The following is a 53102-nucleotide window of genomic DNA, read 5'->3' as shown; positions in this document are numbered from 1 at the left end:
TTGTCTGAGCGAAGCGAGTTCGAGCGAGACCCCGCCAAACCCGAGCACCGCAGGTTGCCCCGTAGCGAAGCGCAGGGGACGCAGACAGTGGGGTCGCCCTTTCTTTGGTTCCTTTCTTTCGGCGACGCGAAAGAAAGGGACTCGCCTGCCGGGCGACTCCCGGCTCCCGCACTCCACACGGGCATGCCATCCGCTTCCAAATAGATAGCAAATCAAGCGATAGATAACAGCGCTTCAAATCAAATAACACCCGATGGCAATCATGATGAGGCAAGCTATCTATTTTTACAAAGCACTTGCTTGCTAAAAATAAACAGTTTTGCTATCGTGCCTGCATGGATTCACCCGTGCCGCGCACCAGCGCCATCGCCCCCGCTCCCAAGAAACCGCCGGCCCGCACTGGCAGCAAGGCCGTAGCCTCCTCCGGCGCCAATGCAGCCACTGTGGAGCCAACCCCTACCCGCCGCCCCCGCGGCCGCCCCCGCAAGACCGCCGAAGAACTGGACGACGGCAACCGCCGTCGCAAGCTCATGGACGGCGCGGCCAAGCTCTTCCGCACCCAGGGCTTTGCCGCCACCAGCACGCGCGACATTGCGGCGGCGGCGGGCATGCACAGCGGCTCGCCCTTCTACCATTTCGAAAGCAAAAGCGCGCTGCTCTACGCCGTGATGAGCGAGGGCATGACCATGGCCACACAAAGCCAGCAGCAGGCGCTGGATGCACTGCCAACCCAGGCCACAGCACGCGAGCAACTGCACACCCTCATTCGCCACCATTTCGAGATCCTGCTCGGCCCGCGCAGCAGCTTCATCCCCGTGATGCTGTACGAGTGGCGCTCGCTCACGCCGGCCCAGCGCAAGGGCATTGCCCGCATCAAGGACAGCTACGAGGCCACCTGGATGCCCGTGCTTCACGCGCTGGCGCAGCAAGGCGCACTGCAGGCCGAGCCCGGTGTGGCGCGGTTGTTCATCTTTGGGGCGCTCAACTGGGCGGTGCAGTGGTTCTCGCCCAAGAAGGGCAAGTCGCTCGACGCGCTCACCGACGAGGCGCTGGCCTTGTTCATCCGTTCATAACAACTCCATCAAGGCAGACTCAACATGGCCCCCACTGCGGGCAACGCCTACCAGTCTGTGTTTGCTCCGGGCCTGTTCCAGGGCCAGGTGGTGGTGGTCACCGGCGGTGGCTCGGGCATAGGCCGGTGCACGGCGCATGAATTGGCGCACCTGGGCGCGCATGTGGTGCTGGTGGGGCGCAAGCCAGAAAAGCTGCTGGCCGTGGCCGAAGAGATCACCGCCGATGGTGGCCGTGTGTCCTGCGAGGTGTGCGACATCCGATCCGAAGAAGGCGTGGTGGCGCTGGTGCAGCAGATCCTTGCTGCGCAGGGCCACATCGATGCGCTGGTCAACAACGCGGGCGGGCAGTTCATGTCGCCGCTTGAATCCATCAGCGCCAAGGGCTGGGAGGCGGTGCTGAACACCAACCTCACCGGCGGCTTTCTGATGGCGCGCGAGTGCTACCGGCAGTGGATGGCGCAGCACGGCGGCTCCATCGTCAACATCGTGGCCGACATGTGGGGCTCCATGCCGGGCATGGGGCACAGTGGCGCTGCCCGTGCGGGCATGGTCAGCTTGACGGAAACGGCAGCGCTGGAATGGGCACACAGCGGTGTGCGCGTGAACGCCGTGGCGCCAGGTTACATCGCCTCCAGCGGCATGGACAACTACCCGCCCGAGGCGGGCGACATGCTGCGCGCCATGCCGCGCACGGTGCCGCTCGGCCGCTTTGGCAACGAGGCCGAGGTGTCGGCGGCCATCACCTTTTTGCTCAGCCCGGCAGCCAGCTTCATCAGCGGCACCACGCTGCGGGTGGACGGCGCCCGGCCCCAGGTGCGCATGGGCTGGCCGCAGCGCCCGCCTGGTGCCACCGCCGCTGCACACCCGGCCGTGCGGCCATTTGACGGCTTTCACCGCGCGCAGGTGCCGCAGGTGTTTGCACCTTCCCACACCCCCAAGACCGAGGCCGCATGACCGCCGTCTTCACCTCCCGATTCAACCCAGGCAGCGCCGAGGCCACGCAGCGCCGTACGGCGCTGCAGGCCCGCCTTCATGCTCTGCGCGCGCTGGAAGAGCGTGCCGCCGCCGCCTCGGCCCGGTCGCTGCCCCAGTTTGAAAAACGCGGTCAGCTGCTGCCGCGCCAGCGCGTGGCGCTGCTGCTGGATGCGGGTGCGCCCTGGCTGCCGCTGTGCACGTTGGCGGGCTACCTGCAGGACGTGAAAGACCCCGAGAGGTCCGTGCCCGGTGGCGGTATGGTCGCGGGCATCGGCTTTGTCAGCGGCGTGCGCTGCATGGTGGTGGCCAGCGATTCGGGCATCGAGGCCGGAGCCATCCAGCCCATGGGCCTGGAAAAGATATTGCGCGTGCAGGAGATCGCGCTGCAAAACCGCTTGCCGTTCATCCACCTGGTGGAGAGCGCGGGTGCCAACCTCATGCGCTACCGCGTCGAAGGCTTCGTGCACGGCGGCACACTGTTCCGCAACCTCGCGCGGCTGTCGGCGGCGGGCATTCCGGTGATCACTGTGCAGCACGGCTCGGGCACGGCGGGCGGCGCCTACATGCCCGGCTTGTCGGATGTGGTGATCATGGTGCAGGGCCGCTCGCGCGCCTTTCTGGCTGGGCCCCCGCTGCTCATGGCCGCGACGGGTGAGATTGCGACCGAAGAAGAACTGGGCGGTGCCGAGATGCACACCGCCGTCTCGGGCCTGGGCGAATACCTGGCGCAGGACGACCGCGAGGCCATTGGCCTGGCGCGCGATGTGGTGGCGCAGCTGGGGTGGGGCGTAGCGCCGCGACCCAGCGCACCCGGGCCCACCTTGCCCGCCGAGGACCTGCTGTCCCTGATGTCTGCCGACCTGCGCCAACCCGTGGACATGCGCGAGGTGATGGCGCGGCTGGTGGATGGCTCGGAGCTGCTCGAATTCAAGGCACGCTACGGCATGGCCACCCTGTGCGCGCAGGGCCGCATCCAGGGCCACGCGGTGGGCTTCATCAGCAACAATGGCCCCATCGACGTGGCAGGCGCGAACAAGGCCACGCACTTCATCCAGTGGATGTGCCAGCTGGGCCACCCCATCATCTACCTGCAGAACACCACGGGCTACATGGTCGGCAAGGACAGCGAGCAGGGCGGCATGATCAAGCACGGCAGCAAGATGATCCAGGCCGTGACCAACGCCACCGTGCCCCAGATCACCATCCAGTGCGGCGCCAGCTTTGGTGCGGGCAACTACGGCATGTGCGGGCGGGGCTATGCACCGCGCTTCCTGTTCAGCTGGCCCGGCGCCAAGACGGCGGTGATGGGCGGCGAGCAGGCCGCGCGCACCATGCAGATCGTGACCGAGGCGGCGCTCGCGCGCAAAGGTATCACGCCCGACCCGGTCGAATCGCAGGCCCAGTTCGACAAGATTGTCGCCATGTTCGAGGCCCAGGCCGATGCGTTCTACACCAGCGGCCTGCTGCTGGACGACGGCGTGATTGACCCGCGCGACACGCGCGCCGTGTTGGCGTTTTGCCTGGACACCTGCGCCGAGGCCCAGGCCCGCACGCTGCGGCCCCTGAGCTTTGGCGTGGCGCGGATGTAAGAGTCTCGCCAAAACACGCAATCACCACGATGGCCGAGCCTCTGAAACACCTGCTGAACGACACCGTGCCCCCGCGCATCGCGGCCATGGTGCGGCGCGCGTGGCGCAAGTTCGATACCACCGCGTTTTTGCAGCAAGTAGAGCCCGGCTACGAATCGCTGGAGCTGATGGCACGCGGCCAGCGCATTGCGCAGGCCCTGCAGGCCCACCTGCCGCAAGACGTACCGCGTGCGCTGGGTGTGCTGGTCGACTCGATGGACCCACCCATGGGTTTGGATGCAGCGGGTGAGCCCGATGCGGGTGACCGCCCTTACAGCGCCTTTTTGTACCTGCCGCACAGCATCTACATCGGCACACACGGCCTGCCGCATTTCGAGGCGGCCATGGCCGCGCAGCATGCGCTCACCCAGCGCTTTACGGCCGAGTTCTGCATACGCCCCTACCTGCTGCACCACCAGCACGCTACGCTCGCGCAGCTGCGTGACTGGGCGCAGGATGACAACGCCCATGTGCGCCGCCTGGTGAGCGAAGGCACGCGGCCCCGCCTGCCCTGGGCACCGCGTTTGCCTGCATTCCAGAACAACCCGCATCTGGCCCTGCCGTTGCTCGACGCGCTCAAGGACGACCCATCGTCTTACGTGCGTCGCTCCGTCGCCAACCACCTGGGCGACATCGCCAAGGACCACCCCGACCTGGCCGTGGGCACCGCGCGCACCTGGCTGCAGGGCGCACCCGCCCCGCGCGAGGCCTTGGTGCGCCACGGCCTGCGTTTTCTCATCAAACGCGGCGACGCTGGCGCGCTCGATGCCCTGGGCGTGGGCCATGCTGTGGCGCTGGACGTGCGGGCCGCGCGCGTGCTGCCCGCCCGCGCACGCATCGGCGACAAGGTGCGCATCGAGGCCGAGCTGCACAACCCCACACCCCAGGCCCAGCGCGTGCTGGCCGACCTCAAGGTGCACTACGTCAAGGCCCACGGTGGCGCGGCGCCCAAGGTGTTCAAGCTGCAGACGCTGGACATCGCACCCGGCGCCACCGTGGCGGTGGGCAAGACGCTGTCGCTGCAGCAGATGACCACACGCACCCACTACCCCGGCGCGCACCAGGTGGAGCTGGTGCTCAACGGGAGGCCCCAGCCGCTGGGGCAGTTTCAGCTTTCGTGATCGAGGTTTGCAGGCACACAAACGTACAAACGCAACAGCAGGAGACAAGCACCATGCAGTTCACGCACGAGCACCGCGAAATCCAGAAGACCCTCAAGCGCTTCATCGACGAGGAGATCAACCCCCATGTAGACGAGTGGGAGGCGGCCGAGATCTTCCCCGCGCACGAGGTCTTCAAGAAGATGGGCAACCTGGGCCTGCTGGGCCTGTGCAAGCCCGAGGAATACGGCGGCCAGGGGTTGGACTACTCGTACAGTCTGGCCATGGCCGAGGCGCTGGGCCACATCCACTGCGGCGGCGTGCCCATGGCCATTGGTGTGCAGACCGACATGTGCACCCCGGCGCTGGCGCGCTACGGCAGCGAAGAACTCAAGCGCCAGTTTCTGGCCCCGTCCATCGCGGGTGACATGGTGGGCTGCATCGGCGTGAGCGAGCCGGCGGCGGGCAGCGATGTGTCGGGCATCAAGAGCGTGGCCCGCAAGGATGGCGACGACTACGTGATCACCGGCCAGAAGATGTGGATCACCAACAGCCTGCAGGCCGACTGGATGTGCATGCTGGTGAACACGGGCGAAGGCCCTGTGCACAAGAACAAGAGCCTGGTGATGGTGCCCATGCGCGACGGGCCCGGCGGCAAGCTCACCAAGGGCATCGAGGTGGCGCAAAAGATCCGCAAGATCGGCATGCACAGCAGCGACACGGGCTTGATCTACTTTGACGAGGTGCGCGTGCCGCAGCGCTACCGCATCGGTGCCGAAGGGCAGGGCTTTATTTACCAGATGCAGCAGTTCCAGGAAGAGCGCCTGTGGTGCGCCGCCAGCACGCTCGAATCGCTGAACCACTGCATCCAGTGGACCATCGACTACGCGCAGGAGCGCAAGCTGTTTGGCAGCACGCTGGCCGACCAGCAGTGGGTGCAGTTCAAGCTGGCCGAACTCAAGACCGAGGTCGAGGCGCTGCGTGCACTGACCTACCGCGCCTGCGACCTGTATGTGAGCGGCCAGGACGTGCTGGAGCTGGCCAGCATGGCCAAGCTCAAGGCCGGTCGCCTGAACCGCGAGGTGCCCGACACCTGTCTGCAGTTCTGGGGCGGCATGGGCTTCACGCTGGAGAACAAGGTCTCGCGCATGTACCGCGACGGGCGGCTGGCGTCGATTGGCGGCGGGGCCGACGAAGTGATGCTGGGCATCCTCGCCAAGCTCATGGGCATCGCGAAGAGATGAACACCCCCCTGAGCGACTTCGTCGCTTCCCCCCGCTCTCGCATTGCTGCGCAATGCGGGCAGGGGGACGCAGCCCTCGCTGCGGGGCGGCCCTTGCTCGGCTGCCCTGGCACTGGGCCGCGCCAGTTTCGTATGTCGTGCGTAGCGCGCAGCACGGTGGAGACCTGACATGCCTTTACAGATAACCCGCGCGCCGCTGCCCAGCGGCAGTGTCGAAACCTGGACGCTCAACGACCCGGCCAGCCGCAATGCGCTGTCCGAGGCGATGGTTGACGGTTTGATAGCCGCGTGCGAACGGGCAGCGGCCGATCCCGACCTGCGTGGCGTGGTGCTACGAGGTGCCGGTGGGCACTTCTGTGCGGGCGGCAGCCTGGGCGGTTTTGCCAAGACCATCGGCCAGCCATTGGCTGCGGGTGATGCCGACCCGCTGGTGCCACTGAACCGCCGCTTTGGGGCGCTGCTACAGGCCCTGTGCGCGCTTCCGCAGTGGTTCATCGTGGCTGTGGAGGGCGCCGCGATGGGCGGCGGCTTCGGCCTGGTGTGCTGCGCCGACCATGTGCTGGCCCACGCCAATGCGCAATTCGCCACGCCCGAGGTCACGCTGGGCATCGTGCCCGCGCAGATCGCGCCGTTTGTGGTGCGGCGCATTGGCCAAGCGGCAGCGCGGCGGTGTTTGCTGACCGGCGAGCGCTGGGATGCCGCTACCGCCCAGCGCTTGGGTCTGGTCGATGACCTGGCGGCGGGCGACATGAATGCCGCTTTGCAGGTAGCCATTGCACGCCACGCTGCCGCAGCGCCGCAGGCCGTGGCTTCTACCAAACGTTTGTTGCTGGCCCAGCCCGAAACGCCGTTGCCCGTGCTGCTGGACGAAGCGGCCATTGCCTTTGCGCAAGCGCTGCGTGGCGCCGAGGCGCCGCAAGGGCTGGCGGCGTTTGCTGCGCGCAAGGCGCCGCCCTGGAATGTGAAGACATGAAAGCAAGCCCCATCGTGACGGAATCGCTCTCCACCTCCCTGAAGCCGTTCACGCTGAGCCTGCCGAAGCGCCGCGCCAGGCTTCGACAGGCTCAGCCCGAACGGGTATTTGAGATTCAGAGTCGCCGAATCCATCAACGGGATGGTGATGCTTGCGGGCATGCCGAAGCTGGCTCGAGGGCAGTGCTGATGAAAAAAATCCTTATGGCCAATCGCGGCGTTCATGCCGTAGGCAGGGCGAAGCAGATTGCCCGTGCACGCGCAGCGTGCAGGCGGGCGATGGAGCCGCGAGGGCTCAGCCTATGAAAAAGATCCTCATCGCCAATCGCGGCGTTCATGCCGTAGGCAGGGCGAAGCAGATTGCCCGTGCACGCGCAGCGTGCAGGCGGGCGATGGAGCCGCGAGGGCACAGTCTATGAAAAAGATCCTCATCGCCAATCGCGGCGAGATTGCCCGCCGCATCATCCACACCGCCCAGCGCATGGGCATCGAAACGGTAGCCGTCTACTCCGACCCCGATGCCAACGCCCTGCATGTGCGCGAAGCCACCCAGGCCGTGGCCTTGGGCGGTGCGGCCAGTGCCGACACTTATCTGCGCACCGACAAGCTGCTCGCCGCCGCCCGCGCCACTGGGGCCGATGCGGTGCACCCCGGCTATGGCTTCCTCAGCGAGAACGCCGACTTTGCCCAGGCCGTGGTCGATGCGGGCCTGACCTGGATCGGCCCGTCACCCGCTGCCATCCATGCACTTGGCAGCAAGGCCGGGGCCAAGGCGCTGGCCCAGGCGCATGGCGTGCCCTGCCTGCCCGGCTATGCGGGCGACGACCAGAGCGACGAACGCTTTGCCACCGAGGCTGCGCGCATCGGCACGCCCCTCCTGGTCAAGGCCGTGGCCGGTGGGGGAGGGCGCGGCATGCGCCTGGTCACCGACCTGGCGCAGTTGCCCGCCGCGCTCGCCAGCGCCCGGTCCGAAGCCCTGGCGGGTTTTGGCTGTGGCGACCTGCTCATCGAACGCGCGCTGCTGCAGCCGCGCCATGTGGAGGTGCAGATCTTTGCCGACGCTCACGGCGGATGCATTCACCTGGGCGAGCGCGATTGTTCGGTGCAGCGCCGCCACCAGAAGATCATCGAAGAGTCCCCCAGCCCCGCCGTGGACGCCGCATTGCGCGAACGCATGGGCGCCTGCGCCGTGGCGCTGGCGCAGGCAGCTGGCTACGTAGGCGCGGGCACGGTGGAGTTCTTGCTCGACGGTGAAGACTTGAGCGCCGCCGGGCCGTCCCAAGGCGCGAAGGCCCCCTCGGGGGGCAGCGAACCACGCGAAGCGGGGAGCGTGGGGGCGCAATTCTTCTTGATGGAGATGAACACCCGTCTGCAGGTGGAGCACCCGGTGACCGAAGCGCTCACCGGGCTGGACCTGGTGGAATGGCAGATCCGCGTGGCGCGGGGTGAGCCGCTGCCGCTCACGCAAGACCAGGTGCATGTGCAAGGCCACGCCATCGAAGTGCGCCTGTGTGCCGAAGACGCGCACTTTCGCCCTCACACCGGCCGTGTGGTGCAGCTCAGCGCACCACCGGCCACCGTGTTTGAACGGGCCGCGCTGGGCGCGCTGCGTTTTGATCATGCGCTGGAAGAGGGCGCCGAAGTCACCCCCCACTACGACGCCATGCTGGGCAAGCTCATCGTGCACGCGCCCACCCGGGCCGAGGCCATTGCTGCCCTGGTGCGTGCGCTGCACAGCACCCGCGTGCTGGGCCTGCCCACCAACCGCGCGTATCTGGCGGCGTGTCTGCAGCACCCCGTGTTTGCCGGTGGACAGGCGCTGGTGCCGTTCCTGGCGGAGTACGCTGCTGGTCTGCAGGAGTTGCTATTAAATGAAGAGCTATCAGCGCTTATTCCTCCTGCGCTAGAGGCCATTTTTGCTTCAAATCCAGCATCGGATCTGCCTTGTTCCATGACCCGGCCCCTGCGCCTGCGCCACCAGGGCGCGGTGCACGCCGTCGCTGTGCGCGAGCTGGGCGGTGGGCGGCTGCAGATTGAGCAGGCCGGGGCAGAACCTGTGACTTTGCAACTGCCCCAGCGTGGTGTGCATTACGTTGCGGTTGGGCCGTTGGGCTGGCACTGGCAAACCGGCAGCGTGGACGGCTGGGTGGAAGACGCCTCATGGGAGCCCGCTGCGCGCGCGGGTGCAGCGGGCGGCGCCACCGAGCTGCGCGCCCCCTTCAACGGCAAGGTGGTCGCATTGCCCGTGGCCGCAGGCCGGGCGCTGGCGGCGGGCGACACGGTGGTGGTCATCGAATCCATGAAGCTCGAACACAGCCTGGCCAGCCCCGCAGCCGCCACCGTGGCCGAGCTGCTGGTAGCGCCCGGCCAGCAGGTGTCGCCCGGCCAGGTGCTGGCCCGCTTTGCACCCGCCGCGCAAGGAGCGCCCGCATGACCGCCACATCCGACGCGACCCCTGTGAGCAACGAAGACCGTACCGCGCTCACCGACACCGTCACCCGCTTTGCCCGCACCGAGATTGCCCCGCATGTGGACGCGTGGGACGCGGCCGGTGAATTCCCCCGCAGCCTGTACCGTCGCGCGGCCGACCTTGGCCTGCTGGGCCTGGGCTACCCCGAGCAGTACGGCGGCACGCCCGCCAGCTACCAGCTGCGCCTGCCGCTGTGGCGCGCGCTCAGCCGCCACGGCGCCAGCGGTGGGGTGCTGGCCAGCCTGCTGTCGCACAACATCGGCCTGCCGCCCGTGCTGGCACATGGCAGCGACGCTGTGCGTGCCGAGGTCATCCCGCCCGTGCTGGCGGGCGAGCAGATTGCCGCGCTGGCGATTACCGAGCCCGGTGGCGGGTCCGACGTAGCCCAGCTCAAGACCACCGCGCGGCGCGAGGGCGATGACTACATCGTCAACGGCGAAAAAATGTTCATCACCTCAGGCATGCGCGCGGACTGGATCACGGTGGCCGTGCGCACCGGCGAAGCTGGCAGAGACCATGAGCCCCCACGCTCCCTTGCTTCGCATGGGTCGCTGCCCCCCGAGGGTGCGCTTGCCGCCTTGGGGCGGCCCGGCGGCGGCAAAGGCAGCGCAGGCATCTCCATGCTGCTCATCCCTGGCCACAGCCCAGGCCTGTCGCGCACGCGCCTCGACAAGATGGGCTGGCTCTGCTCCGACACCGCCCACCTGCGCTTTGACAACGTGCGCGTGCCCGCCCGCTACCTGCTGGGCGAAGAGGGCGCGGGCTATCGCATCATCATGGCCAACTTCAACGGTGAGCGCTTTGGCCTGGCCGCATCGGCCCTGGGCTTTGCCGAGGCCTGCTACGACGAAGCCCTGGCCTGGGCCCGCCAGCGCAAAACCTTTGGCGCCGCGCTGGTGGAACACCAGGTCATCCGCCACAAGCTGGTGGACATGCAGATGCACATCCAGTCCACCGCCGCGTGGTGCGAATCCGTGGCCGCACAGGCCGATTCGGGCCGCACCGGGCCCGAGTGGGTGGCGCAGGTTTGCATGTTGAAAAACCACGCCACCCAAACGATGCAGTTCTGCGCCGACCAGGCCGTGCAGACCCTGGGCGGCATGGGCTTCATGCGCGGCACCGTCAGCGAGCGCATCTACCGCGAGGTCAAGGTCATGATGATCGGCGGCGGTGCGGAAGAAATCATGAAAGACCTGGCTGCCAGGCAGCTCGATATGTGAGGTGTGCCATGGGCCAAAAACTCACCGCGACCCCATCCGTTCGGGCTGAGCCCGTCGAAGCCTGGGCGCCCCGCCTTCGACAGGCTCAGGCCGAACGGTCGGGGATTGCGAAACAAGAGCAGTAACGCCATTCGGAGACGCACCATGACCAGTCACGCCATTAGCAACAAAGCCATCATCACCTGCGCCATCACCGGCGTGCTGACCGACCCCGGCCAGCACCATGTGCCCGTCACGCCCGAGCAACTGGCAAAAGAAGCCCGCCGCGCCTACGACGCAGGCGCCGCCGTGGTCCACGTGCACTTTCGCAACCAGGAGCCCGGCAAGGGCCACCTGCCCAGCTGGGATCCGCAGGTGGCGCGCGACTGTGTGCAAGCCATGCGCGAGGCCTGCCCGGGTTTGATCATCAACCAGACCACCGGCGTGGTGGGCCCCAATTACCAGGGCCCGCTCGACTGCCTGCGCGCCACCCGCCCCGAGATGGCCGCATGCAACGCCGGCTCGCTCAATTACCTGAAGGTGCGCAGCAACGGCACCTGGGCCTGGCCGCCCATGCTGTTCGACAACCAGCCCGCCAAGGTCAAGGACTTCATCGACGTGATGCTGGAGACTGGCACGCTGCCCGAGTTTGAATGCTTTGACGTCGGCATCGTGCGCTGCGTGGAGATGTACGTGCAGACCGGCATGTACACCGAGCGCCTGCCCGAATACAACTTTGTGATGGGCGTTGAATCCGGCATGCCTGCCGACCCCGACCTGTTGCCCATCCTGCTCAAGCTCAAGATCAAAGACGCCCCCTGGCAGGCCACCGTCATCGGCCGCAGCGAGATCTGGCCCGTGCACCAGCGCGTGGCCGAGCTGGGCGGGCATTTGCGCACGGGGCTGGAGGACACGTTCTATCTGCCGGATGGGACGAAGGCGGATTCGAACGGGCCGTTGATTGAGAAGCTGGCGGAGTACGCGCGCAACGCGGGGCGGGAGGTGGCTTCGCCGCAGGAGGCGCGGGGGATGTTGGGGTTGAAGGATTCTTGAGAATTCGTTGGTGCGTGAGTCGCGCCAATAGGAGAGTCCGTCCGGCCAAAGAACCCGCACTGGGCGGGCGGATCTCATCAATGACAGTGCCTAATGCCTGTCTTGCTATCCATGTGGCAACCTTGTTTGTCAGTGCCACCTGAATGCGCATGCACTGCAACTGTGGCGCACAGAGCAAGTAGTGCAATCAGAGTTTTCATCTGCATTGCCATTACTTCTTGCTATCAACAGCTACTGCCGCGGGCTCTACAGGTGGTTGCGCTGATTCGACCTTTGCTGGAACCGGGCTTGCCTCCTTTGCCTGCTGCATCCCGCATTTCTTTTGGATAGACGCTTGTTGCAACGCATCGTGTTCGCCTTTGATACGGGCGTATTCGGCTTCTTGATTCTTGGTGCCTCCTAGTGCAAAAAGCGCTGGCCAGAAAAGTACAGCTCCCACAACGCCGATGGCCTTGTCATTAGAAGCAGCTTCATCCAGGCGTCCACCAAGTTGACTCACGCGGTTGACGAGTCGTGCATTCTCAGCTTCGATTTGCTGGCAGTCGTAGGACTGATATTGGATCGGTGAAACGTAGGTTGGCGCGATGTCTTTTGCGGCAGTCGAGCAGCCTCCAAGAATGATTGCGGTGGAGGTAAGCAAGACGGTTGTGAATTTCATGTGTCATCCAATAGTTGTGACAACATGTTACTCAAGAAGCAGTATGCGCAATAGCAAAAAATGTGCATTCACTCAGATGTACGGCAAAAAGGTTTTGTCTTGATTCTTGTCAAGCGATAGAGCCGGTAAGGTGGGGCGAATGCAAGCGCCGAGCACGCGCGTGGCCCACCTGTATCGACTATTCTGATTTGGCGCAGAAATGCGCAACTGTCATGCGCTTGAATGGTGATGCTCAAATGATTTGATCAGTACACCGGGACAGAAAGCGCAATGGCATTTCTCGTGTTGGTATCTAACGCAAACCCCGTTCCATACTTCGCCGCCAGTTCATCCGCACGCTTCAGGAACGCCTCAACACCCGTTCCATAAACGAACTGCATCGCCCCCCCCGTCCACGCCGGAAAGCCAATCCCAAAAATCGACCCAATGTTCGCGTCATGCACGCTGGTCAGCACGCCCTCGGCCAGGCAGCGCGCAGTCTCGATGGCCTGGCGGTAGAGCAGACGGTCCTGAATCTCCTGCACGCTCCACTCCACGCCGGGCTTTTCGAACAGAGGTTTCAGCTCCGGCCACAGGTGCTTCTTGGCGCCTGCGGGGTAGTCGTAAAAGCCGCCGCCACCGGCGCGACCAGGGCGTTTTAGCTCCTTGACCATGCGCTCCACCAGCAGCTCGCCGGGCGTGGCGGTGTAGGTTTTGCCTTCGGCCGCGTAGTCGGCGCGGGTCTGGTCCAGCACGTGCACGCTCAGGGTCAGCGCGGTTTCATCCAGCACGGCCAGCGGGCCTACGGGCAGGCCGGCCTGCATGGCGGCGTTTTCAATGGCGGCGGCGGGGATGCCTTCGCCCAGCATGGCGGCGCCTTCCATCACAAAGGTGCCGAAGGTGCGGCTGGTGTAGAAGCCGCGGGAGTCGTTGACCACGATGGGCACCTTGCCCAGGGCCTGCACGTAGTCGAAGGCGCGGGCCACGGTTTCGTCATCGGTCTGCTTGCCCCGGATGATCTCGACCAGCTTCATCTTGTCCACGGGGCTGAAGAAGTGGATGCCGACAAACTTCTCGGGCCGGCTGCTGGCCGTGGCCAGGCCACTGATGGGCAGGGTGGAGGTGTTGCTGGCAAAGAAGCCGCCGGGCGCCAATTGCGGCTCGGCCTCTTGCGTGACTTTGGCCTTCAGGTCGCGGCTTTCGAACACGGCTTCGATGATGAGGTCACAGCCCGCCAGGTCGGCCGCGCTGGCGGTGGGCGTGATGCGCGCCAGCAGCGCTTGCTGCGCCTCGGCCGTCATGCGGCCCTTGTCCACGCGGGCTTGCGCGAGCTTGGCGCTGTAGGTCTTGCCGGCCTCGGCTTTCTCCGCGCTCACGTCCTTGAGCACGGTGGCGATGCCCCGGCTGGCCTGGGCCCAGGCGATGCCCGCGCCCATCATGCCGGCGCCCAGGATGCCGACCTTTTGTGGCTTGTAGCGTGGGGCCACAACTCCACGTACAGCGGGGCGCGACTTGCCGCTCTTGATCGCGTTCATGTCGAAGAAGAACGTGTTGATCATGTTGCGCGCCACGGGGCCGGTCATCAGGCGGGCGAGGTAGCGGCTTTCGATGCGCAGGGCGGTGTCGTAGTCCACCATCGCGCCTTCGACCATGGCGGCGAGGGCCGCCTCGGGCGCGGGGTAGCGGCCGCGCGTGGTCTTCTTGAGCATGGCGGGCGCCACGGTGAGGGCGCCAGCGATCTTGGGGTTGGCGGGTGTGCCGCCGGGCATTTTGTAGTTCTTGTCGTCCCACGGCTGCACCGCGTGCGGGTGGGTGGCGATGTGGGCCAGGGCGGCGGGCAGCAGTTGCTCACGCGTAGCCACCAGTTCGTGCACCAGTTGCAGGTCCAGCGCTTCGGCGGGGTTGAAGAGCTTGCCTTCCAGGATGTAGGGCTGCGCGCCCATCAGGCCCAACAGGCGCGTCATCTTGGTCACGCCGGTGGCGCCCGGCATCAGGCCCAGCGTCACCTCGGGCAGGCCGAACTGGATCTTGGGGTCGGCCACAGCGATGCGGTAGTGGGCGACCAGTGCCACTTCCCAGCCACCGCCCAGCGCTGCGCCGTTGAGGCAGGCCACCACGGGGATGCCCAGTGTTTCGAGCGTGCGAAAGTGCTTCTTCATGCGCTCGATTTCGCCAAACGCGCTCGGCGCATCGGCGGGCGTGAGGCGCATGGTTGCCTTGAGGTCGGCCCCGGCAAAGAAGCTGGTCTTGGCCGATGCCAGCACGATGCCTTTGAGCGCAGTGCCCAGGCGTTCGCGGTCGCCCAGCACCTGGGCCGTGACCTCGCCCAGCTCTTGCTGCCATTGGCGGCACATGGTGTTGACGGGGGAACTGGTTTCGTCAAACGTGATGACGGCGACCTGACCTTCGGTGCTCTGGGCGGGGATGAGTTCGTAGCGGATGGTTTGCATGATGTTCTTGTCTCCTGCCCGTTCAGATACGTTCAACAATCGTTGCGATGCCCATGCCGCCGCCCACGCACAGCGTGGCCAGGCCGTAGCGCAGCTGGCGGCGGTGCAGTTCGTCAATCAGGGTGCCGAGGATCATGGCGCCCGTGGCGCCCAGCGGGTGGCCCATGGCGATGGCGCCGCCGTTCACGTTGACCTTGTCGTGCGGCACGCCCAGCTCGCGCATGAAGCGCATGGGCACGGCGGCGAAGGCCTCGTTCACTTCAAACAGGTCGATCTGGTCGATGGTCATGCCTGCACGGGCCAGCGCCTTTTTGGCGGCGGGCACGGGGCCGGTGAGCATGATGGTGGGGTCGGCCCCGCTAAGCGCCGTGGCCACGATGCGCGCACGGGGCGTAAGGCCGTGGGCCTTGGCGGCGGCCTCGTTGCCAATGAGCACCGCAGCGGCACCGTCGACGATCCCCGAGGAGTTTCCCGCGTGGTGCACGTGGTGGATGCGCTCCACCTGCGGGTAGCGCTGCAGCGCCACGGCATCAAAGCCCATGCCACCCAGTTGCTCGAACGATGCCTTGAGCGCGCCCAGGCCTTCAAGTGTCGTCTTGGGCTTGATGAACTCATCTTCGGCCAGGATGGTCTGGCCGATGAAGTCGCGCACAGGCACGACGGAGTTCTTGAAGTAGCCCGCCGCGCGTGCTGCGGTGGCGCGGCGTTGGGATTCGAGCGCGAAGGCGTCCACGTCGGCACGGGTGTAGCCATCCAGCGTGGCGATCAGGTCGGCGCCGATGCCCTGGGGCACGAACAGCGTGGCGGAGTTGGTGGCGGGGTCTTGCGCCCAGGCGCCACCGTCGGAGCCAATGGGCACGCGGCTCATGCTCTCCACGCCACCCGCTACCACCAGGTCTTCCCAGCCGCTGCGCACCTTCTGCGCGGCCATATTCACGGCTTCGAGGCCCGACGCGCAGAAGCGGTTGACCTGCACGCCCGCACAGCGAAAGTCCCACCCGGCCTTGAGCGCGGCTACCTTCGGTAACACCGAGCCCTGTTCGCCCACGGGCGAGACGATGCCCATGACCACGTCGTCCACTGCCGCCGTGTCAAAGCGGTGGCGCGCTTGCAACTCGGTCAGCAGACCCACCAGCAGGTCAATGGGCTTAACCTCGTGCAGGGTGCCGTCCTTCTTGCCCTTGTCGCGCGGGGTGCGCAGCGCATCGAATACATAGGCTTCGGTCATGAATGGTCTCCGGTGGTTTCTCTAAACTTCAAGCAGTGCGGCGATAAAGCAGCTGGGCTGGCTCACGCCACTACAAGGTGCTTTCTGACGCGGGTGCAGTGGTTTTTGCACTATCTTTCGGCGGTTGCTATCTACATTTCTGGCTATGGAACGAAATACATCCCCTGCATTGCAGCGCATCGCTCGCAGCGCCATCGAGTACGACGACACGCGCGAAGGGTTTGCTCTGGAGCACCATGTCGTGCTGGCGGCATCCAGCGCGCTGGCGGTGGCGGCCTTCATGGCGCCCAGCCGCAGCTCGGCGGCCATTCGCGGCATTGGCGCAGGCTTGCTGCTGATGCGCGCGCTGAGTGGCAGCCAGGGTGTGCGCTCCTGGCTGAATGTCACCGACCGCCGCCCCGGTGCGCCGCTCAGCCCCGAAGAAGCCCGCGCCGCCTGGTACCTGTAGCGGCATTCGGCGCCCACTTGTGCGTTGTGAAGAGCGTTGTGCAGGGCGTCGGGCACTGCGTTATTCACGGCGCGGTGCATTCCGTTATTTGCCCAGGCCCATGGCCCGCGCAATCACTTCTTTCATGATCTCGTTGGTGCCGCCATAAATGCGCTGCACGCGTGCGTCGGCATAGGCGCGGGTGATGGGGTATTCCCACATGTAGCCGTAGCCGCCAAACAGCTGTACGCATTCGTCCATCACCTTGCACTGCAGGTCGGTGGTCCAGTACTTGGCCATGCTGGCGGTCTCGGTGTCTAGCTTGTCGCGGGCGATCAGCTCGCAGCATTTGTCCACGAACACACGCGCCACCTGCACCTGCGTTTGCAGCTCGGCCAGGGTGTGGCGCGTATTCTGGAAGGCGGCCACGGGCTGGCCGAAGACCTTGCGCTGCTTGACGTAGTCCACCGTCCAGTCGATGGCTGCCTGGGCTGCGGCCACGGCGGTGATGGCGATCTGCAGGCGCTCCCAGGGCAGCTGCTCCATCAGGCAGATGAAGCCACGCCCTTCCATGGCGGGGCCGCCCAGCAAGTTGTCCACCGGCACCTGCACGTCGTTGAAGAACAGCTCAGACGTGTCCTGCGCCTTCATTCCCATCTTCTTGAGGCGCTGGCCTTTTTCAAAACCGGGCATGCCGCGCTCCACCAGCAGCAGGCTGGTGCCCTTGGCGCCCGCAGCCGGATCGGTTTTGGCGACCACGATCACCAGGTCGGCATGCCAGCCGTTGGTGATGAAGGTCTTGCTGCCGTTCAGCACATAGTGTGACCCGTCCGCACTCTTGATGGCCGTGGTCTTGATGCCTTGCAGGTCGCTGCCCGCAGCCGGCTCGCTCATGGCGATGGCACCCACCACGGCGCCGCTGGCCATCTGCGGCAGGTACTTCTGTTTCTGGGCTTCAGTGCCGTAGTGAAGGATGTACGGCGCCACGATCTCGCTGTGCAGACCAAAGCCGATACCAGTGGTGCCTGCACGCGCCAGCTCTTCCATCTGCGCCACCGAATACAGCTTGTCGGCCCCGGCGCCACCGTATTCCTCGGGCAGGCTCATGCACAGAAAGCCGTTGGCGCCCGCCTGGCTCCACACCTCGCGCGCCACATAGCCCTGGTCTTCCCAGGCGGCGTGGTGGGGCGTCACTTCCTTGTCGATGAAGCGGCGAAAGCTGTCGGCAAAGGCCTGGTGGTCGGGCTGGAAGAGGGTGCGTTCGATCATGGTGGGGCAACCAGGTTATTTATGCAAAGTTACTGCTTGGTTAAATTCTGCCACCGACTGAGCCCGGATGCACCCCCTGAAACGCAAAAGCCGCCCGAAGGCGGCTTGAAGGAGGCGGGTCAGGCGCTCATGGCTTGACGTAGTCGGAGACCACCTTCCACTTGCCATCGGTGATCTGCGATAGGCGAGAAAGATCGCTGCCCAGGCGCTTTTGTGGGCCAAAGGTGCCCTCGGCGCTGCCGAACATGTCGGGCGGAATCACCATGGTGTCCATGGCCTTGATGAAGCTGTCGGTGCTCAGGTTGGGACCTGCCTTCTGGGCCGCCTTGATGAAGGCGTCGATGGCGTTGTAGCCGTAGACCGAGAACACGGTGGGGTCTTCGTTGAACTTGGTCTTGTACTTGTTGGCCCAGAAACGGATGGGCTGGCTGGCTTCATCCAGGTAGGGGTGTTGCACCGTCATGGTGGCGTACAGCCCATCCATGGGCTTGCCGCCCAGCTTGTGGATGAGGTCGGTGTAGGCGGCGCTGGAGCCCAGGAAGGTGGGGTTGAAGCCTGTCTTGCGCGCCTCGCCGATCGTGCCGATGGTCTCGCGGATGATGGTGCCCAGGATCACGAAGTCGCATTCGGACGACTTCATCTTGGCGACCTGTGAAGAGAAGTCGGTGGCGCCGCGCTTGTACGAGGTCTTCTCGGTGAAGTCCATGCCCATGGACTTGAGTGCCGCCTCGCCCCCGCGCATCACCTCCAGGCCAAATTCATCGTCCTGGTAGATGGTGCAGATCTTCTTGGCGCCCTTTTCCTTGATGAGCTTGGGGGCGGCCAGGCGGATCTGGTCGTAGTAAGTGGCGGCAAACGAATACTTGAGCTTGTGGAAGGGCTCGTACATTTCCCGCGCGGCCGTCACCGGGAAGAAGTTGATCACGTTCTTGCTGAACTGCACCGGCATGGCGGCCAGGTTTTGCGCCGTGCCGATGTGCGCCACCATCATGAAGATCTTGTCCTGGTTCACGAGCTTTTGCGCGGCCAGCACGGCTTTCTTGGGGTCGTAGCCCGAGTCTTCCACCTTCAGGTCGAGCTTGCGGCCATTGACGCCGCCTTGCTCGTTGGCCTCGTCCACGCGCAGCATCATGCCCAGCCGCACCTGCTTGCCAAAGCCCGCCAGCGGGCCGGAAAGATCCTGGATGGAACCCAGCGTGATGGTGTCCTTGCTCACGCCCTGGCTGGGCTGCGCCTGTGCAGCACCTCCGGCCATGGCCACGATGGCCAGCGCGGCAATGTGATGAAGTTTCATGGCACGTCTCCTTTGGTTGGATCGAACTCGGTTGCTCGTTATAGAACGATGCCCGGGGTGGGGCACCAGCACTTTCCCTATCCTGACGGGCGTGGCTTGTGGTTGCGTGACGTGCGCACCTACCGGTACATCGCCTCAATCTGCGGTGCGTACTTCTGCTGCACCAGCTTGCGCTTGAGCTTCATGGTGGGTGTCAGCTCTTCATCCTCGGCCGTGAGCTGTGTGTCGAGCAGGAAGAACTTCTTGATCTGCTCCACGCGGGCGAACTTTGCATTGACACGGTCGATCTCGGCCTGGATCAGCTCCTGCACCTCGCGCGTGCGGGTCAGGCTGGCGTAGTTGGAGAACGGCACGTCGTTGTCCTGTGCGTACTTCTCCACGTTCTCCTGATCGATCATGATGATCACCGTGAGGTAGGGCAGCTTGTCGCCAATCACCACCGCATCGGTGATGTAGGGGCTGAACTTGAGTTCGTTCTCCAGCTCGCTCGGCGTGATGTTCTTGCCGCCCGCCGTGATGATGATGTCCTTCATGCGGTCGGTGATGCGCAAGTAGCCGTCGGCGTCGATGGCGCCCACATCGCCCGTGTGCAGCCAGCCTTCGGGGTCGATGGTTTCGGCCGTTTTCTCGGGCTGGTTGAGGTAGCCCTTGAACACATTGGGGCCACGCACCAGGATTTCTCCCGTGGCGGGGTCGATGCGCACCTCGTTGTAGCTGGCCGCGGGGCCGATGGAGCCGGGTTTGATGCGGCTGGCCGGCACACCGGTGGAGGCGCCGCAGGTCTCGGTCATGCCCCACACCTCCAGCATGGGCACGCCCAGCGCCAGGTACCACTTCACCAGATCGGGCGAAATGGGCGCTGCGCCTGTGACCAGAAAGCGCGCACGGTGGATGCCGATGAGCTTGCGCACATTGTTGAGCGCCAGAAAGCGCGCCAGCATGAACTGCGCCTTCAGCAAACCGCCCACCGGCTGTCCGGCCAACACCCGATCTGCGATGCGGGTGCCCACGCCAATCGACCAGGCGTAGGCCGCCTGCTGCATGCGCGTGGATTCCTTGAGCGCGATCATCACGCCCGAATAGAACTTCTCCCACACCCGGGGTACGGCGGTGAACACCGTGGGTGCGATCTCGCGCACGTTCTCGGGCACGGTGTCGGGGTTCTCGACAAAGTTCAGGCGCGCGCCGGTGTAGAGCGAGAAGTATTCGCCGCCCATGCGTTCGGCAATGTGGCACAGGGGCAGAAAACACATGGTCTCATCCGCCTCGCTGCGCGAGATCAGCGTGTTGTAGCCGCGCACGGTGTAGGTGAGCGCGGCGTGCGTGTGCATGGCGCCCTTGGGCTTGCCGGTGGTGCCCGAGGTGTAGACCAGGATGGCCAGGTCTTCGGGTCGGCAGGCCTTGACGCGCTGCATCAGTGCGTCGGAGTGTTGTGCATTCCATGCCCTGCCCAGCTCGCGCAGGCCCGCAAGGCTCAGCACATCGGGGTCGTTCAGGCTGCGCAGGCCTTCCATGTCGAACACCACCACCTTGCGCAGCAGGGGCAGGCTGCTGCGCACTTCCAGGGCCTTGTCGAGCTGTTCATCGTCTTCCACAAACAGCACGGTGGTGCGAGAGTCTTCGCTCAGGTAGTGCAGCTGCGCCGCCGCGTCAGTGGGGTAGATGCCGTTGGCCACGCCGCCGCAGCTCAGCACGGCCAGATCGGCCAGCACCCATTCGATGTTGGTGTTGGACAGGATGGATGCACATTCGCCGGGCGCAAAACCCAGCGACATCAGGCCGCCCGCAATCTCCCGCACGGCTTCGGCCGTCTGGTCCCAGGTCCAGCTCTTCCAGATGCCCAGCTCCTTCTGGCGCATCCACACGCGCGGGCCGCGCTCGGCCACGGCGTTCCAGAACATGGCGGCGATGGTGTCGCCCGCGAGCACGTCGGTGCCTGCGGGCTGGATGTGATCGAGGTCCCAGAGGTTAGACATTTGCGCTTATCTCCAGGTCTTCTTTTTCTTCCAGCGCCGCTCTCCGCGCACGCCGACATCTTTCATCCCAAGGTAGAACTCCTTGATGTCGTCCTTCTCGCGCAGGCGCTCGCAGCTGTCTTCCATCACGATGCGGCCGTTCTCCAGCACGTAGCCGTAGTCCGATGCGTTGAGCGCCATGTTGGCGTTCTGCTCCACCAGCAGGATGGTGGTGCCGCGCTCACGGTTGATGCGCACCACGATCTCGAAGATCTCCTTGGTGAGCTTGGGGGACAGGCCCAGGCTGGGCTCGTCGAGCAGGATGAGTTCTGGGTTGGCCATCAACGCACGCGAGATGGCCAGCATCTGCTGTTGCCCGCCCGAGAGCAGGCCGGCGTCCTGCGCGGCGCGCTCCTTCAGGATGGGGAAGTAGCCATACACCGTTTCGATGTCGCGGGCCACGGCGTCGGCATCGCTGCGCGTGTAGGCGCCCATGAGCAGGTTGTCGCGCACCGAGAGCAATGCAAACACCTCGCGCCCCTCGGGCACGTGCATCAGGCCCCGGCGCACGATGGCCGCCGGGTCGTTGGCGGTGATGTCGGCGCCCTGGAATTCGATGGAGCCCTTGCGCGGGTCGATGATGCCGCTGATGGTCTTGAGGATGGTGGTCTTGCCCGCGCCGTTGCTGCCCAGCACGGCGGCGATCTCGCCGCGCCGCACCTGCAGGCTCACGCCGCGGATGGCCTTGATGGGGCCGTAGGCACTCTCCACGTTCTGCAGGCGCAGCAAGGGTTGGTCAGCAGCAGCTGCTGCTGCGGATGTGTTGACGGCGGCAAGTACGGCGTTCATGCCCGAACCCCCATTTTTGAACCCGCCGGACGCCGCAGGTTGCTCACGTCGTCGATGGTGCCCAGGTACGCCTCGATCACGCCGGGGTGCGATTGCACCTCGCGCGGTGAGCCCATGGCCACCACCTCGCCCTGGTTCATGGCCAGCACGCGGTCGGACACCTTGGAGACCAGCGACATGTCGTGCTCCACCATCAGCACGGTGATGCCCAGCTCGTGCTGGATGTCCTGGATCCAGAAGGCCATGTCGTCAGTCTCCTCCACGTTCAGGCCCGACGAGGGCTCGTCGAGCAGCAGCAACTGTGGCTCGGTGCACAGCGCACGGGCCAGCTCCACCACCTTGCGCACGCCGTAGGGCAGGCCGGCGACCATGGTGTCGCGGTAGTGCTGCAGATCGAGAAAGTCGATGACCTGCTCGGCCTTCTCCCGGGCCTGAATTTCCCCTTCGCGCACCTTGCGCGTGAAGAACATCTCGGCCCACAGGCTGCTGTGCTGTCGGGTATGGCGGCCGATCAACAGGTTGTGCAGCACGCTCGCATGCTCGAAGAGTTCGATGTTCTGGAAGGTGCGTGCAATGCCCAGGCCTGCCACCTTGTGCGGAGGCTGGTCGGTCAGTGGCAGCAGGGCGCCACCCGGGCCCGCATAGGCGATGGTGCCGGTGGTGGGCGTGTAGATGCGGCTGATGAGATTGAACACCGTCGTCTTGCCCGCGCCGTTGGGGCCGATGAGGGTGAACACCTCGCCACGGCGCACGTCAAAGCTCACGTTGTTGACAGCGAGCACGCCGCCAAAGCGCACACTGAGGTTCTGGGCGCTGAGCAGGATTTCGTCAGTCATGGGTACAGCAATTTGGGTCATTTCACAGGTCCAGTGTGCTGAATGCCGTCCGCAGCCTTTGCGACTGGCGTGACCGAGGCCAGTGCCCCCGCGCAAGGGCCGCCCCGCCGCGCTGGGGGCGTTCCCCTCCCGAATCGCGCAGCGAATCGAGAGAGGGGGAAGGCGCGAAGCGACTCAGGGGGGGCTTCATTTCAAGCGATCCGATTTCTGGAACGATTTCTGCCGCTTGAACAGCCCCTTGCGGTAGAACGGGAACATCTGCAGCCAGGTGCGCACCTTGAGCCAGCGTCCATACAGGCCCATGGGTTCGAACAGCACAAAGGCGATCAGCACCGCGCCATAGACCACTGCCTGCAGGCCGGGCGCCTGGCCGATGGCGGCGGGCAGCCAGTCCTTGGAGAGCGAAATCATCTGGGGCATGGTGATGAGGAAGATGGCCCCCAGGAACGCACCATGCACCGATCCCAGGCCGCCGATCACGATCATCAGCAGCAGGTCGATGGACTGCAGGATGTTGAACTGGTCCGGTGAGATGAACTGCAGCTTGTGCGCATACAAAGCCCCGCCCACGCCAGCCAGGGCCGCCGAGATCGAGAACGACAACGTCTTGTAGCGGGCGAGGTGAATACCCATGCTCTGCGCCGAGATCTCTGAGTCACGAATAGCGACAAAGGCCCGGCCGGTGGGCGATCGCAGCAGGTTCAGAATGGCCAGCGTGCTGACCACGGCGATCACCAGGCACAAAAAGTAGAACGACTCGGTGGACTCGAACTTGAATCCCCAGATTTCGGGCGGCACCAGATGCTTGCCGGAGTTGCCGCCTGTGACCGACTCCCACCGCGCAAACACTTCTTCCACGATAAAGCCGAACGACAGTGTGGCCATGCCCAGGTAGATGCCCTTTACCCGCAGCGCGGGCAGCCCTACCACCACACCCACGGCGGCCGACAACCCCGCCGCGCAGGCCAGCGACAGCGCAAACGGCCAGCCCATGCCGGTGAGCACCGCCTGCGTGTACGCCCCCACGCCGAGGAAGGCCGCATGTCCGAGTGAGAACAACCCCGTGAACCCGGCCAGCAGCATGAGGCCTAAGCCCACGATGGCGTAGATCAGCACAAAGGTGAGCTGGGCCAGCCAATACTCGGGCGCCACCCACGGCGCGGCCAGCAGCGCCAGGCACAACAGGCTGTACCAGAACACATGCCCGCCATGTTTGGCGAGGCGCAGGTCTTGTTCGTAGCTGGTCTTGAAGATGAATCTCATGGGGTCACACCTTCTTGCGCAGCTTTTCGCCGAACAGCCCATTCGGTTTGACCATCAACATGACCAGTACCACGATGTACGCAGCCGTGTCCTTGAAGCCGTCGGGCAGATAAAAACCTGAGAGCGATTCGACAATGCCAATCACCAGCCCGCCCACGATGGCACCAGGCAGGCTGCCAAAGCCGCCCACCACGGCGGCCGGGAAGGCCTTGAGCCCGATCAGCCCCATGTTTGCGTGCACAAAGGTGATGGGCGCCAGCAGCAGGCCTGCCACCGCCGCCACGGCAGCGGCCAGGCCCCAGGCCAGGCCGTTGAGGCGCTGCACCGGAATACCCATGTAGTAGGCGGCCAGCTGGTTCTGCGACGAGGCCTGCATGGCAATGCCCAGCTTGCTGTAGCGGAACATGGCAAACAGCAGCACACACAACACGCCCGTGGCGCCGATCACCACCAGCTGTTCGGCGTTGAGCACCAGCGCGCCTAGGCGGAACGACAGGTCCTTGTAGGGAACGGGCAGCGTGTGCGTTTCGGTGCCGATGTTGGGGATCATGGTCACCAGCCCACGCAGCACGTAGCCGATGCCGATGGTGAGCATGACGATGGAGAACGCTGGCTGGCCCAGGATAGGGCGGATCACTGCACGCTCCAGCACGACGCCAAAGCAGCCCATGGCCAGGATGCTGGCGAGCACTGCCACCCAGAAGGGAAAGCCCAGCACCGTCATGAGTGCCAGCCCGCAAAACGCGCCGAGCATCATGAGTTCGCCCTGGGCAAAACTCACGGTCTCCGTGGCCTTGTAGATGAGCACGAAGCCCAGCGCAATCAGGCCGTAGATGCACCCCTGGGAGACACCGCTGATCAACAGTTGCACAAATTGCACACTGGCTCTCCAGAATAAGTGATACGCAAAGCGGGTAAGAGCGGGGCGTATGCCTTGTGGGCATGTGCCAGGTGCATCGTTGCTCGCGCAGGTCCTGCAGAATATTTTTACAAAGCGATTGCTTTGCATAAATAATGGTGCACGCGCGCTGTGCATATCGCACTCGGGGCTAACCCTGATGGGGTGGGGGAGCGGGTAGCGGCGGATATTGACGCAGCGCTGCACCCTGCGCAATAGGAGTAACGTCGGGTGCGCGAGCAGGTTCTGAGCACCAGACCACAGGAGAGCCGCATGTCCGTAGAGGTGGAAACGCAAGGTGGTGTCACGCTGGTGACATTGCGCCGGCCTGGTGTGCGCAACGCGGTGGATGCCGCGACCGCCCACGCGCTGCACGCAGCCTTTGTGGCCTTTGAGCAAGACGACAGCGCCAATGTGGCGGTGTTCCAGGGCGCTGGCGGGCATTTTTGTGCGGGCTGGGATCTGCAGTCGGGCGCGCGTCTGCTGGCCGACGGCGTCGCGCCCGAGGCGCTCGCAGAGACGCTGGACTTCACGGCCGATGCGGTCCACCCTCCAGGGCCCATGGGGCCGAGCCGCCTGCATCTGTCCAAGCCGGTGGTCGCGGCGATCGAAGGCGCCGCTGTGGCCGGCGGCATGGAGCTGGCGCTGTGGTGCGACCTGCGCGTGATGGCGGAGGACGCCTACATGGGCGTGTTCTGCCGCCGTTTTGGCGTGCCGCTGATCGATGGCGGCACCGTGCGCCTGCCGCGCCTTGTCGGGCTGTCGCACGCGCTGGACCTGATCCTGACCGGGCGCAAGGTGGAGTCTGACGAAGCCCTGCGCATGGGGCTGTGCAACCGCGTGGTGCCTGCCGGGCAGGCGCTGGAGGCCGCCCTGGCGCTGGCCCATCAGTTGGCCGCCTTCCCGCAGGCCACCCTGCGTGCAGACCGCGCCAGCGCGCTGGCGGCAGAGGGCTTGCCTTTGCAGCAGGCCTTGCTGCAGGAGTGGGCGGGTGGCCGCGAATGCCTGGCTGACGCGCTGCGTGGCGCCTCGCGTTTTGCCGCTGGGCAAGGGCGCCACGGTAGCTTTTAAGCCAAAATGCCTTCAGGTGCTCGTGCATCAAGCGCCAGCAGCTACAACAACAGGAGTCATCGGACCGGTGGGCGCAGCGCGCTGCAGGTCCGCACACAGCACACCATGAGCAAAACCATTTCCCCCCAGCCACAGGCTTTTGAGCCCGAGTTCATCGCCGGGCTCAAGTCCATTTTTGAAGAAAAGATCGTGTTCAACCAGGTGCTGGGCCTGAAGATCACGTCACTGGCACCCGATGGTGTGGTGGGTCGCATCGACATGAAACCGGACCTGGTGGGCCACTATGCCTACAACCGCATCCACGGCGGCGTGATCAGCGCAGGGCTCGACGCCATGGGCGGGCTGGCGGTGATGGCCGCGATTGGCGCCAAACACCTGGACGAAGCACCCGAGCAGCGCCTGCACCGCTTTGCCAAGCTGGGCACCATCGATCTGCGCATCGACTACCTGCGCCCCGGCATTGGCAGCCACTTCGAATTGCGCGCACAGGTGCTGCGCCTGGGTTCGCGTGTCGCAACCACGCGCATGGAGTTTCTGGGGCCGGATGGGCAGATCATGTCGGCCGGAGCTGCGGCTTACATCGTCTCTTGATTGGGACGCGATCCTGAGCCGCCTCGCCACGGGGCGTTGCCATGCGCCGGATGTGTGATCCCGCAAGCCTTGCAAGCGCATGCTACGAGAGAACCGTTTGGTTACCGTTCTTGCGTAACCAAGGCATCTTTCACGGGGCGCGATACCTACGATGACTCTCTTTTCAAGGAGATCTGATGGCCGTGCAAAACCCTTTCTTTGGCAAGCGTGAACCCGAGTCGTTCCAACCCCGTAACAGCACCACCTCAGGCTCCGTATTGGGCGGCACTGCGGCCAGCAGCGCCGTACCTGCGCAGCCGGTGCCTGCTCCGGCTGCTCCCAAATCGGGCAGCGCCAGTGACAGCTCGGGCAGCAAGCTCACCGTGGGCCCGAATATCAAGCTCAAGGGCGTAGAGATCACCGACTGCGACACGCTCGTGGTCGAAGGCACGGTCGAGGCAACGATGGATTCACGCGTGATCCAGATTGCTGAGCATGGCGCCTTCAAGGGCTCTGCCGAGATCGACATTGCCGAGATCCATGGCGAGTTCAACGGCACACTCACCGTGCGCCAGAAGCTGGTGATCTACAGCACCGGCAAGGTCAACGGCAAGATCCGCTACGGCAAACTGGTGGTGGAAGAGGGCGGTCAGCTGGCGGGTGAGATCGAGGCCGGTTTTTCCGCATCGTCGTCCAGCAGTACACAGCGGGCAGCAGCCCCCTTGAGGGCTGAGCCAGCCGCGCTGGCAGCCTGATCGGCACTAACAACCGCGCCCCGATAGGCGCGGTCATTCCGTTCGGTGGCTCACGCCGGCGCGTTGTGCTTGGGCACTGGGCGCGGCCTGCCTTGGTCGTCGATGGCCACATAGGTCAGGCGCGCCTCCGTCACCTTCACATACCGGCCCTGGTCGGTAAATCGTTCGGCATACACCTCCACCTCCACGGTGACCGAGGTGTTGCCCACCCGTGTGATGGCCGAGAAGAACGACAGGATATCGCCCACGCGCACGGGCTGCTTGAAGATGAATTCATTGACCGCCACTGTGGCCATGCGGCCCTGGATGTAGCGGGCCGGCAGCACAGAGCCCGCCAAATCCACCTGCGCCATCACCCAGCCGCCAAAGATGTCGCCATTGCCATTGGTGTCGGCGGGCATGGGGATGACCTTGAGCACCAGTTCCTTGTCGGTGGGCAATGCGGCGGGTGGTGGGCTGAAAACGGCAGACATGGGCACAATCTCGGTTGGGGCTGAGCCAATCCTTGTCGGAACCTGGGGTTTTGCAAGGCGGCTGGCCCGCAAAAAAACCACCTTGGCATCAGCCGGGTCGGTAAAAACAACAACAACCGGAATTGTCCCCCATGCGCCACCTTGGCGAAACCGCCCCCCCCACCCCTGGCACGCCCGCGCCCCCCAAGTCCGACTGGGTCACGCTGAGGCGGCTCCTCCCTTACCTGTGGCAATACAAGTGGCGCGTGGTGGCGGCCATTGTGTTCATGGTGGGCGCCAAGCTGGCCAACGTCAGTGTGCCGCTGCTGCTCAAGACACTGGTGGATGCGATGGCGTTCAAACCTGGCGACCCGGTCGCGCTGCTGGTGGTGCCGGTGGGCTTGCTGGTGGCGTACGGGGCGCTGCGCCTGTCCACCTCGCTGTTCACCGAGCTGCGCGAGCTGGTGTTTGCCAAGGCCACGCAGGGCGCGGCGCGGTCGATTGCGCTGCAGACGTTTGAGCACCTGCACGCGCTCAGCCTGCGTTTCCATCTGGAGCGGCAGACCGGTGGCATGACCCGCGACATCGAGCGTGGCGTGCGCGGCATCGAGTCGCTGATCTCTTTCACCCTGTTCAACGTGGTCGCCACGCTGGTGGAGGTGGTGCTGGTGCTGTCGGTGCTGGCCATCAAGTTTGACGCCTGGTTTGCGTGGATCACGCTGGCGGCGCTAGCGCTGTACATCCTCTTCACGGTGCTGGTGACCGAGTGGCGCACCCAGTTCCGCCGCGAGGCCAATGAGTTCGACTCGGCCGCGCACTCCAAGGCCGTGGACTCGCTGCTCAACTACGAGACGGTCAAGTACTTCAACAACGAGGGCTTTGAGGCACGCCGCTACGACGAAAGCCTGGAGCGGTTGCGCCTGGCCCGCCTAAAAAGCCAGACCACGCTGTCGATGCTCAACACCGGCCAGCAGCTCATCATTGCCGTGGGCCTGGTGGCCATGCTGTGGCGCGCCACACAGGGCGTGGTCGATGGCCGCATGACGCTGGGCGACCTCGTCATGGTCAATGCTTTCATGATCCAGCTGTACATCCCGCTCAACTTTCTGGGCGTGATCTACCGCGAGATCAAGCAGAGCCTCACCGACCTGGACAAGATGTTCACGCTCATGGACAAAGAGCGTGAAGTGGCCGACGGACCCGGCGCCCAGCCGCTGGCGGGGCTGAACCAGCCCACCGTGCGCTTTGAGGACGTGCACTTTTCCTACGACGTGCGCCAAGGCAGCGACCTCAGCAGCGGCCGACCCATCCTGCAGGGCATCAGCTTCGAGATCCCGGCGGGCAAGACGGTGGCGGTGGTGGGGCCTTCGGGTTCGGGCAAGTCCACACTGGCCCGGCTGCTGTTCCGCTTCTACGACATCCAGCAGGGGCGCATCACCATTGCGGGGCAGGAGATCCGTAGCGTGACGCAGGCGAGCGTGCGCCAGGCGATTGGCATCGTGCCGCAGGACACGGTGCTGTTCAACGACACCGTGGCCTACAACATCGCCTATGGCCGCACTGGCGCCAGCCAGGATGAGATTGAGGCTGCCGCCCGCGCCGCCCGCATCCATGACTTCATCGCCAGCACGCCCAAGGGCTACGCCACCATGGTGGGCGAGCGCGGGCTCAAGCTCTCGGGCGGTGAAAAGCAGCGCGTGGCCATTGCGCGCACCCTGCTCAAGAACCCACCCATCCTGATCTTTGATGAAGCCACCAGTGCGCTGGACTCCGCCAACGAACGCGCCATCCAGGCCGAGCTGCAGGGCGTGGCGCAGAACAAGACCACGCTGGTGATTGCGCACCGCCTCTCCACCGTGGTGGACGCCCACGAGATCCTGGTCATGGACGCTGGCCGCATCATCGAACGCGGTACCCATGCACAGCTGCTGGCCCTCGGCGGTCGCTACGCCAGCATGTGGTCGCTCCAGCAAAGCGATGCTGCCGCCTGAGCGGCACCCCTCTCTCTTTCATTTGTTTCGCGATTTGTAATCCATGAAGCCCGTCCTTCTTGCCCTCATGTTTTTGTCTGAAGAGCACATCGCCCAGATGGCCCAGACCTTTGAAGTGATCTACGCCCCCGATGCATCGCAGGCCGCCACTGCCATCGCGCAGCACGGCAGCCACGTGCGTGTGGTGCTCACCATCGGTGCGGTGGGCCTGAGCCCGGCGCAGATCGATGCGCTGCCCGCGCTCACACTCATCTGCGCGCTAGGCGCAGGCTACGAGAACGTGGCGGTGGCCCATGCCAAGGCGCGCGGCATTGTGGTGGCCACGGGCGCGGGCACCAACGACGACTGCGTGGCCGACCACACCTGGGGTCTGCTGATCGCGGCGCAGCGCCGCATCCTGCCGCTGGACAAGGCCACCCGTGCCGGCATCTGGCGCACGGCCTTGCCGTTGCCGCCCAATGTGTCGCACAAGCGGCTGGGCATCATCGGCCTGGGCACCATCGGCAAGAAGATTGCCCAGCGCGCGCTGGGCTTCGAGATCGAGGTGGGTTACCACAACCGCAGTGCACGCACCGATGTGCCTTACCGCTACTTTGCCGATGTCACGGCGCTGGCCGAATGGGCGGACTTCCTCGTGGTCGCCACGCCGGGCGGCGCGGGCACCAGGCACCTGGTCAACGCAGACGTGCTGAATGCGCTGGGCGCGCGCGGCGTGGTGGTCAACATTGCGCGCGGCAGCGTGATCGACACCGCCGCCCTGGCGGCTGCGCTGCGCGAAGGCCGCATTGCTGCGGCGGGCCTGGATGTGTACGAGAGCGAGCCTACGCCCCCTGCCGAGCTGCTGGACCTGGACAACGTGGTGCTCACGCCCCATGTGGCGGGCTGGTCGCCCGAAGCGGTGCAGGCCTCGGTGGACCGGTTCATGGAGAACGCCCGGCGCCATCTGGCGGGTGAGGCGCCGGTCACCCCGGTGTGACCGGATTTGAGGCTGTGCAGGTCGGTAGCGATAGTGGAATATGCGCTGCTAGCTATTGAATCAGGAGCAATGGAATGTCTGTCGATCTGACGGCGCTGCAGACCCGGTTGCGCGCGTTTGCGGCGGAGCGGCAGTGGCAGCCGTTCCACACCCCCAAGAACCTGGCGATGGCGCTGATGGTCGAGGCGGCCGAACTGGCGGAGATCTTTCAGTGGATGACGCCGGAACAGTCGCTCGCCGTGCGTGAGGACCCGGCGCTGAAGGAGCCCATTGCCGATGAGGTGGCCGACGTGCTGCTGTACCTGCTGCAGCTCGCGGACCACGCGGGCGTGGACCTGGCGGAGGCAGTGGAGCACAAGCTGCGCAAAAACGCGGTCAAGCACCCAGTTCCCGATGATTTGAAGTGAAAGTGGTCGGTGGCGCTAGTGCAATATGCTTGTGATGCTATCAAATTGATAGTTAAATGGCGGATGCAGCACCAGGGCCCGTCTTCAGGTCTACCCAGCAAAAAGCCCCGCCATGGCGGGGCTTTGGCAAACACCGGGCGACTGCCACGCACCGGTGCCGAGTCCACCCAAAAGGGTCATTTCTTGCGTGCAGCAATGGCCTTCTCGGCAGAGCCCACGAGGTCGGCACCGATCTGGCCCTTCCACTTTTCGTACACGGGGCGCGTGGCCTTCACGAACGCGTCGCGCTCGGCGGCCGACAGCTGCGTGACGGTCACGCCGTTGGCGGCGATTTCCTTGAGCAGGGGCTTGTCAGCCTCGACCATGCCCTTGCGGGCGATGGCGATTTCTTCCTTGCCGGCGTCGATGGCGGCCTGCTTCACGATCTCTCGGTCCGCAGGGGTCCACGAAGCCCAGATGTCCTTGTTCACCACGAACACCAGCGGGTCGTTCACGTAGCCCCACATGGTGATGTGCTTCTGCGCCACGGTATGCAGCTTGGCGGCCTGGTACACGGCGATGGGGTTCTCCTGGCCGTCCACGGCGCCGCTGGCAAAGGCGGGCTGCGCGTCGGCCCAGCTCATTTGTGTGGGGTTGGCGCCCAGGGCGGTGAAGGTGTCGAGGAACAGGGGTGAGCCCACCACGCGGATCTTCAGCCCCTTGAGGTCGGCGGGGCTCTTGATGGCCAGCTTGGAGTTGGAGATTTCGCGGTAGCCGTTTTCACCCCAGGCCAGCGGCACGACACCTGCCTTCTCCAGCGTGGTGAAGATCTGCTTGCCCACGTCGCCTTGCGTCACTGCATCGACGGCAGCGTAGTCGGGGAACAGGAAGGGCAGCGAGAACAGGTTGAGCTGCTTGACCTGGGGCGACCAGTTGATGGTGGAGCCCACGGCCATGTCGATCACGCCCTGGCGCAGGGCGCTGAACTCGCGCGTCTGGTCGCCCTGGATCAGCGACACCCCGGGGTAGAGCTTGATGTTGATGCGGCCCTGGGTGCGCTCGCGCACCTTGTTGGCCCACAGCTCGCCGCCCTTGCCCCAGGGGAAGGCCGTGCCCAGCACCAGCGACATGCGGTACTCGCTCTTGTACGCAGTCTGCGCGATGGCGGCTGGGGCGGTAAAAGCCAGGGCGGCGGCAGCGGCCACGGCAGAAGTGAGGAAGGTGCGCAGTTTCATTGTTTCAGTCTCCTGGTTAGAAAATCATCGGCAAGGGGTCAGTAGCCCAGCTTGGCGGGCAGCCACAGGGCCAGTTGCGGGAAGGCGATCACGGCCACCATCACGAGGAACATGGCGAACAGCATCCAGCCCACCCAGCGCACGGTCGATTCCATGCGCACACCGGCAATGCGGCAAGACACCATCAGGTTCACGGCCAGTGGAGGCGTGAACTGACCCAGGGCCACCTTGAGCGTGAGGATGACGCCAAACCACACCGGGTCCCACTTGTAGTGCTGCATGATGGGCAGCAGCAGCGGCACAAAGATCAGGAAGATCGAGATGCCGTCAAGGAACATGCCCACCGTGATCAGCAGCACGATGAGCAGCGCCAACACGCCGTACTCGCCCAGGCCCGAGTTCACGATGGCGTTGGCCACCGGGTCGATCACGCCCAGCGTGGACAGCGAATACGCAAAGATGCCCGCGAGCGACACCACGATGAGGATCACGGCGGACAGCTCGCCCGATTCGCGCAGGATGGGGAACAGGTCGCGCACACCAATTGTGCGGTGGATCACCATGCCCACAAAGAGGCCGTAGAAAACCGCGACCACGGCGGCTTCCGTCGGCGTGAACCATCCGGCGCGCATGCCGCCCAGGATCAGCACGGGCGCGGCCAGGCCCCAGGTGGCCTCACGCAGGCTCTTCCAGAATGGGGGGCGGGGCATGGTGGCTTCGAGCGCGCCCATCTTGTGTTTGCGCGCCATCCACACGGCGGGCACGATCAGCGCCACACCGGCCAGGATGCCCGGGATCATGCCGGCCGCAAACAGCGCGGGCACCGAGGCGCCGGGCACCAGCACCGAGTAGATGATGAACGCGACCGATGGCGGGATCAGGATGTCCGTGGCGGCGGCTGCCCCCACCACGCTGGCCGAGAACGAGGGCGGGTAGCCCGCGCGCGACATGGCCGCGATCATCACCCCGCCCACAGCAGCCGCATTGGCCGGGCCCGAGCCCGAGATGCCGCCCAGGAACATGGCCACGGCAATCGCCACCAGCGGCAGCATGCCCGGGCCACGCCCGACGATGGCCACGGCAAAGTTCACGAGCCGCAGCGCCACGCCCGAGCGGTCAAAAATCGAGCCGACCAATACGAACATGGGGATGGCCAGCAGCGGGTATTTGCCCAGCCCGGCGTAGAAGTTCTGTGGCACGGCCAGCAGGCCGAACCACTGGCTGTCGGCATTGGCCAGCGCGATGGCGGCGGCACCGGCCAGCCCCAGCGCAGCGCCAATCGGCACGCCCACAAACATCAGGCCCAGAAAGGCCACAAACAGCAGCGTTGCGATCATGGTTGCGCATCCTCGTGCGCAGGGGCGGCATCGCTGCCCGTGCCGCGGCTGCGGCGGATGAACAGCCCGATGGCGCGTGCCGTGATGAGCGCGGAGAACACGGGCAGCCAGATCGAATACCACCACTGCGGCACGCCAATGCCGGGCGAGGTCTCGCCGAAACTGTAGTCGTCCCATACCACGCGAACACTCAGGACGGCGATCACGCCAAACAGCAGAGCCACGGTGGCCGCGCCCAGCATCGACAGGCGCTTGCTGCGCAGGGCAGAGCCGCCCTCGGCAAAGTACTCGATGCGGATGTGCTGGTCGCGCGCCACGGCGGCCGAGCCTGCGATGAGCGCCAGCGCGATCATCAGGAACACCGAGATTTCTTCGGTCCAGGCGAACGAGGAGTTGGTGAAGTAACGCACCAGCACGTTGGCAAAGGTGATGAGTGCGAGGGCCGCCATGACGATGACGGTGAGCCAGTCTTCAAGGCGCAGCGAGCGGGGCTCGGCCTCGGGACTCGCGGCGCCGGGCAGTGCGTCGGTCGCAGGCCCTTGGGGGGAGGAGGAGGACATGGGGCAGGGGGAAGGAGGAGAACAAACACGGGGGCATGCGGGTCGCCCTGCCCGGCAGTGTTGTGCACCAGGGGCCTCGACGCGGAGCGCTGTAGGCGCCGCTTTCTATTATGCGATGGGTTGCTATGCATGCACACCATTGGTGCGCCGTGCCAGCACTGTGTAAACCCTCATGCCCCTGTGCGGCACGCTTCGGGTGCCGCGCGGATAATGCGCCGATGGAAACCAAGTGGCTTGAAGATTTCGTCAGTCTCGCGGAAACCCGCAGCTTCAGCCGGTCAGCGCAGCTGCGGCATGTGACCCAGCCAGCGTTCTCGCGGCGCATCCAGGCGCTGGAGGCCTGGGCCGGTACCGACCTGGTGGACCGCAGCTCCTACCCCACCCGGCTGACCCCGGCCGGCAAGACCCTGTACGACCAGGCCCTGGAAATGCTCCAGTCGCTGCAGAACACGCGCGCCATGCTGCGCGCGCACACCAGCGCAGGCAAGGACATGATCGAGTTTGCCGTGCCCCACACGCTGGCGTTCACGTTCTTTCCGGCCTGGGTCTCCAGCCTGCACGACAAGTTTGGCCCGTTCAAAAGCCGCCTGATCGCGCTGAACGTGCACGACGCCGTGATGCGCCTTGTCGAAGGCGGGTGTGACCTGCTGATTGCCTACCATCACCCTTCGCAACCGTTCCAGCTCGATGCCGACCGCTATGAAATGGTCAGCCTGGGTCAGGAAGTGCTGTCGCCCTACAGCAAGGCCGACGCCGAAGGCCAGCCCGTGCACCGCCTGCCCGGCCGCGCGGGGCAGCCGTTGCCCTACCTGGGCTACGCGCCCGGCGCCTACCTGGGACGGGTGACCGAACTCATCCTCAAGCAGTCGCAAACGCCCATTCACCTGGAGCGCGTGTACGAAACCGACATGGCCGAGGGCCTCAAGGCCATGGCGTTGGAGGGGCACGGGGTGGCCTTTTTGCCGCACAGTGCCGTGAAGAAGGAGCTGCGCTCGCGCCGCCTGGTCAGCGCCGCGCCCCCGGATGCCGAAGGCCTGCAAATGACCATGGACGTGCGTGCCTATCGCGAAAAACCCAACGGCAAGGACACCCCCAAGGGCACGGCACAAGCGCTGTGGGCCTACCTGCAGGCCCAAGCGGCCTCATGCTAAGGGTAAATACGGACATAAACACTTTGCATAGTTGTGCGCGCAAACGGCATTGGAATTTCACCGTAACGACACGTACAGTCTGCCCCATCGCCGGATCGGTGGAACGCAGCGTGTGCCTTGGCAGGGCCCCACGGTGGCACGAAGATTGCAAACCCGGTTCATTCCGTCACAGAGGCATCGTATGAAAGTTCAGCATTGGGGATTGGCCTGGGGCCTCGCAGCACTGTGCTGTGCGGTCGGTGCATCTGCGCAGGCCAGCGTGCTGGAGCGCGTGGCTGGCGGCGGCAAGCTGGTCATCGCTTACCGCGAATCCTCGGTGCCTTTCTCGTACATCGACAGCCAGTCAGGCAAGCCCGTGGGCTACGCGCTGGACCTGTGCCTGCGCATGGCCGAGCTGGTGCGCAAGAAGACTGGCAAGAAGGACATGGAGATCGAGCTGGTGCCTGTCACGCCGGCCAATCGCATCGCCATGATCGAGCAGGGCAAGGCTGATATGGAGTGTGGCTCCACCACCAACAACGCCGAGCGGCGCCAGAAGGTGGCCTTCACCATTCCCCATTTCATCACCGGTGCCCGGCTGCTGGTCAAATCCTCCAGCGCCATCGACCGCGTGGAAGACCTCAATGGCAAGAAGCTGGTGTCCACCAAGGGCACTACGCCCCTGAAGGCCGCCGACCAAGCCAACCGCGAGCGCCTGATGGGCATCACCATCGTGGAGGCACCCGACCATGCCAAGGCGGTCGAGATGGTCGAAAAAGGCGAGGCCGATGCATTTGTGATGGACGACGTGCTGCTGTACGGCCTGGCTGCCGGGCGGCCCGACCCCAAGGCGCTCAAGGTGGTGGGCCGCTTCATGACCACCGAGCCACTGGCCATCATGCTGCCCAAGAACGACCCCGAGTTCAAAAAGCTGGTGGACGAGGAAATGCGCCGCCTGATTACCAGCCGCGAGATTTACCCGATTTACGACAAGTGGTTCAACAAGGCCATTCCGCCAAACAATACCGTGCTGAACCTGCCGGTCAGTTACTTGTTGCGCGACTTCTGGAAATACCCTACCGACCAGGTCCCGTTCTGACTAATATCCCTGGTTGCGTGCTACCCCTTTTTGGAGTGCGGTTCTGACCGGTTACCCCCGGCAGGCCCCTGTCTCTAAAATCCCCCCTTTTTCGTTTTCAACACAAGGAGATCCCTATGAAGAAACATTTGCTCGCGGTTGCCGTGACCGCCTTGGCTGCAGGCAGCGTATTTGCCCAAGCCAATGACACTCTGGCCAAGATCAAGGCCTCCGGCAGCGTGACGCTGGGCGTGCGCGAGTCTTCGGGTCTTTCGTACACGCTGGGCAACGGCAAGTACGTGGGTTTCCACACCGAAATGGGCGAGATCGTTTTGCACGACATCCAGAAGCAACTGGGCTTGCCCAAGCTGGATATCAAGTACCAGCCCGTGACATCGCAAAACCGTATTCCGCTGGTGACCAACGGCACCGTGGACCTGGAGTGCGGCTCCACCACCAACAACGCCGCCCGCCAGAAGGACGTGGCGTTTGCCGTGACTACCTATGTGGAAGAAGTGCGCACCGTGGTGAAGGCCAACTCGGGCATCACCTCGATCAAGGACCTGAACGGCAAGACCGTGGCCACCACCACCGGCACGACCTCCGTGCAGACCCTGCGCAAGCACGAACGTGCTGGCGGGATCGACTTCAAGGAAGTGTTTGGCAAGGACCACGCCGACAGCTTCCTGATGCTGGAAACCGGCCGTGCTGACGCGTTCGTGATGGACGGCTCCATCCTGGCTGCCAACGTCTCCAAGTCCAAGAACCCTGCCGATTACAAGATCGTGGGCGAAGTGCTGTCGGTGGAACCCATCGCCTGCATGTTGCGCAAGGACGACCCTGCGTTCAAGAAGGCCGTGGACGACTCCATCAAGCGCCAGATCGCCGACGGCTCGCTGGCCAAGCTGTACGACAAGTGGTTCATGCAACCCGTGCCACCGACTAACACCAAGATCGGCCTGCCGATGTCCGACGCTACCAAGGCAGCTTGGGCATCGCCTAACGACAAGCCCATGGAAGACTACGCCAAGAAGTAAGCTCTGCAACGCTTGTGCCCCTTCGGCCAGCCGGTTTGAAGGGGCTTTTTTGTTGGGTCGGCCAAGGGTGGCCCCCAGCGCAAAACCAAAAATTAAAGGGGTGCTCCTATGAGTTGGGATTGGCAGGTGTTCTGCCAGGACACCATGGACCGGGAAGTTGTGCAGAGCTGCTTTGGCAAAGGCGGCGAGATCACCTACCTGGACTGGATGCTGTCGGCCTGGGGCTGGACGGTGTCCGTTTCGCTGCTGGCCTTGCTGCTGGCGCTTGTGTTGGGTTCATTCATCGGTACGCTGCGCACCTTGCAGGACCGCCCGATGATCGTTCGCCTGGGCAATACCTGGGTCGAGCTGTTTCGCAATATTCCGCTGCTGGTCCAGATTTTCCTGTGGTACCACGTGCTGCCCAGCCTGTTCCCTGTGCTGCGGGGCGTGCCCGGTTTTGCGCTGGTGGTGCTGGCGCTGGGCTTTTTCACCTCGGCACGTATTGCCGAGCAGGTGCGCTCGGGCATTCAGGCCCTGCCACGCGGCCAGCGATATGCCGGCATGGCCATGGGTTTCACCACCTTCCAGACCTACCGCTATGTGCTGCTGCCCATGGCTTTCCGCATCATCATTCCGCCGCTGACCAGCGAGACGATGAACATCTTCAAGAACTCGTCCGTGGCGTTTGCCGTGTCGGTGGCCGAACTCACCATGTTCGCCATGCAGGCGCAGGAAGAAACCTCGCGCGGCATCGAGGTCTATCTGGCGGTGACCACGCTGTACATCATCTCGGCGTTTGCGATCAACCGCATCATGGCCTCCATTGAAAAGCGCGCACGCATCCCTGGCATGGTCGTGAGTGGCGCGGCCGGAGGGGGGCATTGATATGAATCTCGATTTCTCCTTCTACAACTGGGACCTGATCTCCAACTTCGTGCTCAAGGGGCTGTACTTCAGCCTGATCCTCATGCTGGTGGCCACCGTCGGGGGCGTGCTGTTTGGCACCGTGCTGGCGCTCATGCGCCTGTCGGGCAAGAAGTGGCTGGATGTGCCCGCCACCATCTACGTCAACGGCATGCGCTCCATTCCGCTGGTGATGGTGATCCTTTGGTTCTTCCTGCTGGTGCCAGCCATCATCGGCCGCCCCATTGGCGCGGAAGTGTCGGCGGTCATCACCTTCATCGCCTTTGAGGCGGCGTACTTCAGCGAAATCATGCGCGCTGGCATCCAGTCCATCCCACGCGGCCAGGTGTATGCCGGCCAGGCACTGGGCATGACGTATGGCCAGAACATGAAGCTGGTGGTGCTGCCACAGGCGTTCCGCAACATGCTGCCCGTGCTGCTCACGCAGACCATCATCCTGTTCCAGGACACGTCGCTGGTCTACGCCATTGGTGCCTACGACATGCTCAAGGGCTTTGAAGTGGCAGGCAAGAACTTTGGTCGTCCGATCGAGGCGTACCTGGCCGCTGCGGTTCTGTACTTCATCATGTGCTACGCGCTGTCCTGGGCGGTCAAGCGCCTGCACCAGAAGATCGCGATCATCCGCTGATCGATGCTGGTGCTAAAGAGATTGGATTGAGGAAAAAGAAATGATCGAACTCAAAAACGTATCCAAGTGGTATGGCCCGGTGCAGGTGCTCAACGAGTGCTCGGCCACCATCAACAAGGGTGAAGTGGTGGTGGTCTGCGGCCCCTCGGGCTCCGGCAAGTCCACGCTCATCAAGACCATCAACGCGCTCGAACCCTTCCAGAAGGGCGAGATCACGGTCGATGGCGTGAAGCTGCACGACCCCAGCACCAACCTGCCCAAGCTGCGCAGCCGCGTGGGCATGGTGTTCCAGCACTTCGAGCTGTTCCCCCACCTGTCGGTGACGGACAACCTGACCATCGCGCAGATCAAGGTGCTGGGCCGCAGCGCGGACGACGCCAAGAAGCGGGGCCTCAAGATGCTGGAGCGTGTGGGCCTGATCGCCCACAAGGACAAGTTCCCCGGCCAGCTCTCGGGCGGCCAGCAGCAGCGTGTGGCCATTGCGCGCGCCTTGTCGATGGACCCCATCGTGATGCTGTTCGACGAGCCCACGTCTGCACTCGACCCCGAAATGGTCGGCGAAGTGCTGGACGTGATGGTGGGCCTGGCCAACGAAGGCATGACCATGATGTGCGTGACCCACGAAATGGGTTTTGCCCGCAAGGTGAGCAACCGCGTGATCTTCATGGACGTGGGCGGCAAGATCCTGGAAGACTGCTCCAAGGACGACTTCTTCAACAACCCCGACGCTCGCCAGCCCCGCACGAAGGACTTCCTCAACAAGATCCTTCAGCACTGAACGGTGCTTGCACCCCCCGTGCCGCAAGGGTTTGGGGCTACAAAAAAGCGCTCTCCGGAGCGCTTTTTTCATGGGGCCACCCAAGGCTGAACGTCTGCTGCGCACAGGCTAGCGCTTACTCCGCCGACCGGCTGGCGGGTGGCCTTCCACGATCAGTTGCGACTCGAAATCAGTCCAGAGATCGTCGCGCCGCTTCAGTGCCTCGGACACCGCCTTGTGCCGCTGCTGGGCCACGGCCGACACCAGCGCATTGCACAGGAAGAACGCGGCGGTGTACGAGTCGAACGGCGATGCGTTGGACGTGCGCACCTGCAGCCGGTGGTGGGACAGCGCGGCCAGTGGAGCCGCAGCGCTGTCGGTGATGGCCAGCACCTGGGCGCCCGCGTCGCGAAAACGCTGCGCCACTTTCACCGGCCCGCTGGCGTAGCGGCGGATGCTGAAGACCAGCAAGGCGTCCTCTGGCTGGATCCACAGCAGCTGGTCGGTCGCGTCCACGGCGCCGGCTCCCAGTTCGTGCACGCCGGGTCGGCACATGTTCAGGTGCAGTGCCAGCCAGGCGGCCACCGGGGCGCTGTTGATCTGCGCCAGCACAAAGATCCGTCCCTTGCCCTGTGCGATGCGCGCCACCATGGCCTCGAACGCCACCATGTCCAGCCCGTCGCGCGTGGTGGTGAGGTTGTGCTGGTCGTGCAGCAGCGCGTCGTCCACACACTGCTGCAGGCTGCGCCGGGTGCCGATGGTGACCGGCGCGCGCTGCCCCGCCGTTTGCAGCAGGGCCGTCACCTCGGCCCGCGCCTCGCGCTGGGCCTCGGCATAGCTGCCGTAGCCCAGCTTGGCAAACAGCCGCACCACGGTCGATGCACTGGTGCCGGTGCGCGCAGCAAGGGCGGTGGCGGACTCCAGCAGGGCGTGGGGGTAGTCGCGCCCCAGGGCCTCGGCCAGCGCCCGTTCGCTGGCGGTCAGGTCGGCGTCCTGACGGGCCAGCCGCTCGGTCAGCAAGGCGCTGGATTCGTGCAATGATGATTTCATAAAATTCTCATTCGTGCAAAATACGTTGCAGAAGCCCGGGTCGCGTGCAACACTGCGGCCCAAATTTTGCCCCTACCTGGGGCTTGCCCAAGGACAACGATGCTCAATACCCTGAACGAAGGTCTGCTGCCGGTGCGTGCGCAGGTCCTGGACTGGCTGGCCAGACAGCAGCAGTCCATGCAAGACCTGTTGCAAAAAGTGGTCAATATCGAGAGCGGCAGCCGTAATGAGGCGGGCGTGAAGGCCGTCGCCCATGCCCTGGCCGAGCGCCTGCAGGCTGCCGGTGTGCCGGTGCAGTTTGAGCCCGTACCCGGCTATGGCGTGCTGCTGCATGCGCAGGTCAACCCGGCCGAGGGCGCTGCAGCCGGTGGCGCGCCCATCATCCTCATGGGGCACATGGACACGGTGTTTCCGGATGGCACCGTGCCCACACGCCCCTACCGCGAAGAAGCCGGGCGTGCCTACGGCCCCGGCGTGGCAGACATGAAGTCCGGCTTGGTGCTCAACGTGTTTGTGGCCGAGGCCTTTGCGCGCTGCGGCGGCCTGCAGGCGCCGCTGCACCTGTTCTTCTCGTGCGATGAAGAGATCGGTTCGCCCGCCACGCGTGACCTCATCATGGCCCGCGTGCGGGGGGCGCGTGTGGTGTTCAACGCCGAGCCGGGCCGTGTCAGCGGCAACGTGGTCACCAGCCGCAAGGGCTCGATGGTGGTGGAGTTCGAGGTGCAGGGCGTGGCCGCGCATGCAGGCATCAACCACGCCGCTGGCGCCAGCGCCATCGAAGCCCTGGCCCGCAAGACCCTTGCGCTGCATGCGCTGACCGACCCCGCCACGGGCGTCACCTGCAACGTGGGCGTGGTGCAAGGGGGCATCGTGCCCAACATGGTGGCCCCCCACGCCCGCGCTGAGGTGGACCTGCGCTTTACCTCCGACACCAACCCCGACGAACTGCTGGAGCGCGTGCGTGCCATCGTCGAAGAAGAGTCCGTGCCCCGCACCCAGGGCCGCATCACCACCACGCGCCGCACCCTGCCCATGAAGCCCACCCCGGACAACCTGCTGGCGCTGTATCAGCAGGGCGCGCGGTCACTGGGCTTTGAGGTGCAAGGCGAGTTCACTGGCGGCGCTGCCGACAGTGGCCTGACCGCATCGGTGGGCGTGCCCACGCTGTGCGCCACGGGCCCGGTGGGCGGCCACGCACACACCGAACGCGAGTACTGCGAGCTGTCCACCTTTGTGCCACGCGCGCAGGCCGTGGCGCTGGCCGTGCTGGCGCACCCCTGATTTTTGTACCTCCTCCCCCCCATTTTTGAGTTCTTTGACCGTCATGCACACCACACCTTCCCGTCGCCACCTCCTGACCACCGGCCTGGGCCTCGCAGGCCTTGCTGCATTGCCCGCCCTGGCGCAGGACAAATTCCCGTCGCGCCCGATCACGCTGGTGGTGCCGTTCCCGCCCGGCGGGTCGGTGGACATCATGGCGCGCCAGTATTCCGAGCCGCTGTCGCGCGTACTGGGCGTGCCCATCGTGGTGGAAAACCGCGCGGGCGCCGGGGGCTCGGTGGGCGCGCAGTATGTGGCGCGCTCCAAGGCCGACGGCTACACCCTGGTGGTCTCGTCGCAAAGCAGCCACCTGGCCAACCCGCTCACCCAGCCCAAGATCGGCTACGACCCCATCAAGGACTTTGAAAACATCGCCATCCTGGGCCGCCAGCCCAACGCGCTGGTGGTGCACAGCAGCCTGCCGTTCAAGACCTTCAAGGAGTTCATCGACTACGCCAAGAAGAACCCCGGCAAGCTCAACTACGGCAGCGGCGGCGTGGGCAGCATGGGCCAGCTCAATGTGGAAATGCTCAAGGTCTCCACGGGCGTGTTCACCACGCACATTCCCTACCGTGGGGGCACGCCGCTGATCACGGGCGTGCTGGGCAACGAGGTGCAGTTCATTCTCGACAACCTGGTCATCATGTTGCCGCACATCCAGGCGGGCAAGGTGCGCGCCCTGGCCGTGGCCGCCGACCAGCGCCTGCCGCAGCTCCCCGATGTGCCCACCATGGCCGAGGTGGGTCACCCCGAGCTGAACCTTACCTCCTGGACCGGTCTGGCCGCCCCGGCCGGCACGCCCGAGGCTGTGGTGCAGACCTTGTACAAGGCCGTGCGCCAGGTGGCCACGTCGCCCGCCATGGTGGCCAACCTCAAGGACCGCGGCGTGATCGTGCCGGAAGAGATGCCGCCCGCTGCGTTCGAAAAGATGATGGCCGACCGCATGGTGAAGTTCGGCGCAGTCGTCAAACGCGCGGGCATCACCGCCGAATAAACCGGTCCACCGGCCCGTAGCGCGCCGGCTTTGAGCGATTTTGCTCGGTGGCGCTACGTTCATATGCCTCGACAGCTATGAAAATGAGAGCGTTTGGGAGCCTCTTGCCCACAATGGGACAATCACACCCATGACTGCAGCCCCCCAAACCCTCACCATCACCCGCCCCGACGACTGGCACCTGCATGTGCGCGACGGCGAGCCTCTGCACACCGTCGTGCCGCACACCGCCGCCCAGTTCGGCCGCGCGATCATCATGCCCAACCTGCGCCCACCGGTCACCACGGCCGAGCAGGCCCTGGCGTACAAGCAGCGCATCTTGGCCGCTGTGCCCGCTGGTATGAGCTTCGAGCCGCTGATGACGCTGTACCTGACGGACAACCTGCCGCCCGAAGAAATCGTGCGTGCCAAGGCCGCTGGCGTGGTGGCCTGCAAGCTCTACCCTGCAGGCGCCACCACCAACAGCGACGCGGGCGTGACCGACATCCGCAAGACCTACAAGACGCTCGAAGCCATGCAGAAGGCCGGCATGCTCCTGCTGGTGCACGGCGAGGTCACCAGCAGCGACATCGACCTGTTCGACCGCGAGGCCGTGTTCATCGAGCAGCAACTCATCCCGCTACGCCGCGACTTCCCCGAGCTGAAGATCGTCTTCGAGCACATCACCACCAAGGACGCGGCCGACTACGTGATGCAGGCCGACCGCTACACGGCCGCCACCCTCACCGCGCACCACCTGCTGTACAACCGCAACGCCATCTTCATCGGCGTCGTGCGCCCGCACTACTCCGGCCTGCCGGTGCTCAAACGCGAAACGCACCGCGTGGCCCTGGTGCAGGCCGCCACCAGCGGCAGCAGCAAGTTCTTTCTGGGCACCGACAGCGCACCGCACCCGGCGCACCTCAAGGAGCACGCCACCGGCTGCGCGGGCTGCTACACCGCCCACGCGGCCATCGAGATGTATGCCGAGGCATTCGACAACGCCGGTGCGCTCGAAAAGCTCGAAGGCTTTGCCAGCTTCCACGGCCCAGACTTCTACAGCCTGCCGCGCAACACCGGCACCATCACCCTGCGCCGCGAGTCGTGGACACCGCCCGACAGCTTTGCGTTTGGCGAGGCCGAACTCAAGCCCCTGCGCGCCGGTGAAGCCCTGCCGTGGCGGCTGGTGTAAGTCAGCCTTTCGACGCCATCGACTGGAGCGCCCCTTGGCTGGCGCCGTGGCGCGCCCTGGGCCAACCCCTGGCCCAGCAGCTGCTGCAGGATGAACTATCGGTGCACCAGGCATTGCAGACCGCAGCGCCACAGGCTGCCCCGGTAGTCTTTGTGCCCCAGTCCGCGCTGCCCGAAGGCACCGCCTACGAGCAATACATCTGGGACACCCGCCGCGTGCCCACGCGCGACAACCTGCACGACTTCTTCAACGGCCTGGTCTGGCTGCAGTTTCCGCGCACCAAGCGGCGCCTGAACCAGCTGCAGGCCCAGGCCCTTGCCGCCGATGGCGTGCAGGCCGTGCGTGGCCCGCTGCGCGATGCCGTCACGGTGTTCGATGAAAACGGCGCGCTGCTGCAGGCGCCTGATGCCCTGTGGGATGCGCTCCGGGCGCGGGACTGGCAGCGCCTGTTCATCGACCTGCGCCCGCTGTGGGCCGAGGCCCGGCTGGTGCTGTTCGGGCACGCACTGCTCGAAAAGCTGGTTTCCCCGCGAAAACCCATGGTGGCGCATGTATTTCATGCGCCAGTAGCTATGAATTCAATAGCGGATGTGGATGGCTGGCTGGCCGATCAGGTGGACGCCTCGGCATGGTCCACCAAGCCCTTCACGCCGCTGCCGGTGTTGGGCGTGCCCGGCTGGTGGCCTGCCAACGAGGCGCAGGGCTTTTATGACGATGCGCAGGTGTTCCGGCCCTTGCGCGCAGCGCCTGTGCCGTAATTCCCGCCAAGCCTTGTGTGATAAGGCCTTGGCCGGGGTTTGCACCTACCATAGCGCGATGCAATCGCGGCCATGGGGCGGGTGCCTTTGCCACCCAGGGTGGCGGCGCTTGAAGCGCGGCCCCCGGCCCCCATCTGAGCCAGCAAACACTCGTTGTTGTTTACCCCACGGAGAAACCATTCCATGAAGCGGATCCTTTTGTTTGTGATGACCAACCTGGCCGTCGTTGTCGTGCTGGGGGTGGTGGCCAGCCTGCTGGGCGTCAACCGATACCTCACGGCCAACGGGCTTAACCTGGGCGCGCTGCTGGGCTTCGCGCTCATCATGGGTTTTGGCGGCGCGATCATCTCGCTGCTCATCAGCAAGCCCATGGCCAAGTGGACCTCGGGCGTGCGCGTGATCGATGGCTCCGGCTCGCCCGATGAGCGCTGGATCGTCGAGACGGTGCGCAAGTTCGCCGACCAGGCCCAGATCGGCATGCCCGAAGTCGGCATCTTTGAAGGCGACCCCAATGCGTTCGCCACGGGCGCGTTCAAGAACTCGGCGCTGGTGGCCGTGTCCACCGGCCTGCTGCAGGGCATGACGCGTGATGAGGTCGAGGCCGTGATCGGCCACGAGGTGGCCCACATCGCCAACGGCGACATGGTGACCATGACGCTGATCCAGGGCGTGATGAACACCTTCGTGGTGTTCCTGTCGCGTGTCATCGGCTACGCGGTGGACAGCTTCCTGCGCAAGAACGACGAAAACAGCTCGGGCCCCGGCATCGGCTACTACGTGACCACCATCGTGCTCGACATCGTGCTGGGCTTTGTGGCCGCGATGATCGTGGCCTGGTTCAGCCGCCAGCGCGAGTTCCGCGCCGACGCAGGCGCTGCCCAGCTGATGGGCCGCCGCCAACCCATGATCAACGCCCTGGCCCGCCTGGGCGGCATGCACCCGGGCGAGCTGCCCAAGAGCGTGGCAGCCATGGGCATTGCCGGTGGCATTGGCAAGCTGTTCAGTACCCACCCGCCCATCGAAGAGCGCATTGCTGCGCTGCAAAACGCTCAGCAGCAGCAATAACCCGCTGCAGGCGCTGCGCCTGACCGACCCGAGGGCCGCCACAGTCTTGCACTGTGGCGGCCTTTTTTGTGGGTGCGTTGCGGCTGTTGCTTTGGCGCTCCGGCAGGGTGGGGCCTGTTGTGGGCCGGCTCAAGGACTTGTAACCTTTTGTCGATACATTCCCGACGGGTGCCACCCTGAACGGTAGGCCCGCGTTGTCCCATTCACCCTCACGAGAGCCTCCCATGTCCATCTCTCACGCACGTGTTGCCGTCCGCCTGGCCTTGGCCTTTGGTGTGGTCTGCCTCGTCATGTCACTTTCGGCGGCGGTGGGCATCTGGCGGCTGGCCGGGCTGCAGGACATTGCGGACGATCTGGGGGGGGCATCGTCCGAGCGCGCGCTGCTGGCGCGCGAGCTGCACGCCATCGTGGTGCTCAGCTCCGCCCGTGCCGAAACGCTGCTGGAGATCGACAACAACCCCGCCTACGCCGCGCGCATCGATGCGGACCGCAAAACCACCTCGGCCCGTTCGTCCGAGGTGCGCAAGCGCCTGGACGAGCTGGCGGCAGACCCGGAATCGCAGGCCTTGTTCGACGCCATTGACAAGGCCGGCAACGGCTTCCGTACGGTGCGGGACGATCTGGTCAAGCGCCGCAAGGCGGGCGAAGCCTTGCCGCCCGACGCCATTGCCAAGCAGCTGCGCCCTGCCGCTGACGCCTATGCCGCAGCCGTGGACAAGCTGGCCGACTACCAGCGCCAGCGTGTGGCCGAGGCGCGCGCCGCTGCGGCCCGCAGCGAAAGCCAGGGCATCACGCTGCTGGCAGCGGGCTCGCTGGTGGGCCTGCTGCTGAGCCTGGCCTGCGCCTGGCTGCTGTCGCGCTCCATCCTGCAGCCCCTGGCCCATGCGTCCGAGGTGACCGACCGCATTGCCGAAGGCGACCTCACCTCCCCCGTGCCCGCGCCGCAGGCGGGCAACCGTGACGAACTGCAGGCGCTGCTGTCGCGCCTGGGTGGCATGCAGGCGCGGCTGGCCGAGCTGGTGGTGGGCATGCGCCAGGCCAGCACGTCGGTGGCCGGGGCCAGCAGCGAGATTGCGGCGGGCAACAGCGACCTGTCGGCCCGCACCGAGCAGACGGCCTCCAACCTCGAAGAGATCGCCGCCAGCATGGAGGAGCTGCTGGCCACCGTGCGCCACAGCGCCGATGCCGCTGCGCAGGCCAGCACCCTGGCTGCCGGTGCCAGCAGCGTGGCCCAGCGCGGGCGCGAGGCGGTGGACCGCGTGGTGGGCACCATGGACGGCATTGCCCTGTCGTCACGCCGCATTGCCGACATCACCAGCGTCATCGATGGCATTGCGTTCCAGACCAACATCCTGGCACTGAACGCGGCCGTAGAAGCCGCCCGTGCGGGCGAGCAGGGCCGGGGCTTTGCGGTGGTGGCCAGCGAAGTGCGCAGCCTGGCCCAGCGCTCGGCCACGGCAGCCAAGGAGATCGGTGGGCTCATCAGCGACAGCGTGCGGCAGGTGGACGAGGGCACGCAACTGGTCCACGCCGCTGGCGGCACCATGGGCGAGATCGTCCAGTCCGTGCAGCAGGTGGCCACCATCATTGGCGAGATCAGCACTGCCGCCCGCGAGCAGACCACGGGCCTGAGTCAGGTGGGCGAGGCGGTCTCGCAGCTCGACCAGATGACTCAGCAGAACGCCGCGCTGGTCGAGGAGTCGTCCGCCGCCGCCCAGGGCCTGCGCGTGCAGGCGCAGCAACTGGCCGAGCTGGTGGAGGCCTTCCGCCTGCCTGCAGCCGCTGGGGGCCAGAAGGCGCTGCGGTAAGCCTGCAGGTCAGGTGCGGGTCACCATCAGCCCCAGCCAAGGCCAGTAGGTCAGCGCAAAGACCACCAGCAGGATCACCCCGGTCAGCGTGATCACGATGCCGGTGCGCACGAAGTCGTGCGCGTCAAAGGTGTCGGTGCCGTAGGCGATCATGTTCTGCGGCGCGTTCACCGGCAGGATGAACCCGAAGCTCACCACAAACTGCAGGATCATCGTCATGCCCACGATGTTGATGCCAGGCGTCTGCACGGTGGACAGCACGCTGATGACGATGGGAATCATGGTGGACGCCAGCGCCGTGGCGCTGGCAAAGCCCAGGTGAATGACGATCAGGAACGCGGACAGCAGCATCAGGATGGCGAAGGCCGGCGCCATCTGCAGTCCCAGGTGGCCCACGATGAGCTGGGCCAGCCAGCCCGCCGCCTTGGTCTGCAGTAGCGCAGAGCCCACGCTGATGCCCACCGCGAACAGCACCACCGTACCCCACGGGAACCCCTTTTGCGACTGCTTCCAATCCATCACGCCGATGCGCGGAAACAGCATCAGCGCCACGGCAGCAATGGTGGTGGAGGTGGTGTCAAAGTCGTGCAGCACCTTCTCGGTGGACCAGAACCCCAGCAGCACCAGCACCACGGCCAGCAGCTTCCACTGGTTCAGCGTCATCGGGCCCAGTTCGGCCAGTTGCTGCCGAATGGTCTCCTGCCCGCCCGCAATTTCCTTCATCTCTGGCTTCATCATGCGCGTCATGATGAAGAACAGCGCCACCGTCATCAGGGCTGCAAACGGGGCGGCCGCCACAAACCATTCGCCCCAGGTGATCTGCGCACCGAGCTGCTTTTCGATGAAGCCGATGGCCACCATGTTCTGCGCCGCAGCGGTCTTGATACCCACGTTCCAGATGCTGGCCGTCTGCGCCGTGGTGATGACCAGCAGCGCGGCAAAGCGGCTCTTGCGGTCTACCTTGAAGGCCAGCACAAAGCCCATCATGATCGGCATCAGGCAGGCCACGCGCGCCGTGGTGCTGGGCACGATGAACGACAGCAGAAAGCCCACCACCATGGCCCCGATCACGATGTGGTGGGTCTGGGCGCCGACCTTGGACAGCACCGTGAGGGCAATGCGCCGGTCCAGCCCCGTGGCGGTCATGGCCGACGCGATGAAACACGCGGCAGCGACCAGCGCTACGGCGCTGTTGGCAAAGCCCGAGAGCGCGAGGTTCAGCGCCGCGCCCGTGCCCATGTCCGCGCCATCGGGTTTGGCCACGCTGGGTGCGTAGGCCAGCAAGAACACCATCAGCGCGGCGATCACCACCGCACTCACCGAGTATTCGAGCGCCTCGGTCATCCAGACGATCACCGCGAACGCAAGGATGGCCAGCATGGTCTGCCCCGCCACTGGCAACCCGGCCGGGGTGGGCAAGGCCAGCACGGCCAGCAGTGCCACCAGGGCGCCGAGCAGGCCGAGCCGTTTGGCGAGGCTCGCCGATGCGGGGGCGGGGGATGTGGTCGGTGCGGCAGTGGACATGGGGGGCTCCGGTGAGGACGCGCTGGGCGCGAATCCTTGCGCCGCGCGTGCGGATGCATGGCTGGCCCAAGGGCTTCCAGTGTTGCCCGCTGTCCGCTGCGGGTGTTGATTCAGGTCAAGGAGGGACGGTGGTGGGGCCGCGTTCGCAGCGGGACAGAGAGGCTGCTGCGTCTCAAGCCCCCACATCCACCCGCCAGCGCCTGCGCGGCGCGCGCAAGGCATGGCGCTTGCGGTACTCCCCCGGTGCCATGCCTGTGTAGCGCACAAAGATGCGCCGGAACGCGGCGGGATCGCTGTAGCCGCAGGCCATGGCAATGCTGGGCACGCTCTCCAGCGTCACCTCCAGCAGCACCTTGGCGCGTGCACACCGCAGGCTGTGCAGGTGGTCCAGCGGCGACTGCGACAGCTCCTGCTGAAAGTGCCGCAGCAAGGTGCGCGGGCTCACTGCCGCTGCCTCCGCCAGTCGGGCCAGCGAGTACGGCTCGTCCAGATGGTTCTCCATCCAGGCCATGGCGCGGGCCAGGGTGCTGTCGCGTGTGGCGGGGATGTGTTGCTGCGCGTTGGCCTGCAGGGCGGCACGGGCGCGGTCGTGGTCGAGCCGCAGCACGCTGGCGCAGGTCTGGGCCAGCGCATCGCCCAGCGCATGGCGCACCAGGGCAATCGCCATCTCACCCAGGCTGTGGGGCAGCGCGCAGCTGAGCCAGGGGCCGTCATCGCTCAGGTCGTGGCCGGCGTCCAGCCCCACCTCGGGAAAGTCCCGCTCAAACCCGGCCAGGTAGAACCATGGCAGGCAGCCGCGGCGGCCCTGCAGGCGCCCGCTCTGCGCCGCCAGCCAGGCACCATTGCCCACGGTAAGCACCTTGTGCCCGGCATCCAGCGCAATGCCGATCTGGCGTGAGAGGGCGCGGTGGCGCGCCGCCACATCGCGGATGGCCGGGATGTCGGCCGCGTGGAACGAGGGAATGAACCAGGCCTGTGCGGGGCCGTCGGCCGGCGCCGCCGTGGGCTGCGTGTAGGCCGCCAGCGGGCCTGGCTGCTGCGGCAAGGGCTGGCCCTGGGCATCCAGCAGCCGCCAGGCCAGGCGGGGCGAGCCTGCACCGCCCCGCAGGCCGGCCAGCAGGTTGGCGCCGCGCAAGAGGTCGATGAACTGCAGTGCATTGCCCACCGCCGATTCGGGCAGCAGCGGGATGTCGATGCGAAAAACCGGGGCCGTCGCAGACAGGACAGAAGAACGGGGCATGGCGATATTGGCTCTGTGGATGGCCATTTTCGCTTGTATGCAGCGCGGGGTGGACTCTTAGCATGAACGAGCGTTTTTTTGCTGCGTTCCCTTTTGTTTTCACTTCCTGCACGGATCTGCCTCATGCACAAACCCCTCTCTGCCATCTCGCTGGCCACCTGCTTGCTTCTCAGCGGGCTCACGTTCGCATCGTCCGCCCAGGCCCAGGCCCTGGATGCCGCCGGCCTGCAGGCCATCGACGCCGCCGTGACGGCCGTGGCGCCCAAGATGGTCAATTGGCGCCGCGACATCCATTCCCACCCCGAACTCTCGGGCCAGGAAGTGCGCACCGCCAAGCTCGTGGCCGAGCACCTGAAGAAACTGGGCATGGAAGTGCAGACCGGCGTGGGCGGTACCGGCGTGGTGGGCACGCTCAAGGGCGGCCTGCCCGGCAAGGTGGTGGCCCTGCGCGCCGACATGGACGCACTGCCCGTGCTGGAGAACACCGGCCTGCCCTTTGCGAGCAAGGCCAAGGCCAACTACCTGGGCAAGGAAGTGCCTGTGATGCACGCCTGCGGCCACGACGCCCACACCGCCATGCTGATGGGCGCGGCCGAGGTGCTGGCGGGCATGAAGGCGCAGTTGCCTGGCACCGTGAAATTCATCTTCCAGCCCGCCGAAGAGGGCGCGCCGGTGGAGCCCGACGCCAACGGCAAGGTGCCCAGCTTCGGCGCCAAGGCCATGATCGAAGCCGGTGCACTCAAGGACGTGCAGGCCATCTACGGCCTGCACATCACCTCCAACCTGCCCGGCGGCGTGGTGGGCTACCGCAGCGGCCCGCTGATGGCCGGGTCGGACAACATCACCATCCATGTGGAAGGGCGCGGCGGCCATGGCTCGTCGCCCTGGGCCACCATCGACCCCATCGTGGCTGCCAGCCAGGTGGTGATGGGCCTGCAGACCGTGGTGAGCCGCCAGCTCAACATCAGCCAGGAACCGGCCGTGGTCACCATCGGCCAGATCCAGGGCGGCACGCGCTACAACATCATCCCCGACAAGGTGGAGATGATGGGTACCTTGCGCACGTTCGACGAAGACATGCGCCAGGAAGCGCTCAAGCGCATCACCACCACGGCCGAGTCGATTGCTGCTGCCAGCGGCGCCAAGGCCAGCGTGCGTTTTGGCCCGGTGGCCTACCCCGTGACCACCAACCCCGCGCAGCTCACGCAGGCCTCGCTGCCCGCGCTGAACCTGGCGATGGGCGGCAAGACCATGGTGATCCCCAAGGTCGCTGGGTCCGAAGACTTCTCGGAGTTCCAGAAGGTTGTGCCGGGCTTCTTCTACTTCCTGGGCGCGCCGCCCAAGGGCAAGGAATTTGCCAAGGCCCCGCCCAACCACTCTGCGCTGTTCGACATTGACGAAGACCAGCTGCCCACCGGCGTGCGCAGCCTGGCCGCGCTGGCCGTGGACTTTTTGCAGCGCAAGTAAAAAGAAGCGGAAAGAAGAGGGCGCCGTGCGGCTCAGGCCGCGCGGTGGGGTGGGGCTAGCTGGCGGCCGATGAGCAGGCGAAACGGCAGCAGCAGCGCCACCCCCAGCCCCAGCTTCACACCCAGGTCACCCAGCGCCCAGGTGATCCACGGGTCGCTGGTGCCTGCAAACGCAATGCTCCAGAACACGGCGGTGTCCAGCACCGCTGCGAGCAGCGTGGCCACCAGCGGCGCGCGCCACCAGGTGCCGTGGCGCAGCCGGTCGAACACGCTGATGTCCAGCCACTGTGAGAGCAAAAACGCGGTGCCCGATGCGATGGCAATGCGCAACGGCGCCAGCACCAGCGAGGCCGCAACGGCCACCGCAAAGCCCACCCACGCCACCCGCCGCGCCTGCTGCGGGCCGTGGGCGCGGTTCACCAGTTCGCTCACCAGAAAGGCCACCGGGTAGGTGATGGCGCCCCAGGTGAGCCAGTCATTGAGGGGGAACTGGACCAGGATGTTGGACGCCAGCACCACGGCGGCCATGGCCAGGGCCGCCGCTGCAAACTGCGCCAAGCTGGGCGCCCGCATCATGCTGCCGCGCCGAGCAGGCTGCGCGCCACGGCCTCGCCGACCTTGATCCCATCCACGCCAGCCGACAGAATGCCGCCCGCGTAGCTGGCGCCTTCGCCCGCCGGGTACAGGCCGGGCGTATTCAGGCTTTGCAGGTTGTCGCCGCGGCCAATCTTGAGCGGCGACGAGGTGCGTGTCTCCACGCCCGTCAGCACCGCGTCGTGCATGTCAAAGCCCTTGATCTTGCGACCAAACACGGGCAGTGCCTCGCGCAGCGCCTCGATGGCGTAGCCGGGCAGGGCAGCGTGCAAATCGCCCAGCGCCACGCCGGGCTTGTACGAGGGCTCCACGCTGCCCAGCAGGGTCGAAGGCTTGCCCGCGATGAACTCGCCCACCAGCTGGCCCGGCGCACTGTAGTCGCGCCCGCCCAGCACAAAGGCGTTCGATTCGAGCTGGCGCTGCA

At 65.3% G+C, this 53102-nt stretch carries 50 protein-coding genes; 30 read left to right on the top strand and 20 right to left on the bottom strand.

The features are described 5' to 3' along the window. The first annotated feature begins 335 nt into the window (after positions 1 to 335). From ISS20_RS05900 to ISS20_RS05855, 10 genes are all read left to right on the top strand, one after another. Positions 336 to 1073 (top strand): TetR/AcrR family transcriptional regulator, encoded by a 738-nt coding sequence (locus tag ISS20_RS05900; protein WP_291434659.1) that lies wholly within the window; start codon positions 336 to 338, stop codon positions 1071 to 1073. Between the two features lie 24 nt (positions 1074 to 1097). After that, positions 1098 to 2027 carry an SDR family oxidoreductase gene (locus tag ISS20_RS05895; protein WP_291434657.1) on the top strand — a complete coding sequence of 310 codons (930 nt, stop codon included), beginning with the start codon at positions 1098 to 1100 and terminating at the stop codon, positions 2025 to 2027. After that, positions 2024 to 3637, top strand: coding sequence for a carboxyl transferase domain-containing protein (locus tag ISS20_RS05890; protein WP_291434655.1), 1614 nt, complete (start codon positions 2024 to 2026; stop codon positions 3635 to 3637). Before ISS20_RS05895 ends, ISS20_RS05890 begins: the two co-directional genes overlap by 4 nt. Positions 3638 to 3666: 29 nt before the next feature. Further along, positions 3667 to 4797, top strand: a complete 1131-nt coding sequence (locus ISS20_RS05885; protein ID WP_291434654.1) for a DNA alkylation repair protein — start codon at positions 3667 to 3669, stop codon at positions 4795 to 4797. 53 nt (positions 4798 to 4850) lie between these two features. Next, entirely contained in the window at positions 4851 to 6020 is a 1170-nt protein-coding gene (locus ISS20_RS05880) for an acyl-CoA dehydrogenase family protein (RefSeq protein WP_291434652.1), read from the top strand. 168 nt (positions 6021 to 6188) lie between these two features. After that, positions 6189 to 6992: an enoyl-CoA hydratase/isomerase family protein gene (locus ISS20_RS05875; RefSeq protein ID WP_291434650.1), complete on the top strand. Its 804-nt coding sequence runs from the start codon at positions 6189 to 6191 to the stop codon at positions 6990 to 6992. Further along, positions 6989 to 7297, top strand: coding sequence for a hypothetical protein (locus tag ISS20_RS05870; RefSeq protein WP_291434648.1), 309 nt, complete (start codon positions 6989 to 6991; stop codon positions 7295 to 7297). Before ISS20_RS05875 ends, ISS20_RS05870 begins: the two co-directional genes overlap by 4 nt. 109 nt (positions 7298 to 7406) lie before the next feature. Further along, entirely contained in the window at positions 7407 to 9425 is a 2019-nt protein-coding gene (locus ISS20_RS05865; RefSeq protein ID WP_291434646.1) for a biotin carboxylase N-terminal domain-containing protein, read from the top strand. Further along, the gene (locus tag ISS20_RS05860) at positions 9422 to 10681 is read left to right on the top strand and encodes an acyl-CoA dehydrogenase family protein (RefSeq protein ID WP_291434644.1); all 1260 of its coding nucleotides are present in this window, start codon (positions 9422 to 9424) and stop codon (positions 10679 to 10681) included. Before ISS20_RS05865 ends, ISS20_RS05860 begins: the two co-directional genes overlap by 4 nt. Before the next feature lie 159 nt (positions 10682 to 10840). Then, entirely contained in the window at positions 10841 to 11713 is an 873-nt protein-coding gene (locus tag ISS20_RS05855; protein WP_291434661.1) for a 3-keto-5-aminohexanoate cleavage protein, read from the top strand. 77 nt (positions 11714 to 11790) lie between these two features. On the opposite strand, the gene ISS20_RS05850 is transcribed toward ISS20_RS05855, so the two are convergent. The 4 genes from ISS20_RS05850 to ISS20_RS05835 all read right to left on the bottom strand — a co-directional run bounded on the left by ISS20_RS05850 (position 11791) and on the right by ISS20_RS05835 (position 16028). Continuing rightward, on the bottom strand, positions 11791 to 11913 hold the full coding sequence (locus ISS20_RS05850; RefSeq protein WP_225581101.1) for a YHYH domain-containing protein: 123 nt from the start codon (positions 11911 to 11913) through the stop codon (positions 11791 to 11793). An 11-nt stretch (positions 11914 to 11924) separates the two neighbouring features. Continuing rightward, positions 11925 to 12371, bottom strand: coding sequence for a hypothetical protein (locus ISS20_RS05845; protein ID WP_192420761.1), 447 nt, complete (start codon positions 12369 to 12371; stop codon positions 11925 to 11927). Between the two features lie 245 nt (positions 12372 to 12616). Then, on the bottom strand, positions 12617 to 14800 hold the full coding sequence (locus tag ISS20_RS05840; RefSeq protein ID WP_291434640.1) for a 3-hydroxyacyl-CoA dehydrogenase NAD-binding domain-containing protein: 2184 nt from the start codon (positions 14798 to 14800) through the stop codon (positions 12617 to 12619). A gap of 22 nt (positions 14801 to 14822) precedes the next feature. Further along, positions 14823 to 16028, bottom strand: a complete 1206-nt coding sequence (locus tag ISS20_RS05835; RefSeq protein WP_291434638.1) for an acetyl-CoA C-acetyltransferase — start codon at positions 16026 to 16028, stop codon at positions 14823 to 14825. 145 nt (positions 16029 to 16173) lie between these two features. On the opposite strand from ISS20_RS05835, the gene ISS20_RS05830 reads away from it, so the two are divergent. After that, entirely contained in the window at positions 16174 to 16476 is a 303-nt protein-coding gene (locus ISS20_RS05830; RefSeq protein ID WP_225581100.1) for a hypothetical protein, read from the top strand. 84 nt (positions 16477 to 16560) lie between these two features. On the opposite strand, the gene ISS20_RS05825 is transcribed toward ISS20_RS05830, so the two are convergent. From ISS20_RS05825 to ISS20_RS05795, 7 genes are all read right to left on the bottom strand, one after another. Beyond that, positions 16561 to 17724: an acyl-CoA dehydrogenase family protein gene (locus tag ISS20_RS05825; RefSeq protein ID WP_291434634.1), complete on the bottom strand. Its 1164-nt coding sequence runs from the start codon at positions 17722 to 17724 to the stop codon at positions 16561 to 16563. A 127-nt stretch (positions 17725 to 17851) separates the two neighbouring features. Then, complete coding sequence (locus ISS20_RS05820; RefSeq protein WP_057229165.1) at positions 17852 to 19018, bottom strand: ABC transporter substrate-binding protein; 1167 nt, start codon at positions 19016 to 19018, stop codon at positions 17852 to 17854. A 119-nt stretch (positions 19019 to 19137) separates the two neighbouring features. Further along, positions 19138 to 20994 (bottom strand): long-chain fatty acid--CoA ligase, encoded by a 1857-nt coding sequence (locus ISS20_RS05815; RefSeq protein ID WP_291434627.1) that lies wholly within the window; start codon positions 20992 to 20994, stop codon positions 19138 to 19140. Positions 20995 to 21000: 6 nt separating this feature from the next. Beyond that, positions 21001 to 21822: an ABC transporter ATP-binding protein gene (locus ISS20_RS05810; RefSeq protein WP_099731262.1), complete on the bottom strand. Its 822-nt coding sequence runs from the start codon at positions 21820 to 21822 to the stop codon at positions 21001 to 21003. After that, a complete protein-coding gene (locus ISS20_RS05805) occupies positions 21819 to 22658 on the bottom strand; it encodes an ABC transporter ATP-binding protein (protein WP_291434622.1) in 840 nt (279 codons plus the stop codon). Before ISS20_RS05805 ends, ISS20_RS05810 begins: the two co-directional genes overlap by 4 nt. A 186-nt stretch (positions 22659 to 22844) precedes the next feature. Next, positions 22845 to 23921, bottom strand: a complete 1077-nt coding sequence (locus ISS20_RS05800; protein WP_291434620.1) for a branched-chain amino acid ABC transporter permease — start codon at positions 23919 to 23921, stop codon at positions 22845 to 22847. A gap of 4 nt (positions 23922 to 23925) precedes the next feature. After that, entirely contained in the window at positions 23926 to 24801 is an 876-nt protein-coding gene (locus ISS20_RS05795; protein ID WP_291434618.1) for a branched-chain amino acid ABC transporter permease, read from the bottom strand. Between the two features lie 291 nt (positions 24802 to 25092). On the opposite strand from ISS20_RS05795, the gene ISS20_RS05790 reads away from it, so the two are divergent. The 3 genes from ISS20_RS05790 to ISS20_RS05780 all read left to right on the top strand — a co-directional run bounded on the left by ISS20_RS05790 (position 25093) and on the right by ISS20_RS05780 (position 27215). Continuing rightward, complete coding sequence (locus tag ISS20_RS05790) at positions 25093 to 25890, top strand: crotonase/enoyl-CoA hydratase family protein (protein ID WP_291434616.1); 798 nt, start codon at positions 25093 to 25095, stop codon at positions 25888 to 25890. Between the two features lie 105 nt (positions 25891 to 25995). Further along, positions 25996 to 26481 carry a thioesterase family protein gene (locus ISS20_RS05785; protein ID WP_291434614.1) on the top strand — a complete coding sequence of 162 codons (486 nt, stop codon included), beginning with the start codon at positions 25996 to 25998 and terminating at the stop codon, positions 26479 to 26481. 176 nt (positions 26482 to 26657) lie between these two features. After that, on the top strand, positions 26658 to 27215 hold the full coding sequence (locus ISS20_RS05780; RefSeq protein WP_291434612.1) for a polymer-forming cytoskeletal protein: 558 nt from the start codon (positions 26658 to 26660) through the stop codon (positions 27213 to 27215). A 50-nt stretch (positions 27216 to 27265) separates the two neighbouring features. Here ISS20_RS05780 and ISS20_RS05775 read toward each other — a convergent pair whose 3' ends face one another. Continuing rightward, positions 27266 to 27688 (bottom strand): acyl-CoA thioesterase, encoded by a 423-nt coding sequence (locus tag ISS20_RS05775; protein ID WP_291434610.1) that lies wholly within the window; start codon positions 27686 to 27688, stop codon positions 27266 to 27268. Between the two features lie 131 nt (positions 27689 to 27819). Here ISS20_RS05775 and ISS20_RS05770 point away from each other — a divergent pair, with 131 nt between their 5' ends. The 3 genes from ISS20_RS05770 to ISS20_RS05760 all read left to right on the top strand — a co-directional run bounded on the left by ISS20_RS05770 (position 27820) and on the right by ISS20_RS05760 (position 31041). Beyond that, positions 27820 to 29658, top strand: coding sequence for an ABC transporter ATP-binding protein/permease (locus ISS20_RS05770; RefSeq protein ID WP_291434608.1), 1839 nt, complete (start codon positions 27820 to 27822; stop codon positions 29656 to 29658). A gap of 43 nt (positions 29659 to 29701) precedes the next feature. Continuing rightward, positions 29702 to 30634: a 2-hydroxyacid dehydrogenase gene (locus tag ISS20_RS05765; protein ID WP_291434606.1), complete on the top strand. Its 933-nt coding sequence runs from the start codon at positions 29702 to 29704 to the stop codon at positions 30632 to 30634. 74 nt (positions 30635 to 30708) lie between these two features. Next, positions 30709 to 31041 (top strand): nucleotide pyrophosphohydrolase, encoded by a 333-nt coding sequence (locus tag ISS20_RS05760; protein WP_056745322.1) that lies wholly within the window; start codon positions 30709 to 30711, stop codon positions 31039 to 31041. Positions 31042 to 31217: 176 nt separating this feature from the next. On the opposite strand, the gene ISS20_RS05755 is transcribed toward ISS20_RS05760, so the two are convergent. From ISS20_RS05755 to ISS20_RS05745, 3 genes are read right to left on the bottom strand one after another with little or no spacing between them, the layout of a single operon-like run. Next, positions 31218 to 32255 (bottom strand): DctP family TRAP transporter solute-binding subunit, encoded by a 1038-nt coding sequence (locus tag ISS20_RS05755; RefSeq protein WP_099731254.1) that lies wholly within the window; start codon positions 32253 to 32255, stop codon positions 31218 to 31220. A gap of 38 nt (positions 32256 to 32293) precedes the next feature. Beyond that, positions 32294 to 33592 carry a TRAP transporter large permease gene (locus ISS20_RS05750; protein ID WP_291434600.1) on the bottom strand — a complete coding sequence of 433 codons (1299 nt, stop codon included), beginning with the start codon at positions 33590 to 33592 and terminating at the stop codon, positions 32294 to 32296. After that, positions 33589 to 34152: a TRAP transporter small permease gene (locus tag ISS20_RS05745; protein WP_291434598.1), complete on the bottom strand. Its 564-nt coding sequence runs from the start codon at positions 34150 to 34152 to the stop codon at positions 33589 to 33591. The genes ISS20_RS05750 and ISS20_RS05745 overlap by 4 nt, the downstream gene beginning before the upstream one ends. A gap of 218 nt (positions 34153 to 34370) precedes the next feature. Here ISS20_RS05745 and ISS20_RS05740 point away from each other — a divergent pair, with 218 nt between their 5' ends. The 6 genes from ISS20_RS05740 to ISS20_RS05715 all read left to right on the top strand — a co-directional run bounded on the left by ISS20_RS05740 (position 34371) and on the right by ISS20_RS05715 (position 39709). Beyond that, a complete protein-coding gene (locus ISS20_RS05740; RefSeq protein WP_291434596.1) occupies positions 34371 to 35303 on the top strand; it encodes a LysR family transcriptional regulator in 933 nt (310 codons plus the stop codon). 181 nt (positions 35304 to 35484) lie between these two features. Then, entirely contained in the window at positions 35485 to 36381 is an 897-nt protein-coding gene (locus tag ISS20_RS05735) for an amino acid ABC transporter substrate-binding protein (protein WP_291434594.1), read from the top strand. Positions 36382 to 36497: 116 nt separating this feature from the next. Beyond that, positions 36498 to 37397 (top strand): amino acid ABC transporter substrate-binding protein, encoded by a 900-nt coding sequence (locus ISS20_RS05730; protein WP_056059342.1) that lies wholly within the window; start codon positions 36498 to 36500, stop codon positions 37395 to 37397. A gap of 108 nt (positions 37398 to 37505) precedes the next feature. Then, positions 37506 to 38264 (top strand): amino acid ABC transporter permease, encoded by a 759-nt coding sequence (locus tag ISS20_RS05725; RefSeq protein ID WP_291434591.1) that lies wholly within the window; start codon positions 37506 to 37508, stop codon positions 38262 to 38264. Between the two features lies 1 nt (position 38265). Further along, a complete protein-coding gene (locus ISS20_RS05720; protein ID WP_291434589.1) occupies positions 38266 to 38931 on the top strand; it encodes an amino acid ABC transporter permease in 666 nt (221 codons plus the stop codon). A 40-nt stretch (positions 38932 to 38971) separates the two neighbouring features. Continuing rightward, on the top strand, positions 38972 to 39709 hold the full coding sequence (locus tag ISS20_RS05715) for an amino acid ABC transporter ATP-binding protein (RefSeq protein WP_056059339.1): 738 nt from the start codon (positions 38972 to 38974) through the stop codon (positions 39707 to 39709). Between the two features lie 108 nt (positions 39710 to 39817). Here ISS20_RS05715 and ISS20_RS05710 read toward each other — a convergent pair whose 3' ends face one another. Further along, the gene (locus ISS20_RS05710; RefSeq protein WP_291434585.1) at positions 39818 to 40738 is read right to left on the bottom strand and encodes a MurR/RpiR family transcriptional regulator; all 921 of its coding nucleotides are present in this window, start codon (positions 40736 to 40738) and stop codon (positions 39818 to 39820) included. A 99-nt stretch (positions 40739 to 40837) separates the two neighbouring features. Here ISS20_RS05710 and ISS20_RS05705 point away from each other — a divergent pair, with 99 nt between their 5' ends. The 6 genes from ISS20_RS05705 (at position 40838) to ISS20_RS05680 (ending at position 47854) form a co-directional block, all read left to right on the top strand. Next, on the top strand, positions 40838 to 42019 hold the full coding sequence (locus ISS20_RS05705) for a M20 family metallopeptidase (RefSeq protein ID WP_291434584.1): 1182 nt from the start codon (positions 40838 to 40840) through the stop codon (positions 42017 to 42019). Positions 42020 to 42062: 43 nt separating this feature from the next. Further along, positions 42063 to 43052: a tripartite tricarboxylate transporter substrate binding protein gene (locus ISS20_RS05700; RefSeq protein WP_291434582.1), complete on the top strand. Its 990-nt coding sequence runs from the start codon at positions 42063 to 42065 to the stop codon at positions 43050 to 43052. Positions 43053 to 43182: 130 nt separating this feature from the next. Next, positions 43183 to 44223, top strand: a complete 1041-nt coding sequence (pyrC, locus tag ISS20_RS05695) for a dihydroorotase (RefSeq protein WP_291434580.1) — start codon at positions 43183 to 43185, stop codon at positions 44221 to 44223. After that, positions 44208 to 44981 carry a DUF3025 domain-containing protein gene (locus ISS20_RS05690; protein ID WP_291434578.1) on the top strand — a complete coding sequence of 258 codons (774 nt, stop codon included), beginning with the start codon at positions 44208 to 44210 and terminating at the stop codon, positions 44979 to 44981. The genes pyrC and ISS20_RS05690 overlap by 16 nt, the downstream gene beginning before the upstream one ends. Before the next feature lie 183 nt (positions 44982 to 45164). Beyond that, positions 45165 to 46046: a protease HtpX gene (gene htpX / locus ISS20_RS05685; protein ID WP_291434576.1), complete on the top strand. Its 882-nt coding sequence runs from the start codon at positions 45165 to 45167 to the stop codon at positions 46044 to 46046. A gap of 224 nt (positions 46047 to 46270) precedes the next feature. Then, entirely contained in the window at positions 46271 to 47854 is a 1584-nt protein-coding gene (locus ISS20_RS05680; protein WP_291434574.1) for a methyl-accepting chemotaxis protein, read from the top strand. A 9-nt stretch (positions 47855 to 47863) separates the two neighbouring features. Here ISS20_RS05680 and ISS20_RS05675 read toward each other — a convergent pair whose 3' ends face one another. Beyond that, a complete protein-coding gene (locus ISS20_RS05675; RefSeq protein ID WP_291434572.1) occupies positions 47864 to 49378 on the bottom strand; it encodes a DASS family sodium-coupled anion symporter in 1515 nt (504 codons plus the stop codon). Positions 49379 to 49550: 172 nt separating this feature from the next. Beyond that, on the bottom strand, positions 49551 to 50618 hold the full coding sequence (locus ISS20_RS05670) for a helix-turn-helix domain-containing protein (RefSeq protein WP_291434570.1): 1068 nt from the start codon (positions 50616 to 50618) through the stop codon (positions 49551 to 49553). Positions 50619 to 50741: 123 nt separating this feature from the next. Between ISS20_RS05670 and ISS20_RS05665 the strand changes: the two genes are divergently transcribed. Next, positions 50742 to 52085 (top strand): amidohydrolase, encoded by a 1344-nt coding sequence (locus ISS20_RS05665; RefSeq protein ID WP_291434568.1) that lies wholly within the window; start codon positions 50742 to 50744, stop codon positions 52083 to 52085. 32 nt (positions 52086 to 52117) lie between these two features. Here the strand turns inward: ISS20_RS05665 and ISS20_RS05660 are convergent, their stop codons facing one another. Both ISS20_RS05660 and ISS20_RS05655 read right to left on the bottom strand, forming a co-directional pair. Beyond that, entirely contained in the window at positions 52118 to 52660 is a 543-nt protein-coding gene (locus ISS20_RS05660; protein WP_291434566.1) for a VUT family protein, read from the bottom strand. After that, the coding region (locus tag ISS20_RS05655; RefSeq protein WP_366827691.1) for an FAD-dependent protein at positions 52657 to 53102 on the bottom strand (446 nt) is incomplete at its 5' end. The genes ISS20_RS05660 and ISS20_RS05655, both read right to left, overlap by 4 nt.

The sequence above is a fragment of the Acidovorax sp. genome (assembly GCF_016783915.1).
GTDB lineage: Bacteria > Pseudomonadota > Gammaproteobacteria > Burkholderiales > Burkholderiaceae_C > Acidovorax.
This window is presented reverse-complemented; position numbering and strand designations above follow the sequence as displayed.

Coding starts and splice junctions, on each gene's coding strand:
- ISS20_RS05765 (WP_291434606.1), top strand. CDS start 29,702: ATGAAGCCCGTCCTTCTTGCCCTCATGTTTTTGTCTGAAGAGCACATC.
- ISS20_RS05660 (WP_291434566.1), bottom strand. CDS start 52,660: ATGATGCGGGCGCCCAGCTTGGCGCAGTTTGCAGCGGCGGCCCTGGCC.
- ISS20_RS05880 (WP_291434652.1), top strand. CDS start 4,851: ATGCAGTTCACGCACGAGCACCGCGAAATCCAGAAGACCCTCAAGCGC.
- ISS20_RS05730 (WP_056059342.1), top strand. CDS start 36,498: ATGAAGAAACATTTGCTCGCGGTTGCCGTGACCGCCTTGGCTGCAGGC.
- ISS20_RS05850 (WP_225581101.1), bottom strand. CDS start 11,913: ATGAAAACTCTGATTGCACTACTTGCTCTGTGCGCCACAGTTGCAGTG.
- ISS20_RS05770 (WP_291434608.1), top strand. CDS start 27,820: ATGCGCCACCTTGGCGAAACCGCCCCCCCCACCCCTGGCACGCCCGCG.
- ISS20_RS05710 (WP_291434585.1), bottom strand. CDS start 40,738: ATGAAATCATCATTGCACGAATCCAGCGCCTTGCTGACCGAGCGGCTG.
- ISS20_RS05840 (WP_291434640.1), bottom strand. CDS start 14,800: ATGCAAACCATCCGCTACGAACTCATCCCCGCCCAGAGCACCGAAGGT.
- htpX (WP_291434576.1), top strand. CDS start 45,165: ATGAAGCGGATCCTTTTGTTTGTGATGACCAACCTGGCCGTCGTTGTC.
- ISS20_RS05775 (WP_291434610.1), bottom strand. CDS start 27,688: ATGTCTGCCGTTTTCAGCCCACCACCCGCCGCATTGCCCACCGACAAG.
- ISS20_RS05780 (WP_291434612.1), top strand. CDS start 26,658: ATGGCCGTGCAAAACCCTTTCTTTGGCAAGCGTGAACCCGAGTCGTTC.
- ISS20_RS05825 (WP_291434634.1), bottom strand. CDS start 17,724: ATGATCGAACGCACCCTCTTCCAGCCCGACCACCAGGCCTTTGCCGAC.
- ISS20_RS05700 (WP_291434582.1), top strand. CDS start 42,063: ATGCACACCACACCTTCCCGTCGCCACCTCCTGACCACCGGCCTGGGC.
- ISS20_RS05890 (WP_291434655.1), top strand. CDS start 2,024: ATGACCGCCGTCTTCACCTCCCGATTCAACCCAGGCAGCGCCGAGGCC.
- ISS20_RS05670 (WP_291434570.1), bottom strand. CDS start 50,618: ATGCCCCGTTCTTCTGTCCTGTCTGCGACGGCCCCGGTTTTTCGCATC.
- ISS20_RS05815 (WP_291434627.1), bottom strand. CDS start 20,994: ATGTCTAACCTCTGGGACCTCGATCACATCCAGCCCGCAGGCACCGAC.
- ISS20_RS05720 (WP_291434589.1), top strand. CDS start 38,266: ATGAATCTCGATTTCTCCTTCTACAACTGGGACCTGATCTCCAACTTC.
- ISS20_RS05665 (WP_291434568.1), top strand. CDS start 50,742: ATGCACAAACCCCTCTCTGCCATCTCGCTGGCCACCTGCTTGCTTCTC.
- ISS20_RS05745 (WP_291434598.1), bottom strand. CDS start 34,152: ATGTCCTCCTCCTCCCCCCAAGGGCCTGCGACCGACGCACTGCCCGGC.
- ISS20_RS05750 (WP_291434600.1), bottom strand. CDS start 33,592: ATGATCGCAACGCTGCTGTTTGTGGCCTTTCTGGGCCTGATGTTTGTG.
- pyrC (WP_291434580.1), top strand. CDS start 43,183: ATGACTGCAGCCCCCCAAACCCTCACCATCACCCGCCCCGACGACTGG.
- ISS20_RS05675 (WP_291434572.1), bottom strand. CDS start 49,378: ATGTCCACTGCCGCACCGACCACATCCCCCGCCCCCGCATCGGCGAGC.
- ISS20_RS05800 (WP_291434620.1), bottom strand. CDS start 23,921: ATGAGATTCATCTTCAAGACCAGCTACGAACAAGACCTGCGCCTCGCC.
- ISS20_RS05725 (WP_291434591.1), top strand. CDS start 37,506: ATGAGTTGGGATTGGCAGGTGTTCTGCCAGGACACCATGGACCGGGAA.
- ISS20_RS05865 (WP_291434646.1), top strand. CDS start 7,407: ATGAAAAAGATCCTCATCGCCAATCGCGGCGAGATTGCCCGCCGCATC.
- ISS20_RS05785 (WP_291434614.1), top strand. CDS start 25,996: ATGAGCAAAACCATTTCCCCCCAGCCACAGGCTTTTGAGCCCGAGTTC.
- ISS20_RS05885 (WP_291434654.1), top strand. CDS start 3,667: ATGGCCGAGCCTCTGAAACACCTGCTGAACGACACCGTGCCCCCGCGC.
- ISS20_RS05900 (WP_291434659.1), top strand. CDS start 336: ATGGATTCACCCGTGCCGCGCACCAGCGCCATCGCCCCCGCTCCCAAG.
- ISS20_RS05705 (WP_291434584.1), top strand. CDS start 40,838: ATGCTCAATACCCTGAACGAAGGTCTGCTGCCGGTGCGTGCGCAGGTC.
- ISS20_RS05755 (WP_099731254.1), bottom strand. CDS start 32,255: ATGAAACTGCGCACCTTCCTCACTTCTGCCGTGGCCGCTGCCGCCGCC.
- ISS20_RS05680 (WP_291434574.1), top strand. CDS start 46,271: ATGTCCATCTCTCACGCACGTGTTGCCGTCCGCCTGGCCTTGGCCTTT.
- ISS20_RS05870 (WP_291434648.1), top strand. CDS start 6,989: ATGAAAGCAAGCCCCATCGTGACGGAATCGCTCTCCACCTCCCTGAAG.
- ISS20_RS05810 (WP_099731262.1), bottom strand. CDS start 21,822: ATGAACGCCGTACTTGCCGCCGTCAACACATCCGCAGCAGCAGCTGCT.
- ISS20_RS05740 (WP_291434596.1), top strand. CDS start 34,371: ATGGAAACCAAGTGGCTTGAAGATTTCGTCAGTCTCGCGGAAACCCGC.
- ISS20_RS05715 (WP_056059339.1), top strand. CDS start 38,972: ATGATCGAACTCAAAAACGTATCCAAGTGGTATGGCCCGGTGCAGGTG.
- ISS20_RS05805 (WP_291434622.1), bottom strand. CDS start 22,658: ATGACTGACGAAATCCTGCTCAGCGCCCAGAACCTCAGTGTGCGCTTT.
- ISS20_RS05875 (WP_291434650.1), top strand. CDS start 6,189: ATGCCTTTACAGATAACCCGCGCGCCGCTGCCCAGCGGCAGTGTCGAA.
- ISS20_RS05830 (WP_225581100.1), top strand. CDS start 16,174: ATGGAACGAAATACATCCCCTGCATTGCAGCGCATCGCTCGCAGCGCC.
- ISS20_RS05860 (WP_291434644.1), top strand. CDS start 9,422: ATGACCGCCACATCCGACGCGACCCCTGTGAGCAACGAAGACCGTACC.
- ISS20_RS05835 (WP_291434638.1), bottom strand. CDS start 16,028: ATGACCGAAGCCTATGTATTCGATGCGCTGCGCACCCCGCGCGACAAG.
- ISS20_RS05760 (WP_056745322.1), top strand. CDS start 30,709: ATGTCTGTCGATCTGACGGCGCTGCAGACCCGGTTGCGCGCGTTTGCG.
- ISS20_RS05895 (WP_291434657.1), top strand. CDS start 1,098: ATGGCCCCCACTGCGGGCAACGCCTACCAGTCTGTGTTTGCTCCGGGC.
- ISS20_RS05790 (WP_291434616.1), top strand. CDS start 25,093: ATGTCCGTAGAGGTGGAAACGCAAGGTGGTGTCACGCTGGTGACATTG.
- ISS20_RS05735 (WP_291434594.1), top strand. CDS start 35,485: ATGAAAGTTCAGCATTGGGGATTGGCCTGGGGCCTCGCAGCACTGTGC.
- ISS20_RS05820 (WP_057229165.1), bottom strand. CDS start 19,018: ATGAAACTTCATCACATTGCCGCGCTGGCCATCGTGGCCATGGCCGGA.
- ISS20_RS05845 (WP_192420761.1), bottom strand. CDS start 12,371: ATGAAATTCACAACCGTCTTGCTTACCTCCACCGCAATCATTCTTGGA.